At 54.1% G+C, this 44034-nt stretch carries 39 protein-coding genes, 2 tRNA genes and 1 pseudogene; 29 read left to right on the top strand and 13 right to left on the bottom strand.

Annotated features, from left to right (window positions below):
• Positions 1-278 precede the first annotated feature (278 nt).
• Positions 279-353, bottom strand: a tRNA-Thr gene (locus GOW60_RS20240).
• Between the two features lie 83 nt (positions 354-436).
• On the opposite strand from GOW60_RS20240, the gene GOW60_RS20235 reads away from it, so the two are divergent.
• The 17 genes from GOW60_RS20235 (at position 437) to GOW60_RS20155 (ending at position 11133) form a co-directional block, all read left to right on the top strand.
• Positions 437-592: a hypothetical protein gene (locus GOW60_RS20235; protein ID WP_171206177.1), complete on the top strand. Its 156-nt coding sequence runs from the start codon at positions 437-439 to the stop codon at positions 590-592.
• A gap of 6 nt (positions 593-598) precedes the next feature.
• A complete protein-coding gene (gene murA, locus GOW60_RS20230) occupies positions 599-1867 on the top strand; it encodes a UDP-N-acetylglucosamine 1-carboxyvinyltransferase (RefSeq protein WP_152458871.1) in 1269 nt (422 codons plus the stop codon).
• On the top strand, positions 1864-2340 hold the full coding sequence (locus tag GOW60_RS20225) for a DUF2948 family protein (protein ID WP_171230695.1): 477 nt from the start codon (positions 1864-1866) through the stop codon (positions 2338-2340). The genes murA and GOW60_RS20225 overlap by 4 nt, the downstream gene beginning before the upstream one ends.
• Entirely contained in the window at positions 2341-2862 is a 522-nt protein-coding gene (locus tag GOW60_RS20220) for a GNAT family N-acetyltransferase (protein ID WP_171230694.1), read from the top strand.
• 61 nt (positions 2863-2923) lie between these two features.
• Positions 2924-4225, top strand: a complete 1302-nt coding sequence (gene hisD, locus GOW60_RS20215) for a histidinol dehydrogenase (RefSeq protein WP_171230693.1) — start codon at positions 2924-2926, stop codon at positions 4223-4225.
• A gap of 98 nt (positions 4226-4323) precedes the next feature.
• Positions 4324-4803, top strand: a complete 480-nt coding sequence (locus GOW60_RS20210) for a UPF0262 family protein (RefSeq protein ID WP_152458863.1) — start codon at positions 4324-4326, stop codon at positions 4801-4803.
• Between the two features lie 3 nt (positions 4804-4806).
• A complete protein-coding gene (locus GOW60_RS20205) occupies positions 4807-5259 on the top strand; it encodes a low molecular weight phosphatase family protein (RefSeq protein WP_171118521.1) in 453 nt (150 codons plus the stop codon).
• 2 nt (positions 5260-5261) lie between these two features.
• Positions 5262-5660 carry a ketosteroid isomerase-related protein gene (locus GOW60_RS20200; protein ID WP_152458860.1) on the top strand — a complete coding sequence of 133 codons (399 nt, stop codon included), beginning with the start codon at positions 5262-5264 and terminating at the stop codon, positions 5658-5660.
• Positions 5653-6246, top strand: a complete 594-nt coding sequence (locus GOW60_RS20195) for a GNAT family N-acetyltransferase (protein ID WP_171230692.1) — start codon at positions 5653-5655, stop codon at positions 6244-6246. Before GOW60_RS20200 ends, GOW60_RS20195 begins: the two co-directional genes overlap by 8 nt.
• Before the next feature lie 63 nt (positions 6247-6309).
• Positions 6310-6579, top strand: coding sequence for a DUF4242 domain-containing protein (locus GOW60_RS20190; RefSeq protein ID WP_152458857.1), 270 nt, complete (start codon positions 6310-6312; stop codon positions 6577-6579).
• A gap of 67 nt (positions 6580-6646) precedes the next feature.
• The gene (locus GOW60_RS20185; RefSeq protein ID WP_171230691.1) at positions 6647-7522 is read left to right on the top strand and encodes a carbon-nitrogen hydrolase family protein; all 876 of its coding nucleotides are present in this window, start codon (positions 6647-6649) and stop codon (positions 7520-7522) included.
• Positions 7523-7613: 91 nt separating this feature from the next.
• Positions 7614-7832, top strand: a complete 219-nt coding sequence (infA, locus tag GOW60_RS20180) for a translation initiation factor IF-1 (protein ID WP_005978431.1) — start codon at positions 7614-7616, stop codon at positions 7830-7832.
• 11 nt (positions 7833-7843) lie between these two features.
• Positions 7844-8422, top strand: coding sequence for a nucleoside triphosphate pyrophosphatase (locus GOW60_RS20175; protein ID WP_171230690.1), 579 nt, complete (start codon positions 7844-7846; stop codon positions 8420-8422).
• Entirely contained in the window at positions 8419-9441 is a 1023-nt protein-coding gene (locus GOW60_RS20170) for a ribonuclease E/G (protein WP_171230689.1), read from the top strand. The genes GOW60_RS20175 and GOW60_RS20170 overlap by 4 nt, the downstream gene beginning before the upstream one ends.
• The gene (locus GOW60_RS20165) at positions 9438-9620 is read left to right on the top strand and encodes a DNA gyrase inhibitor YacG (RefSeq protein WP_170346183.1); all 183 of its coding nucleotides are present in this window, start codon (positions 9438-9440) and stop codon (positions 9618-9620) included. The genes GOW60_RS20170 and GOW60_RS20165 overlap by 4 nt, the downstream gene beginning before the upstream one ends.
• Positions 9621-9699: 79 nt before the next feature.
• A tRNA-Phe gene (locus GOW60_RS20160) sits at positions 9700-9774 on the top strand.
• A 162-nt stretch (positions 9775-9936) separates the two neighbouring features.
• Positions 9937-11133, top strand: coding sequence for an integrase arm-type DNA-binding domain-containing protein (locus GOW60_RS20155; RefSeq protein ID WP_171230688.1), 1197 nt, complete (start codon positions 9937-9939; stop codon positions 11131-11133).
• A gap of 208 nt (positions 11134-11341) precedes the next feature.
• On the opposite strand, the gene GOW60_RS20150 is transcribed toward GOW60_RS20155, so the two are convergent.
• A complete protein-coding gene (locus GOW60_RS20150) occupies positions 11342-11962 on the bottom strand; it encodes a thermonuclease family protein (RefSeq protein WP_171230687.1) in 621 nt (206 codons plus the stop codon).
• A gap of 393 nt (positions 11963-12355) precedes the next feature.
• Between GOW60_RS20150 and GOW60_RS20145 the strand changes: the two genes are divergently transcribed.
• The 9 genes and pseudogenes from GOW60_RS20145 to GOW60_RS20110 all read left to right on the top strand — a co-directional run.
• Positions 12356-13636, top strand: a complete 1281-nt coding sequence (locus GOW60_RS20145; RefSeq protein WP_170385602.1) for a hypothetical protein — start codon at positions 12356-12358, stop codon at positions 13634-13636.
• Positions 13633-14415, top strand: a complete 783-nt coding sequence (locus tag GOW60_RS20140) for a hypothetical protein (protein WP_171230686.1) — start codon at positions 13633-13635, stop codon at positions 14413-14415. Before GOW60_RS20145 ends, GOW60_RS20140 begins: the two co-directional genes overlap by 4 nt.
• Before the next feature lie 23 nt (positions 14416-14438).
• Positions 14439-14834 carry a thermonuclease family protein gene (locus GOW60_RS20135; protein WP_171230685.1) on the top strand — a complete coding sequence of 132 codons (396 nt, stop codon included), beginning with the start codon at positions 14439-14441 and terminating at the stop codon, positions 14832-14834.
• A 256-nt stretch (positions 14835-15090) separates the two neighbouring features.
• Positions 15091-15759: a hypothetical protein gene (locus GOW60_RS20130; protein WP_171230684.1), complete on the top strand. Its 669-nt coding sequence runs from the start codon at positions 15091-15093 to the stop codon at positions 15757-15759.
• 88 nt (positions 15760-15847) lie between these two features.
• Positions 15848-16042 carry an AlpA family transcriptional regulator gene (locus GOW60_RS20125; protein WP_171230683.1) on the top strand — a complete coding sequence of 65 codons (195 nt, stop codon included), beginning with the start codon at positions 15848-15850 and terminating at the stop codon, positions 16040-16042.
• Between the two features lie 307 nt (positions 16043-16349).
• Positions 16350-17042, top strand: a complete 693-nt coding sequence (locus tag GOW60_RS20120) for a hypothetical protein (RefSeq protein WP_171230682.1) — start codon at positions 16350-16352, stop codon at positions 17040-17042.
• Between the two features lie 325 nt (positions 17043-17367).
• Positions 17368-18780, top strand: a complete 1413-nt coding sequence (locus tag GOW60_RS20115) for a toprim domain-containing protein (protein ID WP_171230681.1) — start codon at positions 17368-17370, stop codon at positions 18778-18780.
• A gap of 109 nt (positions 18781-18889) precedes the next feature.
• Positions 18890-19288: an HGGxSTG domain-containing protein gene (locus GOW60_RS21505; protein ID WP_371813400.1), complete on the top strand. Its 399-nt coding sequence runs from the start codon at positions 18890-18892 to the stop codon at positions 19286-19288.
• A 50-nt stretch (positions 19289-19338) separates the two neighbouring features.
• A pseudogene (locus tag GOW60_RS20110) lies at positions 19339-19547 on the top strand (hypothetical protein); the annotation flags it as partial.
• 665 nt (positions 19548-20212) lie between these two features.
• Here GOW60_RS20110 and GOW60_RS20105 read toward each other — a convergent pair.
• The 6 genes from GOW60_RS20105 to GOW60_RS21500 form a co-directional block, all read right to left on the bottom strand.
• Positions 20213-22975: a DEAD/DEAH box helicase gene (locus tag GOW60_RS20105; protein WP_171230680.1), complete on the bottom strand. Its 2763-nt coding sequence runs from the start codon at positions 22973-22975 to the stop codon at positions 20213-20215.
• Between the two features lie 8 nt (positions 22976-22983).
• Positions 22984-23484, bottom strand: coding sequence for a hypothetical protein (locus GOW60_RS20100; protein WP_171230679.1), 501 nt, complete (start codon positions 23482-23484; stop codon positions 22984-22986).
• On the bottom strand, positions 23481-26702 hold the full coding sequence (locus GOW60_RS20095; protein ID WP_171230678.1) for a DUF1156 domain-containing protein: 3222 nt from the start codon (positions 26700-26702) through the stop codon (positions 23481-23483). Before GOW60_RS20095 ends, GOW60_RS20100 begins: the two co-directional genes overlap by 4 nt.
• 12 nt (positions 26703-26714) lie before the next feature.
• Positions 26715-27704: a hypothetical protein gene (locus GOW60_RS20090; protein ID WP_171230677.1), complete on the bottom strand. Its 990-nt coding sequence runs from the start codon at positions 27702-27704 to the stop codon at positions 26715-26717.
• Positions 27704-30427, bottom strand: coding sequence for a DUF499 domain-containing protein (locus GOW60_RS20085; protein ID WP_171230676.1), 2724 nt, complete (start codon positions 30425-30427; stop codon positions 27704-27706). The genes GOW60_RS20090 and GOW60_RS20085 overlap by 1 nt, the downstream gene beginning before the upstream one ends.
• 84 nt (positions 30428-30511) lie before the next feature.
• On the bottom strand, positions 30512-30691 hold the full coding sequence (locus GOW60_RS21500; RefSeq protein WP_171230675.1) for a ribbon-helix-helix domain-containing protein: 180 nt from the start codon (positions 30689-30691) through the stop codon (positions 30512-30514).
• A gap of 92 nt (positions 30692-30783) precedes the next feature.
• Here GOW60_RS21500 and GOW60_RS20075 point away from each other — a divergent pair, with 92 nt between their 5' ends.
• The 3 genes from GOW60_RS20075 to GOW60_RS20065 all read left to right on the top strand — a co-directional run bounded on the left by GOW60_RS20075 (position 30784) and on the right by GOW60_RS20065 (position 36605).
• A complete protein-coding gene (locus GOW60_RS20075) occupies positions 30784-32163 on the top strand; it encodes an exonuclease domain-containing protein (RefSeq protein ID WP_171230674.1) in 1380 nt (459 codons plus the stop codon).
• Between the two features lie 233 nt (positions 32164-32396).
• Positions 32397-32684 (top strand): topoisomerase DNA-binding C4 zinc finger domain-containing protein, encoded by a 288-nt coding sequence (locus GOW60_RS20070; protein WP_171230673.1) that lies wholly within the window; start codon positions 32397-32399, stop codon positions 32682-32684.
• Positions 32685-32849: 165 nt separating this feature from the next.
• Entirely contained in the window at positions 32850-36605 is a 3756-nt protein-coding gene (locus GOW60_RS20065) for an RNA-directed DNA polymerase (RefSeq protein WP_171230672.1), read from the top strand.
• A 358-nt stretch (positions 36606-36963) separates the two neighbouring features.
• Here GOW60_RS20065 and GOW60_RS20060 read toward each other — a convergent pair whose 3' ends face one another.
• The 5 genes from GOW60_RS20060 to GOW60_RS20040 form a co-directional block, all read right to left on the bottom strand.
• Positions 36964-38880, bottom strand: a complete 1917-nt coding sequence (locus tag GOW60_RS20060) for a helix-turn-helix domain-containing protein (RefSeq protein ID WP_171230671.1) — start codon at positions 38878-38880, stop codon at positions 36964-36966.
• Positions 38881-39397: 517 nt separating this feature from the next.
• Positions 39398-40510: a 5-methylcytosine-specific restriction endonuclease system specificity protein McrC gene (mcrC, locus tag GOW60_RS20055; protein ID WP_171230670.1), complete on the bottom strand. Its 1113-nt coding sequence runs from the start codon at positions 40508-40510 to the stop codon at positions 39398-39400.
• Positions 40504-42690, bottom strand: a complete 2187-nt coding sequence (locus GOW60_RS20050) for an AAA family ATPase (protein ID WP_171230669.1) — start codon at positions 42688-42690, stop codon at positions 40504-40506. The genes mcrC and GOW60_RS20050 overlap by 7 nt, the downstream gene beginning before the upstream one ends.
• Before the next feature lie 133 nt (positions 42691-42823).
• Positions 42824-42946: a hypothetical protein gene (locus tag GOW60_RS21360; RefSeq protein ID WP_256369199.1), complete on the bottom strand. Its 123-nt coding sequence runs from the start codon at positions 42944-42946 to the stop codon at positions 42824-42826.
• A 740-nt stretch (positions 42947-43686) separates the two neighbouring features.
• Entirely contained in the window at positions 43687-43878 is a 192-nt protein-coding gene (locus tag GOW60_RS20040) for a hypothetical protein (protein WP_171230668.1), read from the bottom strand.
• Positions 43879-44034 lie beyond the last annotated feature (156 nt).

Below are 44034 nucleotides of genomic sequence, written 5' to 3'. Positions count from 1 at the left end.
TACCGCCCGCCAGCGCCCGAAACCATCATCCCGATGGATCACAGGCCGATGATGCGCTAACAATCAACTTGGACCAGTCAGTTGAGGCTGCTCAAGCGCGCGGCCGACTGAGGGGGTAGGCCGGGGGGCGGGTTCGTCAGGTAGATGCAGCCTATCATCGAATTCTCAGCCTAGTCAGTGCGACTTAGCCACCGGCTGAGAAATCCTGTGGATGGTCGCCATGTGGTCGCCAGTCCCTGACGGGGCCACGTCGACAATCTTTTAAGTATCTGATTTTATGGTGCTGCTGGAGAGAATTGAACTCTCGACCTCTCCCTTACCAAGGGAGTGCTCTACCTCTGAGCTACAGCAGCGCTGTGGGCGGGTGATTAGACTCAAACGAAACGGGGCGCAAGGGTGTCTGGACGGTTTTTTTCACCTCCTGTAGAGAAAGATCATGACGAATAAAAATTCACCCAAAAAACAAGGCAAATCCGGGGATGCGCGCGAAGAGCGGCTGAAAGCGGCGCTGAAGGCCAATATGGCCCGGCGCAAGGCGCAGGCCAAGGCGCGGGCGGCCTCTGGGGACAAGGCCGACAAGGACAAGGGATAAGAGCAGATGGATTCGATTCTGGTGACGGGCAACGGCCCGCTGAATGGTCAGATACCGATTGCGGGGGCCAAGAACGCGTGTCTGACGCTGATGCCTGCAACCTTGCTGAGCGAAGAACCGCTGACGCTGACCAACGCACCACGTCTCAGCGACATCAAGACCATGACCGCCTTGCTGCAATCGCTGGGGGCCGAGGTGTCGTCGCTGCAAGATGGTCAGGTGATCGCGATGTCGAGCCACAGCCTGACCAGCCAAACGGCGGATTATGACATCGTGCGCAAGATGCGTGCCTCGAATCTGGTGCTGGGCCCCTTGCTGGCACGGTTCGGGCAGGCAGTTGTTTCTTTGCCAGGTGGCTGCGCGATTGGCGCCCGTCCGATGGACCTGCATGTGGAGGGGCTCGAGGCGCTGGGCGCCGAGATCGAGCTGAAGGACGGCTATCTGCACGCCAAGGCTCCGGGCGGCCTGAAAGGGGCGGTGCACGAGATGCGCTTTGCCTCGGTCGGAGCCACCGAAAACATCGTCATGGCGGCGACGCTGGCAAAGGGCACCACGGTGCTCAAGAACGCCGCGCGCGAGCCTGAGATCGTCGATCTGGTCGAATGCCTGCGCAAGATGGGTGCGCAGATTTCGGGCGAGGGCAGCTCGACCATAGAAATTCAGGGTGTCGACCGGCTGCACGGTGCCACCCATCAGGTTGTCACTGACCGGATCGAACTGGGCACCTATATGCTGGCCCCGGCGATTTGCGGCGGCGAGGTCGAACTGCTGGGCGGGCGCATGGCGCTGGTTGAATCCTTTGCGGCCAAGCTTGACGCGGCGGGGGTCAGTGTCACCGAAACCCAAAACGGCTTGAAAGTGGCGCGCAAGAACGGCCGTGTGCAGGCTGTGGATGTGGTGACCGAACCCTTCCCGGGTTTCCCGACCGACCTTCAGGCGCAGATGATGGCGCTGATGTGCACCGCCGAAGGCACCTCGGTTCTGGAAGAGCGTATTTTCGAAAACCGTTTCATGCATGCCCCGGAACTTGTGCGCATGGGTGCGAATATCGAGGTGCACGGCGGCACCGCCACCGTCACGGGTGTCGAAACCCTGAAAGGCGCCCCGGTGATGGCGACGGATCTGCGGGCTTCGGTGTCGCTGATCCTTGCCGGATTGGCGGCAGAAGGTGAGACGACGGTAAGCCGGGTCTATCATTTGGACCGCGGATATGAACATGTGGTGCGCAAGCTGGAAGGCGTGGGCGCAAAAATCGAACGGATCAAGGGCGAATGACGGACGCAAGTTTTGAAGACGGGCGTGAAGCCCCGCTGAATCTGGGGGCTGAGGATGCAGAAGACCTGAAGGTGATCTCGACCCTCGTGCAGGATGCGGTTTTTCCCGTGACCGAGATGAAATGGCAACCGTCGCACCGCCGCTTTGGCCTGTTGCTGAACCGCTTTCGCTGGGAAGACAAGGATGCCGCCGCCCGCCGTGACCGCCCCTTTGAACGGGTGCAGTCGGTGCTGGTCTTTGATTCCGTTCTGTCCGTGGCCAGTCAGGGCATAGATCGCAGTGAGAAGGACATGGTCATGTCGCTGCTGTCCGTCGAATTCGAACCCGGTGAGGATGGCGCGGGTCAGCTCTTGCTGACCCTGGCGGGTGACGGCGCGATCCGCCTGAAGGTCGAGGCGTTGGATGCCACGCTCAAGGACGTCACGCGCCCGTATCGGGCCCCATCCGGCCGGGCGCCGCAGCACCCCGAATAGATGCAGAACAAGCGCGGCATTTCTCAGGCGTTTTCAAATGTGTCCGAGGGTATTGCCCTGCGTCCGGCGACGGTGTTCGATGTGTTCGACATCAGCCGCGTGCTGATCCGGTCGATCACGCAGCTTTGTGTGGCCGATCACAACAATGATCCCGACCATCTGAAACAATGGACCGCAAACAAAGACGCGGCGACCATACGGGGCTGGTTCAAGCCGGGATCACAGATCTGGCTGGCCCAGCGTGAAGGGCAGGTGGCCGCGGTCGGTGGGTTGTTAGAAACCGGCAAGATCACCTTGCTCTATGTTGACCCGGATCACGTCGGCAGTGGGGTGGGGGCCGCGTTGCTAAAGCGGCTGGGACGGCAACTGGCCGCGTGCGGCTGTACCGAGGTGCATCTGGACGGCACGAAGACCGCCCGGGAATTCTATTTGCGCCACGGCTGGAAGGTTACCGGTCAATGCAGTGACCGTCAGGATCTGTCCTGCTTTGCCATGCGCAAATCGCTGCACCCCCGGGGCTGAGGGTTGAGGCCGCGCCCCGTGGGCGATATGTCCCGTGGCGCAACGCCCGGAGTGCCAGATCATGCCCGTTTTCCTTGACGCCACATCGCCCGATTTCGAAGCCGCCTTCCAAACCCTGCTGTCTGCCAAGCGCGAGGACAGCCCGGATGTGGACGCGGTTGTGGCGCAGATCATCGACGATGTCCGCAACCGGGGCGACGCGGCGGTTATTGAACTGACCGCGAAATTCGACCGGCTGGAGCTGACACCCGAAACGCTGGCCTTCAGCGCGCAGGAGATCGCAGACGCGGTGGCGCAAGTCGGGGCCGAAGACCGGGCGGCGCTGGAACTGGCCGCCGCCCGCATCCGGGCCTATCACGAACGTCAGATGCCCAGCGACCAAAGCTGGACGGATGAGGCCGGGGCCACACTGGGCTGGCGCTGGTCGGCGGTCTCGGCCGCCGGGCTTTATGTGCCGGGCGGGCTGGCTTCATACCCGTCTTCGGTTCTGATGAACGCCATCCCGGCCAAGGTGGCGGGGGTTGAACGGCTGGCCATTGTTGTGCCCACGCCGGACGGGCAGGTGAATCCGCTGGTTCTGCTGGCTGCGCAACTGTCGGGTGTGGACGAGGTCTATCGCATCGGCGGCGCGCAGGCCGTGGCGGCGCTGGCCTATGGCACCGACACCATCGCGCCGGTCGACAAGATCACGGGCCCGGGCAACGCCTTTGTGGCGGCGGCCAAACGGCGGGTGTTCGGCAAGGTGGGCATCGACATGATCGCAGGCCCTTCCGAGATTCTGGTCATCGCCGACAAGGACAACGACCCCGACTGGATCGCGCTGGATCTGCTCAGCCAGGCCGAACACGACGAAAGCGCGCAGTCGATCCTGATCACGGATGACGCCGCTTTTGGCCACAGCGTTGCGAAGGCGGTCGAAAAGCGCCTCGAAACCCTGCAACGCCGCGCCATCGCCGGGGCCAGCTGGCGCGACTTCGGCGCCATCATAACCGTCCGTGATCTGAACCAGGCTGCAATCCTGTCGAACCGTATCGCCCCGGAACATCTGGAGCTTTGCGTCGCAGACCCGGTGTCGCTGAGCGAAAAAACCATCCACGCCGGGGCCATCTTTCTGGGCCAGTACACGCCCGAAGCCATCGGCGACTATGTCGGTGGACCCAACCACGTGCTTCCGACGGCCCGGTCCGCGCGGTTCTCGTCCGGGCTCAGCGTGATGGATTTCCTCAAACGCACCACGCTCAGCCAGATGACCCCCGAGGCCCTGCGCGCCATCGGGCCCGCCGCTGAACAACTGGCGCAATCAGAAAGCCTCGAGGCGCACGGCCTTTCTGTCACAGCGCGTCTGAACCGCCTGAATGGCTGAAATGACGCAAAGACCGGACACATATGGCTCTTCTCTGCGTTGCCGACTGGATTCCGTTGATATAGGTCTGTGCTGACAAAAGGATTGTAGCCATAACGATGACCCGCATTTCGCATATCGAACTGGATGACCGAAACCTGCCGCCGCCGACCCCCGAGATCGAGCAGGAACGCAAGGTTGCCATCTATGATCTGCTGGAAGACAACAGCTTTTCGCTGCCCAATCGGGATGACCGCGTCATTCCTGATGGGCCTTACCACGTGCAACTGTCGATCCGCGACAAACGGCTGGTCTTTGATATCGCGACCGAAGAGAATGAAAAAGCCGCCGAATTTCACCTGTCGCTTGGCCCGTTCCGGCAGGTGGTCAAGGATTACTTCCAGATCTGCGAAAGCTATTTCGACGCGGTCAAGTCGCTGCCTCCCAGCCAGATCGAGACCATAGACATGGCCCGCCGCGGCATCCACAACGAAGGCAGCCGCGTGCTACAGGAACGGCTGGAGGGAAAGGCAGAAGTGGATACCGATACCGCCCGGCGCCTGTTCACGCTGATCTGCGTTCTGCATTTTGGGGGCTGACGGGTGAAGCCTCTGCCGCAGTCGGTCCTGTTCTGTTGCGACCACAACTCGGTTCGATCTCCGATGGCCGAGGGGCTGATGAAGAAGTTTTACGGCACGGGCACCTATGTGCAGTCCGCAGGCGTGCACAACGATCTGGAGATTGACGGGTTCTGCATCGCGGCCTGCCACGAGGTGGGTGTGGAACTGTCCCGTCACCGCTCGCGGTCCTTTGACGAGATGCAGGAATGGGGCGACGATCTCAGCTCGTTTGATCTGGTCGTGGCACTTTCGCCCGCCAGCCAGCGCCGGGCGCTGGAACTGACCCGGGTTTTTCACCTCGATGTCGATTATTGGCCAATAATGGACCCTACCGGGTTGGGCGAGACCCGCGAAGAAAAGCTACATCACTACCGACAGACCCGCGATCAGATCATCAAACATCTGAAAGACCGCTGGGGCGAACCTACGGAGTGACCATGAACCAGACCGTCAAAACCTATTTCGAAGCCTTCAATGCCGGTGACGTGGATGCCATGCTGGCCTGCCTGTCCGACGACGTGGCCCATCACGTGAACGAAGGCCAGATCCGCATTGGCAAGGACAAATTCGCCGCGTTCTGCGCGCATATGAACCGCTGCTACAAAGAAAACCTGACCGACATCGTCGTGTTCGAAGCCGAAGGCGGCACCCGCGCCGCAGCCGAATTCATCGTCAACGGAACCTATTTGGAAACCGATGATGGCCTGCCGGATGCGCATGGCCAGACGTACCGCCTGCCTGCCGGCTCGTTCTTCGACCTGAAGGATGGCAAGATCACCCGCGTCACAACCTTCTACAACCTGGCGGACTGGACCAAACAGGTTTCGAATGGCTGAGGTCACCGCCGTCCGCCCCCTGACCGGAGCGGCTCTGGAAGCCGCCCTGGATGACGTCGCCCGGCTGCGCATCAAGGTATTTCACGCCTGGCCGTATCTTTACGATGGCGACCTGGAATATGAACGGAAATACCTGCAATCCTACCGCGACAGCGACAAGGCCATCGTGGTGGGCGCATTCGACGACGACCGCCTGATCGGCGCATCAACCGGCGCCCCTCTGACCGACCACGCCGAAGATTTCGCGGCGGCCTTCGAGGGCACCGGGTTTGATCTGAAGGACATCTTCTATTGCGCCGAATCGGTGCTGCTGCCCGACTATCGCGGGCAGGGTGTCGGTCACAAATTCTTCGACGCCCGCGAAGCCCACGCCCGCGCGCTGGGTTTCACCAAATGCGCGTTCTGCGGCGTGCAACGCCCGGCAGATCATCCGATGCGGCCCGACGATTACCGCCCGCTGGATGCCTTCTGGCGCGCGCGGGGGTATGAACCATTGCCCGGTGCGATCGCGCAGTTTTCGTGGAAAGATATCGGGCAAGAGGGCGAGACCCAGAAGCCGTTGCAGTTCTGGATCCGGGATCTCTGAACGCCAAACGCAGAAGAAATTCCCGAATCATGTTAGTGTTGGGTTTTCTGTGAGGGAATTGCCATGAAACGCTATGTTATCGAACGCGATCTTCCGGGTGTCGGTTCCATGTCCGGTGACGAACTGTGCGGCGCGTCTGCGAAGTCGAACGAAGCGCTGGCGCAAATACCCGGCGTGCAGTGGGAGCATTCCTATGTTGCTGGTGACAAGACCTTTTGCATCTATCTGGCCGAGAGCGAGGACGCGATCCACAAGCATGCGGAACTCAGCGGGTTCCCGGCCAACACGATCACCGAAGTGACCACGATCATCGATCCGACGACCGCAGGGTAATTGGGCTGTACTCCGGTCTGCGTCCGCGACTAAGGTCATGCGAATTTGACCGCACGGGGACGCTGCCATGAAAGTCGCAACTGCCGCCTACAACCTCGACTGGCTCGACAGCTGGGCGCAATACGAAGACAAGCTTGAGGGGTGGGTGTCCCAGGCCGCAGGGCAGGGGGCCGAATTGTTGGTCTTTCCCGAATACGGCGCGATGGAGCTGTCGACCCTCGACGGGGCCGAGGTTGCCGGCGATTTGGAGCGGTCGGTCCGGGCCGTGTCCGACCGGATGGAGGATGTACAAAACCTGCACACCCGCCTCGCCAGGACGTACAAAACCTACATTCTGGGTGCGTCCGCGCCGGTTGTGGATGGCCCTGGGCGTCCGGTGAACCGTGCCGCCTTCTATGCGCCGGATGGCAGTTGCGACCATCAGGACAAACAGATCATGACCCGGTTCGAACGCGAGGATTGGGACATCGCCCCGGGTGGTCCGCTCAAGCTGTTCGACACCGCGCTGGGCAAGATCGGTGTGTTGATCTGTTATGACAGCGAGTTTCCGTTGCTGGGCCGCGCGTTGAACGAAGCAGACCTGATTCTTGTGCCATCCTGTACCGAAGCGCTTTCAGGTTACTGGCGCGTGCGGATTGGCGCAATGTCAAGAGCTTTGGAAAATCAATGTGTTACGGTTATGGCCTCGCTGGTCGGGAACAACGAGTGGTCCGAGGCGGTGGATAAGAACACCGGGACCGGAGGCGTCTTTGGCCCGCCCGACAAGGGATTTCCGGCCACCGGTGTGCTGGCCGAAGGCACTTTGAATCAGCCTGGCTGGACCTATGCGGATGTCGACCTGTCAGCCATCGTCGAGGTCCGCGCAGACGGTCACGTGCTGAACCGAACCCATTGGGAGGAACAGGCCGCTCGAGTCGAATCGGTCACAATATCCGCTCTTTAGGTGATTCCGCCCTTGAAATAAGGCCGAAATAGGCTCATTTAAGCGCACACCCCCGCAGATTCTGCGGGTGCAACGTAATGATGGAGACAACATGGCCAAGGAAGATACGCTCGAATTTCCCGGTGTCGTGAAGGAACTCCTGCCTAATGCGACGTTTCGGGTCGAGCTGGAAAACGGCCATGAGATCATCGCACATACGGCAGGCAAGATGCGCAAGAACCGCATCCGTGTTCTGGCCGGCGACAAGGTTCAGGTCGAGATGACCCCATATGATCTGACCAAGGGTCGGATCAACTATCGCTTCAAGTAACGCCTGCCGCAATGGCGTTCATTCTCGGATCGGGCAGCCCAAGACGGCTGGACCTGCTGGCCCAGCTTGGCGTGCGGCCCGATGCCATTTGCCCTCCTGACATCGACGAAACGCCTTTGAAGGGCGAGCTTCCAGTTCCGTATTGCCACCGCATCACGCGCCAAAAAGTGCAGGCTGTTCAGGCGGATAGAGGTGACGTTACCCTCTGTGCAGATACCACCGTGGCCTTGGGGCGTCGGATTCTGGGTAAGCCCGAGGATGTGGGGCAGGCAGCGGAGTTTCTGCATTCCCTGTCTGGTCGTCGTCACCGCGTGATCACCTCGGTTGCGGTCCGGCGCGGAGACCGTGTGCTACAGCGTGATGTCGTCTCACAGGTCAAGGTCAAACGTCTGTCGGATGTCGAGATCAACGCCTATCTGGCGACCGGAGACTGGTGCGGCAAGGCAGGTGCCTATGCGATTCAGGGGCCCGCAGGGGCTTTCATTCCATGGATTTCGGGGTCGTTTACTGGCATCGTCGGCCTGCCCCTGTCCGAGACCGCGGCCTTGCTGCAAGGCATCGGCTATCCACTGTATCGAGAGGCATCATGAAAGGTCGCACCATTGTTCTGGACCACATCCAAGGCCGCGAAGCGGCTGCGCTGATGGTTGACGGCAAGTTGGATGACTTCTTGATAGCCACAGACGCACCCGCGCCCGGCACGATCTACCGCGCCCGCGCTGACCGCCCGGTCAAGGGGCAGGGCGGAATGTTCCTGACCACGCCAGATGGCCCTGCTTTCCTGCGACAAGTCAAAGGCTTGGGTCCCGGCGCCCTGTTGTTGGTACAGGTCACCGGCTTTGCAGAGCCCGGCAAAGCCATACCGGTGAGCAATCGCATCCTTTTCAAAAGCCGCTATGCGATTGTTACGCCGGACGCTCCGGGCCTGAACATTTCGCGCAGTATCAAGGACGAGGACATACGAGATCAACTGCTTGAAATCGCGCACGAGCAGATGGGTGACAGCGCCTATGGATTGATCCTGCGCTCCTGCTGCGCGGGTGCGGATGCCGAAGAGATCTCGGAAGACATCTCGGCCATGTTGACGCAGGCCGAGCAGGTGATGAATGACGACGGGACCGAGCCTGAACTTCTCAGCGAGGGTGACAGCCCCCATATCCTTGCCTGGCGCGACTGGACCGACCCGGCCGAAGTCGTGACCCAGGAGGGCGGGTTCGAAACCCACGGCGTTCTGGATGCGTTGGATACCGTGCGTGGAGCGTCCGAGCCTTTGCCGGGCGGGGGGCATCTTTACATCGAACCCACACGCGCATTGGTCGCCGTGGATGTGAACACCGGAGCGGACACCTCGCTCGCGGCGGGCACCAAGGCCAATTTCGCCTGCGCCAAGATGCTGCCCCGTGCTTTGCGCGTACGTGGGCTGGCTGGTCAGATTACGCTGGACCTCGCGCCCATGCCAAAGAAGGATCGCCGCGGGTTCGAATCCGCTTTACGTAATGCGTTCAGATCAGACCCGGACGAGACGATTCTTGCAGGTTGGACCCCGCTGGGCCACTTTGAGTTGCAGCGAAAGCGTGGTCGCGTTCCTGTGATGGAGGTCCTGAAATGAGCTGCCCGATTTGCGGTGCCGAGACCGAGCAGAAGTTTCGTCCGTTTTGTTCCAGGCGCTGTGCGGACATTGATTTGGCCAAGTGGCTGAACGGGTCCTACTCGGTTCCGTCGCAGCGCGAAGAGGACCTTGAAGCCGAGGATGACACGCAGGACTTTACACCAAAGCGACCACATTGAAAAAATGTGAAAAAGCCTCTGGACACCGCTGGTAGCAAGTCATAGAAGGCCCCCACCCAACGACGAACGTCGTTCCCGTGCCCGGGTAGCTCAGGGGTAGAGCAGTGGATTGAAAATCCTCGTGTCGGTGGTTCGATTCCGCCCCCGGGCACCACAAAATCTTCCTGTTGTTTCCGAAATCGTTTGATACTAGATTGTTTTTGCTGGGTATCGTCGTGATTTATGTCCGGCATCGTCCCAGGTGGTCCAGCCAAGTGTACCCCAAAAGGGGGTATCAATCTGGGGTACCGTTTCGATCAAGAAAAGAGGTACCCCCATGTCGGTTCTAAGTGACGCAAAGATTCGAGCGCTGAAGCCGAAGGACAAACCTTTCAAGACAGCCGACTTTGACGGGTTATTCCTACTCACAAAGCCTAATGGATCTAAACTGTGGCGTTTCAAGTATCGCTGGTTGGGCAAGGAGAAACTGCTGGCTTTGGGTAAATACCCGGATGTTTCATTGAAGCAGGCCCGATCTAAGCGCGATGAGGCTCGATCATTGCTAGCGGTCAACCAGGACCCATCGGCAGTATTAAAAAAGAAGAAGGCAGAACAGGTAGCTGAGCATTATGCTACCTTTTCGCGGTTAGCATCGGATCTTTTGGAGAAAAAGCGCAAAGAAGGAAGGGCGTCGGCAACCCTCTCTAAAACAAGTTGGCTTCACGATATGCTGTGCGCAGAAATTGGATCAATGCCCATAGCGCAGATAACTGCACGTGATGTTCTGGTGCCGTTAAAGAAAGCCGAGGCAAAAGGAACTTACGAAACAGCATTGCGTATGCGTTCAGCTGCTGGAGCAGTATTTAGATATGCGATTTCGCAGGGCCTCATTGACAATGATCCCACTTTTGGCTTGAAAGACGCCCTCGTGCGACCCAAACCAAATCACCGTGCAGCAATCCTTGACCCGGAAGGCGTAGGGGCTCTTTTAAACGCCATCGACGGATTCGAAGGTCAGCCAACTACCAGGATTGCGCTCCAACTTTTGGCACTAACTGCTCTAAGACCTGGGGAGCTTCGCATGGCTGAGTGGTCTGAAGTTGATGAAAGCGGCACTGTTTGGATAGTCCCGGCTCATCGCGCAAAAATGCGCCGCCCTCACGCAGTACCACTTTCGAACCAGGCGCAATTCAAACTTGCAGAATTAAAGAATTTGACTGGTTGGGGAACGTACCTTTTTCCGTCTATTCGATCATCCAAACGATGCATGAGCGACAACACTCTCAACGCTGCTCTTCGCAGAATGGGTTATGGCAAAGAAGAGATGTCAGCACACGGTTTTCGTGCAATATTCTCTACGCTAGCCAATGAAGCAGGTTGCTGGCACGCCGACGCGATAGAGAGGGCTCTTGCGCACGTTGAAGGTAACGAGATTCGCCGAGCTTATGCTCGCGGACAGTACTGGGATGAGAGAACCCGGTTGTCTCAGTGGTGGGCTGACTATTTGGACCAGCTTAGAACGGCCAAGAAGTAGTATAGGTTCCAATTTAGCCAATTGAGTTAGGTTTAACGAAATCACTATTGTACCAACCAGTTTTACGCCGACATGTTTGGATTAACGTTTCACGGTTTGTTCGTAGAACAGCCAGAATGCAAAGCCCAATGATTGTCTTCGTTGGGCCGACGCCCAACTATGCCGCCTTTGGTTACATGCTGTGCTAGGTTGTGGTTTCGGACGTCTCTTAGTCGTTTAGTTTCCGAGCGGCTTGCTTCTCTTCATACTGCTTCCACAACCCCGTATGTCCATTTTGTCTTGCGTTTGCCAGCCACAGCTTCTTTCGGGCATCAGGCATTTCCATTGACCGGTACTTTCCACCTGAGAATTTTGGCCAATCTATCGCTAAACCAAGTTTGACCATTTCAGCGGACAAATCACGGCCGTCCTCAAGGTAGCATTTTGCAACAGCCCGTCCGTGGGCGTCTTGCTCGGTCACTTCTGCCCTAATTTTTTGACCTTTGCAGAGTGAAACGAGTGCCCATTTTGCCTTCTTTCCGTAGGGGTGATCCATCTCAGGAGCATCTACGCCAAACAGACGGATCTGGGTTTTCTTTATTACCAATGTATCGCCATCTACTACGTACGCCGAACCCGTTACTATGGATACTTCGGGTCTGGGTAACTTGTGGGCAGCATCAAAGCGCTGTGGCTGCGAAGTGCGCCGTCCTTCGTTTGAGGTTAATCTTGGTTTCTCATGCACACCTGACTGGCTCGGACGAGTCGTTGTGTCACCAGGCCTGTTGCTGCGAACTGTCAAATACACCGCACCAGCCAAACCCAAACCCAAAACTATCAAGATTTCCACGAACCAGGCCCCCAAAAAGTTAGTTCAACCAATATTGTCACACCGGATCAGGATCGACCCAAGCACACGTCGGGGTTGATTTGCTAGGGACATCTTATATTCAATCGGAGAGATGTGACTGATTTGCTTCGCTGAGCGATCTCACGCCTAGGACTGCGAGACAGTTGGTCTCTACTTACTTAGTTCCCCAGAATAACAACCTGAATTTCAGGTAGTTGGTGTTCTTTGCCAATACTAGAACTACGGGCGCAAGTTGGCGGGAACTCACAGAAGAATGGCAGTTCCGCGCAAGCAATTGCTTCGTAGCGCCCAGATATGCAACCCAGGGTGAAAAGTCTTAATGAATGATTAAGTGACGAACTATCGCGTGATGAGTGTGGAGCAAGATGTAATATGACGGAGAACAAGGATCGCTTGACGGCGGAGGAAGCAAAGGGACTTCGGACTGCTAAAGAACTAGAAGGTCATCTAGCGTGGTTAGACACTTTTACGCCCGCTGCCTTGGGTGTTCTGGCCATCGCATCTGGTATTTACACCTATCTCGGGGTGTCCTCATTGCTCGAAGACAACGGCGCAGTCTCATTCTTCGCAGCCGTTGCGTACTCAATCGCTGTCTCTGTCGGCATCTTCGTCTTTTGGAGCTACATGCTCCGTCTGCTGCCTTCAATGCGTACGGCTAGTGGCTTCATTGGTTTGACGATCTCCACGATTGTTGGCTCTGTCGCCATTATCGCCATGTCTAGCTGGCTGAACGCAGCCGCACTGGCAGGTTCGGCGGCAGTCGAACAACACTTGGAGAACACTGTCCGTGACTACCAAGCTGCTCTCGAGCAAGCCCACGACATAGCCCTCAGTGGTCAAGCGTTGGGTCGCGAGGTGGAACGCGCCCGCCAGAGTTTTGAAGAGCTGGCTGAACTCGAGCAGTCCGGAGACCTCTCAGGTACCGCCGGTCGGGGTGCCGTGTTTCGTGTGCTGACACAAAAAGCCGAGGAGTTGCGAAACCTTGAAGAGCAGATCGCGGCGCAGCAAGAACCCATCGAGGAAGCCTTCCAACAAGGCAACGAAATCCTCGCGAAAATGCGCGAGCTTACTGTAGCGCCCGGTCCAGTGGATCGCCGTTCGGTTCAGTTTTCCGAGGAAAGCGTGAAGCTGGCGGGTGTTATCTCGCGCCTCAACCAGTACAGCGTGGCACCACTTGTTGCTCGTGCTGCTGAGGACCTGCCATCCTCGGTCGTACTTCCAGAGCTTGATGGGCGCAGTTCCGACGTACGAGACGCGCAATCGTCCACAATCAACTCCGTTTTGAATGCGCTGGACCAACGCAGCAAGACACTCAAGAACGCCGCTGACGAGGTATTGGACATGGAGCCGCCCATCGAGACGGCGTACAACCCGATTTCCAGCGCCGATGCAGTAATCAAGTACGCCCACAACTTCGTACCTTCGTGGGCAGGAGCTATTGCCATCGACTTGTTGCCCGCCGTGTTGGTGTTTGTGCTGGCTATCACACAGGCCGCCATCCGCAGCGGCAAGGACGGCATGAGCATCGAGGATACTCTGACACTTGCTGACCTCAGAGCCGCAATGAACGCCATGAAGGACGTAGAGGCGACAATGGGCGTGGCCGACGCAGCTATCCTCAACCGCGCTACTCCACAAAAAGATGAAACGTGATGAACTTACTAAGTCGTCTCGATCCTCGTTCAGGGCTGCGCTACGTACTGATCCTGCAGCTCGCCATTGCAGGCGTTCTGATAGCGTCGGACGTTCTTGGTGTAGTGCCAAGCCCGTTCAAGGAGCGGGTTGAACTCCCGACTGGTCCGATATCCCCCGGAGATCAGCGTCGAGAGTATCGCACTGATCGTAGCGATCCGTCGCTTCTGCCGCAGGATGGACCTCTCGACGTACCCGTGCCAGAGGCTTTTCCTAACCGGTTGGACTTCTCAGTTCAGGAAGTCGAAGGACTAGGTAGGATACTGCTTCTTAGCGGCCAGATAGAGGTGGACGACTCGGCCCGTTTCGCTTCGTACCTGTCCGACATGCAGGAGAAGCCCGACCTTGTGGCTCTCCACAGCCCGGGAGGAGTGGTTTCCGAGGCACTGTCCATTGGTAAGCAGGTGAGAGGTGCTGAGCTTGCTACTGCCGTTCTAGCTGGTTCGATGTGCGTATCGTCATGTCCTTACGTCCTTGCAGGCGGTGAGGAACGCATCGTCTCTCTTCGCGGCATTGTAGGTATGCACCAGCACTACTACGACCAGCCTCGCTTAATTCCTGTCGTCTTCGCAGTAGAAGGCATCCAGAAGGGGCAAGGAGAGACGATGCAGCACCTGATTGACTTGGGTGTCGACCCGTCATTGATGCTGTTTTCACTGAACACCCCACCCGAAGAAATTTATGCGCTTATCAAGGAAGAACTCGTGGATACCCGCATAGCAACCCAAATTATCGATTAACACGAGACATCGAGGACTTCGCCTTGTTCAACAAGCTAACCATAGCCTTGGCGTTTTTCGCCACTACCGCAGCCGCCGGTGGCCTCCAAGTGCGCGACGCCGACACGATCGTTGTCGATGGCACTCCAGTCCGTTTGAACGGCGTGGATGCGCCGGAGCTTGGCACTCGTTCTGGTCAGGATGCTAAACGCTGGATGGTGAACTTTCTTCGCGGCAAGAACATCGAGTGCAGTCTCAATGGCGAGCGCACCCATGATCGCTGGGTTGGTGTTTGTTACGCGGACGGACAAGACATTGGTGCTGCAGTGATTGCTGCGGGGCATGCTCTGGATTGCGCGAGGTACTCGGGTGGGCGCTATAGGCATTTGGAAACCCCGGCTGCTAAGTCTCGTTTGAAGCGGGCAGGGTACTGTAGGTAACATGCAACGGTAGCGTAGGAAGAGCTCATTGGAGTAAAGCCCGTAGGGTTACTTCTATCGACATATACGACTGTGATTGACCCACGAGGTATCGCTGAAGGTCGTCGCCTCGGTGTTCACTTCATTGTTGGTTGGCCCGGTTTAACTGTTCCGGCTTGATTGTTGTTGTATCTGAAGTGGCATCATTGACTCATTTGCACTGTACAGGCACCAACGCACAAAACAGCTTTCTTCGTTTCCAATTTGAAATGACAAAATGACATTGCCTGAAAACACATATGAAGTGGCCGCGAGGGAGGTATTCGAAAAGCATTTTCCCAGCCATCCGCCTTTTCTGGTGGAGTTGCTATCTAAAGTGCTTGGCTCGGTGTTGTCGGCAAGCATTGGAGGTCGAATCGGAAGAACGCATGAACAAAGTGTTAGGTCGGCAGCGAACCAGCTTGAGCAACTTCACGGCAGTCTCAGTGCTTCATTAAAGGCAATTTCTTCGCTGAGTAATTTAGGGCAAGAGATTTTGTCTCGAGCAATGATAGGTCTCCTTGATGGCGATGATATGAAGCTCGGTGCTTACTATTATCCAGATGTGCGAATGGGCTATGCACACAAAGTCGCCGAAGCGGAATGCCAAATCAAAAGCTTGCGCAACCAGACGGCTCTGGCACTTAACGTTGCTAGGGGTGCCGAGAAAATAAGAGGCCGTGGACGGCCAACCAAAGATGATGCCTTAAGCATAGCACAACACTGTGCATTGGCATTTCAGGTGCTCGGGGGGATTCCTTCCAAACCTTCTTGGGATCCCTACGAATCTGAATCCTACGGAAAGTTCTACTTCTTTGTAAAAGATATGTTCGCTGCAGGATCTGTGGAGGCAAATCCCGAAGAGTATTCCAAGCAAGCTGTTGAGTTTTTGAAGAAAATTAATTGATCTGATTTTTTGATTTTCCTCCATTATCTCTTTCTTTTGGTTTCCGTCACGGTTTGGTCATGTTCGACCAGTGCCGAGAGAAACCGATATGCAGAACAAACTAATCCGTCGTCCGGAGGTAGAAACGCTGACAGGCCTTTCCCGTTCGACCATTTATGAGTGGATCAATTCTGGACGTTTCCCAAAGCCACTACAGTTGGGTCCTAGGACAGTTGCTTGGCGAGAAGCTGATATCTTGGAGTGGATTGAAAGTCGCCCAGTTGCTGGAAAGGTGCTGCAGTGACTTACCCAAATAAGTTTGCATTGCAACGAAATGGTCTTTGGTTCGAGAACTATATTGTCGGACCGTGTCCGGTGTGCCAGCCCGACGCACGAGGGGATCAAAGTACGCTTTCCATTTCTGAAGGATCGGGAGGGCGGTTGCTAGTCCATTGCAAGAAGATCGCTTTTGGGTTTCGCGAAATCCTGGGCCACGTAATCGCATTTACCGAACACCTTGCTCCATCGGTTTCTGCCTCCAGAAACGATGCACGCCTCTGCGCTCTGCGCCACGGTGGCGTGTGCTGGTCAAACTAACAGGAGGCAATACCGTGAGCGGATTCCTAAAAGCGCAGCGAAACAGGTTTGACCATCACCTTTTTGTCAAAGAAAAGTTCTGCCGTGGTTACGCCTGGGACTGGTTAGTTGCACAGGCCGCTTGGAAGAACGTCATTGTTGACGTTTCGGGAAAGTCAATCCACCTGAAACGAGGTCAACTCTGCCACTCTATCCGTTTCATTGCTACCAAATGGAATTGGTCGAAAAGCGCTGTCGACCGTTTTCTCACCCGGTTAAAAAACGAGACAATGATCGAGACAGTGGCCGGGACAGGTTGCCTTATCATAACCATTTGCAACTACGACAAATATCAAGGCAGCACAGCGGGGACGGGACAGAAAGCGGACCAGTCACCGGGACAGAAGCGGGACAGAAGCGGGACAAAGATAAAGAAAGATAAGAAGATAGAAGAAGATATAGCGGCAATTCTTGCCGAATGCTGTTCGCCGCAAGTCGCCTTAGATTTTATTGAGTATCGGCGAGAGCTTAATGCGCCGTTAACTCCGCATGCAGCGAAGATTATGGTGGCGAAGCTGGGTGAGCATCCGAACCCCGACGACGTATTTAACTTGTCCATTCAGAACGGGTGGAAAGGCATTTTCCCAGAAAACGTAGGAACCAAGCTTCGGGTTGTCGGGGAAACCGAGCAATTCGGTGCGTTTGGGCGCATTCCGCTTAGGGGGTAACTATGATTTTTGATCAAGACGCCTTCGAGGAACGAGCAGCAATCATGGAATACCTGGGTGGGCTGTCCCGCTTCCGAGCGGAAACCTTAGCTGCAGCGGCCCAAGGGGTAACACGATGGGAGGCACTAAGCCATGTCGCTAACCGAGTTGTTGAGCAAGCGCGAGATCCGCGTTCAGCGCTGGCACGACAGACGGGCCAGGACGCAATGCCCGAAGTGCAGCCCTTACCGGCGGAAGAAGTTTGACCCATGTTTGAGCGTTTCGGAAACGGAAGACGGTGTCGTTTGGTTTTGTTGGCACTGTGGTTGGAGCGGGGGTGAGTTCGATGGACGTGATGAAATGGCTACAGGATGTTCGCAAACTGGACGGAGCGCTATTAGCGGATATGAAGGTCAAGCAGGTCGATCATCCTCAACTCGGCACGGCAATAATGTTCCCGTATTCGCGCAACGGCGAGCCTTACGCTGGTAAGTTTCGGGCGGCTGAGTGCAAGGACTGGCGCAGCACCCAAGGGATCAGCCGGGGGCTGTACAATGAGGATGCGTTAAAAGACAAAGGCCCAATTGTCATCACCGAGGGTGAAATTGATTGTCTTTCGGTAATGCAGGCAGGGTTTCTGCGAGCGGTGTCGCTACCGGATGGCTGGACCCCAGACGGTGGTAAACGAGATTGTCTGCTGGTTGAAGAAGCAAGGTTGCGCAATTCGCCCTATGTGATCGTGGCAGGTGACAATGACGAAGCCGGGGCCAGTCTTCCCAAGACTGTGGCAAACATTCTTACGGGACACGATGTACGCTATGTAACATGGCCGGAAGAATGCAAAGATGCCAACGACGTCCTGATGTCTTTTGGAGAGAGCGGGCTTTCCCGGTGCCTTGTGGAGGCCAAACCAGTAGACCCGCTAGGTGGATTTATCACCGGGATATCAGACCTTCCTCCATTGCCACCGCGTCGAGTTCTTCGGATTGGAACGGCCCCCTTCGACTACGGTCTGGGGTTCGAGGTGGGTGCTATGTCGGTGGGAACCGGAACGCCGGGATCGGGCAAGTCTACGTTCACCACTTTCGCCGCTTATCAGATTGCGCGAAAAGAAAACATCAAGGTCGGGATGTTGTCCTTCGAAACCCATCCTTACCGAACCCGAGATCATCTTGCCAGATTGCACACCGGCAGAGCCTGGGACACCCTCTCCAACGCCGAGCAGGCGCTTTGTGGACAAGACCTGGATTGCTTGTTTCGCATCGTTCATCGGAAATTTGATGAAACCAAGCACCATCTGGGTTGGCTTAAGTCGATGATTTACACATTGGCGATACGCGATAATTGCAAGTTCATCGTCGTGGACCCCTGGAACGAGTTAGAACACTTGCCGGAGCCGGGCGAGAGCGTCACTAACTACATTAATTTCGCGCTGCAACAGATACGCACCTGGGCGGAACGGTTCGACACACATGTCTGCGTAATCGCCCATCCGCGGAAAATGCCGACCGATGGGAGACCAAGGCCTCCGACTGGCTATGACATTGCGGATAGTGCGGCCTTTGCCAACAAGCCAAGTCTAGGCTTCACTGTCCATCAAGATGAGAACGCAAGCGGCGAACAATTTGTCAGTATCATTACCTGGAAAGTCCGGGATACGCAGCTGTATGGCTTCGAAAAAGGTCAAATTCGTTTGACATATGATCAGGCGAGCATGTGCTACCAAAAATTGGACAGTGCCTCAGGGCTCAGCAAATAGCGGTAAGAAAGTGTCACGGATTGAGGTTACTCGTAAGGCAAGTATTGAAGAATAAAGATGAGAAATCCAACGAACCGCGAACCGAAATACACCGAGGATTTCGCGCATCATGGGGTTTGCAGACTATGCTAATAAATGTTGGTGTTTTCTGATGGGACGCCCGACCAATTTTGAGAAGAAATTCCGTGCGCGTTGTAAAGACGACCCCATAGACTTGGGCGCGCTTCTATCACGTTGGCGGCCTTGCCCTGCGGAAGCGCACAAACACAGAAACTACCAAAGGGATTGCTCTCAGTGCCACGGCGTAAACTGCAAGCGCATGGCGGAACTGGGCTTAAATGATGGTGCAGAACCATTGCCTAAGTCAGAGCGCCCGGAGTGCGGTGCAAAAACCCGAGCAGGAGGCCAATGTCAGGCCCGGGTTGTACCTGGAAAGCGGCGTTGCAGGTTGCATGGCGGCCTCAGCACCGGCCCGAAGGTGAAGCGAAGAGTTAAGCCCAATCTTTAACCAGACGGCGACTGAAGGGAGGCGATGCGATACCTCTTTAGACTATAGGCATCCCTGGCCAAAAACAGCGGAATAAATCGGTAAAATACGACAAGTGCCGATACAAACGGTGCAACCGCATCGAGATCATGTTCGGCAAACTGAAGGATTGGCGGCGTGTGGCAACTCGATACGACAGGTGCCAAAGGTCTTCCTGTCTGCCATCACCATCTCCGCGAGTATGGCTTGCGAAATCAGTGAGTTCGAGGCAAAGGAGTAGAACTAGTAGAGCCATAGTAGGGCCAGGGAGGAGAAGGTTACCGGTGTAGCTCAGCTGGTAGAGCACGTCATTCGTAATGATTGGTCAAACTCTGTCCAATGTCTTCCGTGTATAAAGCGGTCCGTGCTGCTGCCTTCAATCTGCCGACCTCAAAACTGACTACTAGTGAGGCCGTTGGCGAACTCCCTTGAGGGCCGGTTGTTTAGCGGGGCTGGAGAATAGTTGGTCGTGCGACAATAGCGGGATGACCAATGCTTCCCGAACGCTGATGAGCTGACCTCTCGGTAGCAACTTCACAAGAGCTTGTGCCAAACGGCAGCGGTGTGTGCGGGTCATGTAGTCGAAATGCGAGTCTGAGAAGTCAGTAGAACCCCACTTCGCGCACGTCGATTTCGGCCTGGTGGTCGCGGCCATAGGCGACGACAGCGGTTGAACTCAGACTATCCGCTCGGGGAACAGCTCTGAGGAGACGGCCGGATCACCTGAATGTGTCGAACGGTAAGCGCACCTCGCCCAAATGTCCCGTCACCTCCAAACCGGCCTGGTAGTATTGCCAAGGTATCCTCCGGTGGATTTCATTAGCTGTGCAGGCCTCGATTTGAGCTTGCGCCTACTGCGGTTCGGATGAAAAACCGATCTCAGATCCAGGTGAAGACCAACGTCAGCTACACAAGCTCGACATAACCGATCAACTCAGCGGAGTAGCTTCCGTCACCGCTTGCCGCCCCTTTATGTATCAGTTCCCTCTGCAAGGATGGTTCGACTACTTGGGTAAAAAGCTCCAATCTCTGATCGACGCTCAATGCAGGTGATCCAGGCGAGTACCTTAAGAATTTCTCCAGTTGCCTCTCAATTGCTGGCACTCTCGTTCCATCAAGTGAAATGGCTATTGGTTGGATAGTCAGTCGCTTTTCACCTTGGCTATTGGTTGCCTCAACCAGCCACATCGATAAAACCGCTGGTCCCGCTCCGTTGCCATTTAGCGCAACGCCCAGATTTTCGGGGCTCAACGACCTCCAACTCTCAAGTTCTTCCTGCACAGTTGGATGATCAAGGCCTAGCAAATCGTAGTTGTCGGACGAAGTTGCAACATCGCGATTGAGAGTGAAGCGGATTCGCTTAGCACCATCCTCGGTGAGCAGGTCTATGGTTTCGGAATCGACTTTAGCAAGCTGTAGATTTCTATCAGCGAGTGCTCGCTTCAGAAACTCAATAAGCCGCTCAAGACCGTTCGAAACGTCGGCGAATGGCTTGTAGTCATCCAGGCTGAAACCGTCGAGGTCTTGGAAAAGATCAAAGACTACCTCTCTCGCTTCGCGCGCATTTGAAAGTGCGGCCTCTAGCTCGACTGAAGTCCGTTTCAATTCAGGATCACCTAGCGCTTCCTGATAGAGTCGATCGTAGTTTAGTCGTTCAGATAGCTGCCCCAGAATTTGCGAACGAAGGTCTTCGGCAACATTACCGTGGTCGTCAACCTTGCCAAGAGTTTTGGCGATCTCGGTTAACTTTTCGTCCAGCAGAAGGAAAATTCGCCCTTCAATCGTGTCCGACAAAACCAGGTTGTAGACTTGTGCTGTGTGCGCCTGCCCATATCGGTGGATGCGTCCGATACGTTGTTCCATATCCATCGGGTTCCAAGGCAGATCAAAGTTGAACAGTATGCGTGCGAATTGAAGGTTGATCCCCTCACGGCCCGCAGCTGTGCACACAAGTACCCTGGGGCCGTTCTTCAATTTAAACCGCCGCTCAGCTGCGGCCTTTGCCCCATGATCTCCTCCACGAAGAACGACGACACCTTGTCCCGGGTAGGTTGCTTCAATCTCGTGAGCAAGAAGGTCAACCGTCCCAAGATAGGTCGCAAATATTACAATCTTTTCGTCGGGATTCTGGCGCCAAAGCGTGCCGAGTCCGTCCAACAACTTTTGAACTTTGGTTTCCCGTTGCATGGGGAAAACTGACAACAAATCCGCTATACGCAATCGTTCTTCAGGCAAGTGAAGGTCGACAGATGCCGACGCGACGTCTTCCATGTGTGAAGATGCAAATTCAGACCCGTAAGGGTCCGAAGCCAACTCAAGTGCTTCTTCGTCAAGTTTTTTTGCCAGCCGATACTTGAGGTCGGCCAAAATCCGGTCGACTTCACTTCTTCCAATTGGATCTCGGTCTAGGCCCCATTCAGCGTGGATCAGCTCCCTCGCTTCGTCGAACAGGCGCTCACGGCCTTCGATGTCGAGCTTTTTATCTCGGAGTAGAGCTTCGTGAAGTGTAAGCATCAACATGCGGCGCTTCAAAGTTCGGCGAACGGCAGCGAAGCTAGATGCCGCGATCTTTTGAAAGATGGCCATGAGAAATCCGAGCGCGCGCCCTTGGTTCCCCTGCCGCTTGGCGAGGTCAAAGCCGTCTTCAAGGTAATCCCTAAGGCGCTCATAAAAACGATGCTCCTCGTCATCCATTAGGAAAGACTCGGTGTGAACCCAACGACGCGCGAAAAGTGGGTCGCCATCCGGTCGACATGCATCAGCCTTCGTTCGGCGGAACATCACGGTGTTTAAGCGGTGCCTATTTTCAACCATTTCTTCAGGGCTCCCGAACAGCGTCGGGTTCAACAGCTGGATAAGCATCCAAAACTGAAAGTGGTTGCCTTGGTGCGGCGTGGCTGAAAGCAGGAGAAGGTCTCGGGAATGCCCCTTTAGGGCTTCGCCCAATTTGTAGTTTTCTGTCTTTCTGACTTTTCCACCAGTTCGATATGCAGTTAGGTGATGCGCTTCGTCGAACACGACGAGGTCCCACTGCGGTGCATCTAGGAGGCGCTTGATTCGAGCGGGTCTCTTGAGCGTGTCAATGCTTGCGATGAGCCTATCATGTTTGGCGAAAGCGTTCGTTTTACGGTCTGTGATATCTCCTTCGGAACCGAAAACCTCGAAGTCGAGGTTGAACACCTCGTTCAATTCACGGTGCCAGTTGTTCACTAGTCCCGCGGGTACGACCATCAATGCCCGATTGAGTTCACCGCGACTGGCGAGTTCGCGCAGTACGAGTGCCGTTTCGATGGTCTTTCCAAGACCAACCTCATCAGCAATCAAAAACCGTCGAGGTGAGGCTGTTGCGATGCGGTGGGTCAGAACGACCTGATGAGGTAAGAGGTCGATCCTCGCCGAAGTCAACGCAGATGCACTTTCCATAACCGGTAGAGCGTGCGCTTCATAGGATAACCAAACCAAGCGAGCTCGCTCTGAAGTGCCCTCAACAGAGCGCAGAGTACGCTCTGTGCGAGACAATTCACGTTGGATACTGGCTAGTGGGACGCGCCGTTCACCAATGCTGAAAAACGCGCGCAAGTAACCATTTTGCGGTGGTTCCAGCACAACTCCAGCCCCGAATTCGAGGTGTGTTATTCTCTCTCCTGGACCAAACTCTGTCTTTTCCATCCGATTGCTCAAGTTATTCTGAGATGAAATAGCCCTGCAGGCTTGCCGTCTGGCGAAAGCAGGATTTCTTGTGGGTACTCTCGCGCCTCACCCCACAAGATCCTGCCGAAATCGATTTGATTTCCTGAATTCGGGGCCGAACACCGCCAACGCACGGCGTCTGTAGCCAAATCGATCTGAAATCGCCGTTGTCCGTTTGGAAGCCAAAAGATTAGAGCTGCTTGTCCGTCGTATTCATCCTGAAATGAGAGGATAGCAGTCTTCAGTTCGCCGCTTAGCCAAGCATCAGCATCAGCTGGCGACATGAGGTCAATACACGCGTCGAGACCTGCAACCACAAGCGTATCGCCCCCATTGCTAGGAAGATCGTCTGGCCATGAACCGTTCAAACGGATCAACTGCCGTAGACTCACAACCTCTTGTGCTTTCGCAATCCTTGCGAAAGCATCGTCATCCCATATCCAGCTCACCCCGCGCCGCAGCCAGACGCTATCGAGTAACTGCTTCATATCTCGTCCTCCAAGAACAGAGATAGCTGCTTGACCTGGTCCTTATGGCTGACGGCCCAGTTGTTGTAGATTGTGAGCGCCCGGGAGGCAGCGTTTCTCACCTGCTGCGTCTGTCCTCGCTTGCCGAACCATTCCAGCAAACTCTTCAATGCAGGGTGCGGCTTGAAGTTCTCGTTCTTGAGTGTATCGGCTGCGTTTATCCCACTTCCATCAAAACAGGCGCCAATAAGAACAAGTGCTTGATCAAGATCAGAAGTGAGACGCCGGCGATGCCGCCCTTGCCAATCTCGCGCGACATTGAGCGGATCACAAAGGTAGAACACTTTACGCTCTTCTCGCGCCCAACCACGGTTGACGAATTCGTCGGGCGCAATCCCAGAGCCGCGAAGCATCTTTTGCATCTGGTCCCGGGCAAGCTCGGTCTTACTGTCAAAAATGCGCAAAAACTGCCGAGTGATCGGTTCAGCGCTCACGGGTGGGAGCTCTGAAGCCTTGTTTGCATCTTCGTCAATCAATTGGTTGATACCGACGAGAGCGTCCTTCACGGAAATTGGACGTCCTTCGTCAACGTAAACCTTTCCATAGTGCCGAGAGAAGTACTCAAGCGCTTTGCCGCGCCGAATTACCTGAAGGTCTGCTTCGGGTAGTCCGCGGCGAGCGTGGTTTTCAAGCAAGCCCTGAAGTTGGCGTACATCGGCTAACACCTCGCGACGCATGCGTGCCCAACTCACAGGTTTCGGGTCTTCCGTCTGCTTTCGGCAAACATGAACGATGTCGTATTCGATTTGTTGTGACCCGAATGTACCTGGTTTGCTGCCTTCACCTTTGGTTTCGTCTGAGCGGATTGGATATGTGGCTTCAAGATAGAAGCCCGCGTCAAAGAGAGATTCGAGAACCGAGACCCAAGGCGCATCCTCGCTGTGGTGAAACGTGAATGAGAGCATTCCACCAGGCCTCAGAATCCGATGGGCTTCTTTCCAGCATGCAGTCAGTAGACGTTGGTAGAAGCCATCTGGATCCTCGGGCTCGCGCGCCTTGTTGGACACGGCTTCCATTGATTTTGGAGTATATTCTGGACCAAAGACATTGGGGTATTTGTCAGCCAGAGGCAGTCGCATCCAAACATGAAAAAAGTCTGCTAATTCCGAGTAATGCAGCAATCCACCAAAAGGTGGGTCGGTGATTACTAGATCGATGCTCGCTGTTTCATAGTGCTCCAGGTCTGTCGATGAACGCTGGAATATATCTGCTCCTTCAACCGGGTCGCTGGGATAGACCTTCTCGCTCTTTCCGGTTGCCTCGGCAGCAAGTGCTGGATGAGTCCTAGAAAGCGTATCAATGCTAACTGAATCCCAAGGTGCACACGACCAATTCTCTCCCGCCTCGATTGTTTCGCAACAAGAAAGCCAATTCCCCCTACCGAGATTGCTGAAAACGCAATTCTCGACCATGTTTGATTTGGGGTGGTAATTGTTGTTGCTCATATGTGGGGCCAGGCAATCTCTACTTATATCCCAGAAGCAGAACATGTTCTGGTTGCGGATATATTGCTGAAATGCACCTAAAACGTACTCGCGGATGTTCCAGTCGTAGTCGCCAACTTCACTGATTGCTTTCAATAATTGAGTAAGAACAAGAAGTTGGCGACTATTGAACATTGCCGCCCAATGGGTGAAACCATGGTTGGGTATTCCCCCGTTGTTCATATACGTCATGAAGCCAAAGGGCACCTCCGACTTCGGCCAAAACGGAGCAAGATCTTCATCCTTACGACGTTCCCACTCGGCTTCGGCCGCAGACTCTTGTCGAGCAAAGCAATCATCGAACTCGCTAAAGAAGCGCCCCCCGTACGGGAGCCGCTGGTTCTTGCGTTTTGGAGCGAAGCCCTGGATGGCGTATCCGGCGCAAGGTCCAGTCTTTTTGGTCTGGCGGATCGCGGTAAGGACGTCCTGCTGGGTGCCACAAGCGGCACAAGTGAAAGTCGATCGTTTCGGAACCGTTCCACCTCCTTTACCTGTCGGAAATGTCCTTTCTGTCTCCGGACATGTGACAGTCTCGGGCAGTTTTCCGCGTACCTCCAGGAGGCGTATGTGGCGGGCTCTTTCTGAATTCCAAGCAAGGGTCGACGCCGCATCGTCTTGAGGTGAGCCGCCGAAATCAGAGCCATCCGGTGCGGTTTTCGGGCTCCCGGACAGCCAATCAGGATGAACAAGGAGGGAAAGCTCGACCTTCTTGTTCTTGCCCTTGTCGAGCTTCACCATCTCGATATGACCACAGTCTGGGCAGGTCACATGCCCTTTTGAATCAAGAATTGAATAGGCTGGTTCATCCGGCGCAACGTATAGTGGCGTGTCAGGCGCCATACGCGCTTCAGCACTCTCGATATCGAACTGGGCATCGCACGCAGGGCACCGATGCGGCCAGTGCTTAACGGTCAACGACTTCACCGCCATGACGTTACTGGTCATAATTGGTGTGCGATGACCACATCCCGTGACCTGACAGGGCCCGTGCTTGGCCCAGAAGGTGTATATGATCTCGGGCCCTTCGTAGCTGTAATCTCTCCGCTCTTCCGGCTTAAGCGACAGAGGGTCAAAATCCTCCCCCATTACGTTGCCGGTCGGCTTGTGCGTCCAGGCTCCCTTCTCGCCTTTCGGGCCGTCGCAGTAGTAGAACGGCATGATCTGGGGCTTCACCTCGGCTTCGATATCGGCCAGCAGGCGTTTCACCTCGTCCAAATCAACGTCGGCTAGCTCTTGTTTGACAACAAACCACGCGACGGGGTTGAGGTCGTTGCCCGACATCTGCATGCCGAGGCGTGAGCCCTCGACCAGAGTCGTACCGCCCCCCATGAAGATGTCGGCCACCTTCAGGTGTTTGAAGGCACCCTTCTTTTTGTGATTGGCGTAGTAATTGTCCCAGACGGTTTTTGCGGCCAACGAAGGGTCATCCGGCGCTTTCGCCGCCGCAGCGATCAACATCGAGCGAAATACACTTGAGCGGCGGCGGGCCCACCATTTCGACATCTGATATATTGGCTTGCCAGCATTCCCCTCGATGACGGCGACCTGGTTGACCGGCAAAATCGGAAAATCGACCTCTAGACAGGTTTTTGGCCGGTTCGGGTCGCTGAAATCCACTGTCTCAAGGGCAACTGGCTTTCCTGCCCCAACTGCACGTGCAACCTCTTTTGCAATTCGTTCTTTTTTTGTCGCCATGTGGGGCGTTCCTTATTTCGTCAATTCAACAAATGGACAAAGCATCTCGAGCAATGACAAGCCGCCATGAGCCAGTGTGGGGTAGCCCCCTTGGCTCTTCCACTTCCAGCGGCCGACTGCGAGTAAGTACTTGCCATGCTCGCTTTCCATTTGCAGTGCGACAGGTGGGCTAAAGTGGCCGGCATCGTGGTTGCCAGGTACGAGCCTGCCGCTCTTCAAAACTCCTTTGAGAAACGCGGCAGCTCCATCGACCGCATCAGTGAACATACCGGTCGCTGCGTAACCATGATCAGAGGTAATAACCAAACGACGCCCTGTTGCCAGGCGGTCCACAAATTCCCAGAAATCGTCGCCGGTCAGCTGTGCCGCGATATCGCGGGTGAGTAAGTCCAGCCCCTGGCCAGCTCCCGATCCGTCGTGCAATTTACTGTCGGGCCATTGGTGCCAGAAAATCCAATCTGGTGAAGCATCGATGAGGCCGGTGCAATCCTTCCAAGGAAGATCGATACACTCCGTCCTCGCGGGTGCCAATTTGTGCGCGCGGCCGCCACCATTGTTTTGGAGCTGGCTACGGCTTCCAAATCCAAGTGCCTTGGCAAAAGCATTCGTCTCGGAGGGGATTTCCGCTCCATATGCAGCTGTTGTTTGAACCGTAAAGCCACGCGCTTTTGCCCCTTCGGCAAGCCAAGGAATCTCCCTCAAACTCAGACCGTCAAGAATTAGCAGAGCCTTCGCACTGTAAGGAGCCGACCACCATTGCATGATTTTATCGGCATTTCTAGGAGCGGCGTGTGGGAATGATTGCCACAACTCCCATGCGCTAGATGACAGAAAGTGGTCCAACTCCCCGACCCTGCGATCTCGTCGAGTGACTTCTCCAGGAGCCTTTTCAGCATCGAGCGGAGTGCTGCAAATCGACATCGCGTGATCGATGATCTTGGACCAAGCTTGCTCCTCGGAAGCAACCGTGAAACTAGTAAGCGTTTCAAGATCAAGGGCCATCAGTCACCTTCCTTGTCGAGCGATAGCTCGAAAGTCATGCCGTCTGGCAACTTTTTTAGAAGCTCCTTGAGCTGAGCGCCGGTTGCCGCATCTACTTTGATAGTAACGGCTTTGACAGGCGTAGCCGGACCGATACCCCAGCCTTCGATTTTGCCAATAAGATTGAGGGGCGATGTTGCCGGCGCAAGGTGCGGTGTGCGAGCAGCCGCTACACCATCTCCAAATATGCCGCCGCTAGGCTGAGGCTGTGTTTGTTGACCACCACCTTGGTCACTGTCAATCGGTGCAGGTGTGGGCCCCGCGCTGCCTCCTAAAAGGCCACCTGCAGGGTCGGGTGTGGGCTCTGGGCTAGCACCGCCCGTAGACGGTACGGCTGAAGGAGACAAAAGAAACACTTCGTCGAGTTGCCGACCGGTGAATGAGAGTTTCGGGCGAAGGCGCCGCCACGCGGTTTCCTCGTCTTCTGCTGCCTGCGTTTGAAGGTACTCCAACCCTCTAAGGTTGATCGCTACCAAGCCCTTAGCACAAAGGCGGACGATCCGTTCTTTCATCGCGGTTTCGCCCAACCACGGAATACAATCCTGCCCTGTGGGACGAGGCTCCTGAAGCTCCTTTAACAACTTGCCAACCGAGGTATTGTTCGCCGCAGCTTCTAGAACGAGCGCCTCGAAATCTTCGGGAACAAACAAGTCGTTCGCGAGTGCGGTCTCAATTGCCTCCGGCACTTTCGCGCCTTGCTCACGAAGCGCCTCCACGTGGAACTGGCAATTGCCGGGGTCAGAATAATCCCAGCGGTGAAGTACAGCAAACCTGTCGAAGCGCTTTTTGAGAATATCTCGAAGTTCGCTTTGATACTTACCCCGTAGTTTCCGATACTGTGCGTTCTGATTCCCCCATTCCTGTGCCTTCATTTCGGCTCGTGCGAGGACAATTAGATCACGATCAAAAAAGATGTTTGAGGCGCCATTTCGTGGAATCAGAAATCGAACGGTGTTTCGACGCTGCTGAAGGTGATCTTTGAGCCAACGTCCCAAACGATGATGACAATTGTCAGGCTCTTCAGGCAGGACGAGGATCGGTAGTCTTGCATCCCACCTATCGGGCCGTTCGCTCTCTTCAACTTCGCCCCAGGGCTGATTCAGCCAATCACGAGGGAGAGCAATGACTCTGAATGCTTTGGCAACCTCTTCGGCACCTCCGATTACGTAGCGAACCTCCCTAGCCAGTTGCTCCAAGTCGGAGCCGTCGGTGAACAGCTTGTCGTTCCTGGCAGACGCCATCACTCTCGCTTGTGGGTTTTCTTCCTCTCGGAAAACGAGTCGAGTACCTTCTTGATGAATGTTGAAGCTGTTCTCAATGATTGTGGCCAGTTCGACTTGAAAAGCGTTGTCGTCCAATGGATTGGCCTGTGTAAGATCTGCTTGAAGAACTGCAGGTTCTGCCCCTGCTAAATTCCCAACAGCTATCGACCGGAGCCAAAGAGCTCCAATGAGCTCCTGCAAGTGGGGAACTTCGGTCGAATGGTTTGGCACCGCTTCCATCACCGAGGTCAGGTTTCGAAGTGCCTTGTCGCGAAGTGAGCGGTGTTGTTGATTGGCGACAGAGTCCAGTAGCGCGCCGATGCCTGAGGCCTCATCGTCTAGACGAAAGTCTGCTGCTGTCAGAACCGGAGTTGAATCACCTCTGCTTTTGAAGAGGTTGGCGAGAATACGGATAAGATCACGGGTTTCTTGCGCATCAGTGGCAACGAGAACCTGGTCCTCTAACAATCGAAGCAGATTGGGACTAAATGGCCAACTTTCTCTATACTCTTCTCGCTGACGCTCGTGCTCGGAAGTTGGGACTCCCAATAGTCGAAAGTACTCTGAAATGTGGGGTCCAACCTTCTCCTGGATTGAAGCCTCATCGATCTGGAGCCTGTTTTCGAACAACCGATGGAGCAACATACGTCGCCGATCATGTTGAATCTTCTCTGGGCTTCCCCCCGCTTTGAAGTTTACCTGAATTGGGTTTACCCGGTGGATTTGCTGATAGGCGTCGCTAGTACCGTTTCTGACAGAAACGACCAGAACAAGCAGTTCTGGATGCTCTTTAGCAATTTCAGAAAGGATTTGAATGAAATTGAACGCCCAGTTTTTCCACGGGTACTGCTTCGTATTGGTCAGACCGTCAAACCAGGTCTGGAATTCGTCAAGGAGGAGCATGACGGGTGTGTTTTGCAGCAGCTCCAATATTAACTGATCAGATGGGATATCAGTCTTGCTCTCTCCCATGCCCTCCCATTTGCCCCTAATGTAGGCGCCGTGAGGATGGCGTTCGAATAGTATATCCCAAAGAAACTTGTAGCGTTGCCGATGAAGGCTCTCACCTATTACCTGCATTTCGCCACGCAGAGGAATTTGCCCTATATCGGGATTATTTAGAGTACTTGCCCAGCTATTCAGCCAATTTCTGGTTGAGGCGGAATCGCTGACTGAGTGGTAAAGAGCTGCCATCAGGTGAGATTTCCCCAAGCCCCGCTCACCGATCACGACAACGGGACGCCCTTTCTCAGGTCCAATTGCTTCTATCGCCTTCAAGAGATCTTGGGTCGGATAGGTTATTTCGAGAAAATCCTGTGCTGAAACCTGTGTCGCCCCAGTTTTCGCAGCATTTGACAGTTCAATTGCCGTGCCCTTAAGGCGACGGCCTTTGAATTCTTGTCGAAGATTTAAGCCTAGCATGTACCGATTTCCGTGGTGTCTTTAACTGCTCTGAGAACCTGATCTTTGGTTCGAAGAAAAATGTCGCTTTCAATCACCGCCTGACTATTTCTTTGTTTCTTGAAATTCTGACTGTTTATAAGATTCCACGTAGGCACGAATTGCTTTCCTAATTACCCACGACAGAGAAGCGTCGTTCCTTGCTGCAATCTCTGACAATGATTTGTGGTCACTATCTTCGAGGCTCACGGAGAGCCTGGTTGATTTAAGGGGTCGGCCGGTCATCGAAGCTCCCGTCGTTGCTTTAGACTACGCACCTGTGCATCAATGTTCAACAGAGTGGTGCACTTTCTTGGAGTGGATTCCGAAGGATAGGCATGGGCTACATATTCTACGACACTGAGACTACCGGAACGGACACCACGTTTGACCAAATTCTGCAGTTTGCAGCAATCCGGACAGACGCCGATCTGAACGAACTCGACCGCTTCGAAATCCGGTGCCGCTTACTCCCGCATGTGGTTCCAGCACCAGGCGCCTTGCTGGCCACACGCGTGACGCCGGCGATGCTGACCGATCCAAGCCTTCCGACACACTACGAAGCCATGCTGAAGATCGCAAAGACGCTGCGCGAGTGGTCCCCGGCAATCATCGTCGGGTACAACACATTGGCTTTTGACGAACCCCTCCTGCGCCAGGCGTTCTACCAAACGTTGCAGCCGATCTATCTTACCAACACGGGCGGCAATCGGCGGGCGGATGTGTTGCGCCTTGCACAGGTGGCCGCAGTTCTCGCACCGAACGCAATCACGGTTCCAATCAACCACAAAGAACGGCCAACACTTCGGTTGGATATGCTGGCTCCGGCCAATGGGTTTGCCCATGAGAATGCCCATGACGCCTTGGCGGATGTAGAAGCCACCATTTATATGGCGCGGCTGATCCGCGACCGAGCGCCGGCAGTTTGGAGCGCACTGATGCCGCTGGTTGAAAAATCAGAAGTGCAGGCGCGCGTGTTTTCGGGAGAGCCGCTTTGCTTTGTTGAGTACCACATGGGGCGTTCTTTCGTGCGGCCCGTAGTGGGGTGTGGGATAAGTCCTGACAATCCGACAATGCTCGGAGTTTTCGATCTAACAAAAGACCCGGAGCCAGTGCTCAACATGGACGTCGAACAACTCGTAGAAGCCATGCAGGGCCCAAACAGGGCTATTCGGATAGTGTCGTCCAACAAGATGCCGGCTGTTGTCGATATGGCTCTAGCGCCGGATTTGAACATGCCCCAAGCCGAGATCGTCCGCAGGGCCTCCCAGGTCGCCCGGGATAGCCAGTTTGCTGTGCGGGTGGGGCAGGCCCTGGCACAGCGGTACCCGCCCTGGCCGGCCGCTGACATCGTCGAGGCGCGGATGTACGAAGGCTTCCCTAGCCGCGCTGACACGGCACGGATGGCAGCGTTTCACACAGCTTCATGGATCGAACGCGCTGAACTGTTCGATACATTTGAGGACAATCGTCTGCGAGAACTCGGGCGGCGGCTTGTGTTCCTTGAGAGGCCCCAAGCGCTAAGGTTAGAAGCTCGGCAGGCGCTTGAGACCTGGCTGGCAAATAGGTTGCAAGGACGGGAGTGTGTGAAGGCAGGAAGAACCCTCAGTGACGCTCGGTCGGAATTGGAAGGAATTGCCGTTGACGAGACCAATGCTGACGTTGTTGCAGAGATTCGTGCTTGGATAGAGGCTCGATCTGAAGCCGGTCAGGGATAGAGTATCTGGCCCGTGTACCTGAATTGGATGGCAACTGTTGTGTCTCTGAATGCGGTTGGCTTGGGTAGTGTTGCCGGAACTATTAGTGGAGCGCATTTTTTTTAGGCTAGAGTAATTTTAACCTACTGAAAAAAATGACATTTTTTAAAGGCAGGAAGAAAATAGCCCTAAATGGTAGCAGGCACTACTAACTGCGCGTTGCCAGCTACAGCCCACGGGGCTGCGGGGGGCGGATGCTGGCACAGAAGGCTAAGAATGGCCGGCTCTTCTTCGCATGCGAACATCGGGACCTTTGCGGTGAAACCCTTCGCCCCTGCAGTTCATGTGGCAGCGACTTGCCCGTTTCGAAGCCAGGCAAACCTGGCTTTTTGATTTGTTCATGCTGCGCAGAATTCCACAGCTGTCCGGAATGTTCGGACGGCTGGCTTATTGAACGCAAGGGGCGGTACGGGAATCTCCTCGGGTGCGTGAAATTTCCGAGCTGTAAGAGGAAAGGAAAGCTGGAGAAAACACCCAAGTGAACGAGAATTGACTTCTATCTGAGGACTCTGTGCGAGACTCGAGTGAGCTGTACAACTTGACGCTGAAACCCAACAAAAGCAAGCTATTGCGGAGTGCAAGCGGGCCTAGTTTAGATGTACCAAATGATTCCGATTTGCTGAGCACTCCAGCCGAAAGGTGCTTTGATGATTGAAAAACTCAGACTGAGTCTCGACGAGTTGTCGCGCGAAGAAGTCCTGGTTCAGGCTTGGAAGAAAGCTTCCGCACATATTCGATACCACAATTGGTTTTCCGACACTTTGGAATTGGACCTAACGGCAATCAACCTGCAGGACTTCATAACCAACCTTTCAAAGAAAATTAGGTCCGGGGACGGGTTTTCTAACGATCCTTTGAGACTGGTCCCTGCACCCAAGGGGCAGGATTGGAGAATACATGAAACTGGAAGTTGGGGGCCTACAGAAGCGTCTGAATTATCTACACGTCTGAGGCCGTTGGCTCATGTTTCGATCAAGGACCAAGTAGTAACTACGGCACTGATGCTACTCTTGGCGGATCGCTTGGAGACTGCACAGGGTGACACCAGACACCCCCATCTAGAATCCAAAACGGATCGTGTTGTTTCATACGGCAATCGACTGTTCTGCGATAGGGAGGGTGACGAATTAAGGCACCGGTGGGGTTCTGCAAAGCTATATCGAGGCTACTTCGAAGACTATCGATCGTTTCTAGAGCGGCCAGACTCGATAGCGGAGGCCATGCCGAAAACCGACTCCAAGATCGTTATTCTTCAATCAGATCTGAAGCAGTTTTATGATCGAGTTTCTCCAGAACTCCTTCATAAGTCTCTTCGGAGATTTCAGTTAAATGCTCACGAGGCACAGTTTTTCGATTTTGCCTGCGGATATCTGGATTGGACCTGGCACCAAGATGATGGCGGCTCAGTCGATGAATACAAGAAACAAGCTGAGCTCGATAGCTTTGAACGAGTATGCCTTCCGCAGGGGCTGGTTGCTTCGGGTTTCTTTGCAAACGCCGTGCTCCTGCAATTCGATGAAACACTAACGGGATCAATTAATGAGTACGTTAGGCCAGGCGTCAGACTGATTGACTGTGCTAGGTACGTTGACGACATACGCCTTGTACTAAGCGTCGAAGCGGAAAAGAGCATTGCTGAACTAGAAAACGAGTTGTCCGTTTGGATGGATGGAGTTCTAGATACGACAGCGCCAGGTCTTGAAACCTCAAAGGAAAAAACCGTTGCCGCAGTATTCCGGGGCGGTGAGCGGCCGGTAGTAAGTCAAAGCCAAAAGATGCGTAGAATTCAGTCTGCGGTCTCGGGAGGCTTCGATGCCACTGGCGGTAGCGAAATACTCGGGTCAATACTTGGACTGATCGGTGTCCAGAAAAGGCTTGGGACGGGGCAAACGGGAGCTCCTGGGTTGGAATTTTTGCCGGTTCCTGACGTTAAGGACGAAACAGTCGATCGTTTCGCCGCTGCTAGGTTTAGAAGTACATATCGCTCCCTGCGACCATTGCTTTACCTCGAGGGCCAGGAAGGCGAGATTGTTTCGTCAACTTCTCGATTTAGTTCAGCACTGACACGGCAAGAACTGGATGAAGAAGTAAAGGCCTTTGCATATGAACTAGTTTCAAAGTGGATCCAAGATCCATCCAATGTCCGGTTGTTGCGGATAGGGTTGGATTTATGGCCGGATTTCAAGCTATTAAGACGAGTTCTCGACCTTCTATCTCGAGTGATGGCTGAATACGATCATAGTTCGAAAGAAGTGAGTGTTGCATCTTACTGCCTGGCCGAAGTCTTCCGAGCCGGCGCTGTTGAGACTGCCTATGTGGATGACGATGAGAAGTTGCCATCTCAGCTCAATGTCAGAAGGTTCAGAGCCGAGCTGTACGAGCAAGCCAAGTCGATACTTCAAGACAGTACGATTGCGGTCCCTTGGTATCTAGCACAGCAAGCGCGCCTGCTTTTGGCCACAAGTGAGGATGCCCTAGACGATTGGGACCAAAAGACAGATGGCGATCACTACGAGCGGCTTCAGCACTTCCTTGCCGGTAACGCGGAGGATTTCACAGACGATGAGTTTGCCACATTCTCTGTGTTGGTTCGACGATCGTTTAGGAGTGTCGAACAGACGAGCTTGATAATCTCAAAGGGTATTACTGCGGCAAGAGCGAACAAAATCGCAAAGCTGGATCCGGACTTCGGCGCAGAGATGGCTGAAGCAGTTCCCTCGATGCTCGAGCTGTTTTTTGGTCCAGCGAAGTCAAGTTTGGGCTACAAGAAACCAAGGAGCCGGCGGCATGAATACCAACTGGCTGAATTGGTTTTGACCAATGAAACGAAAGAAGTACTTCGCAATGAATACTCACTGATCAGTTTTGCGTCCGCTTTTCTTGAAGAGCTAACCGAGAAAAGAGCTTTCGACTATATTTCTCCTTCCGATGTTTACGTTTCATTTTCGGATCACGACCCCAAGAGACAAACCGTAGACTCGATACGAATAGAAAGGTCTGGAAAAGGATCTGGGTCCCTGTACTCACCTCCGGATTGGTGCCAGGACGATGAGAAGTGGAGATTTCAACTAGGATATCTTCTAAGATTCATTTTGACGGCGCGTCGTGACTTCACGAAACCGATCAGGGCTTCATACTGGAAAGAATTCGACACTATCTATCGCCCAGCAACCAGTCATTGGTATCAAAGATTTTACGGGCTTTATAGCGGGCACTCCGCTTTTGGCGACGATTGGCTACCTATTTCAGAGTGGATAGAGAACCTACTGTTTGACCTTTTGAAATGGCCAGGTTGTCCGCAAAAATCCGATCAGGCCCAAAAGAGCATTTCGGTTGGCACCCTTCTTACAGCACTTGAGGAGAGGGCAAATCTCCTTGAAGGCTTCCACGGGAAGAGTGTTGACGTGCTTCCAATCAGTCTTCCTCGTTCATACTCTGGAGATTCCACACAGCCTCTCCGAGCCTGTGTCATTCAGACAGTGATTCCGGGCGAGAAAAAGGACTTCCAGAAATCTGATCTAACGATGTCAAACAAAGATATACGGGTACGCCACCGAAGACATCTTTCAGCAGCGCTGTCGGCAGTTTCGAAGTCTTTGGAGTTGCGGGAAACACATAAAGATCAGAACGGCCGTTTGGATCTACTAATCCTACCGGAGCTAGCGGTTCATCCGGCAGACATCAGTACGCATATCGTCCCCTTCATGCGAAAGCATCGTACCACAGTAGTTACGGGTCTAACATATGATGAGATCGAGAAGGGCAAACCGTTGGTCAACAGCGCACTCTGGATTCTCCCCATGCAAGACGCCAACGGCGGGTTTCGTGTCCAAGTTAGGAGGCAGGGCAAAGGAAATTTGGCACCCGAAGAAAGCAAGCTGAACAGTCCAACCACTTTGATACGCCCTTTCCGGCCATGTCAGTGGCTTGTTGGCTACCAGTGGACAACCGAACCTGGTCACGAACCGCTGTGGCTAACCGCATCGATTTGTTATGACGCAACTGATCTCAACCTGGCAGCTGACTTGAGGGAACATTCCGATGTTTACCTGATCCCTGCGTTGAATAAGGACGTGGGGACTTTTGACCAGATGGCTCAGGCGCTCCACTACCACATGTTTCAGATGGTACTTGTAGCCAACAATGGGCTGTACGGAGGAAGCAACGCATATGCTCCTTTCAAAAAGCCGTACAAGCGCCAAGTCTTCCACATGCATGGTCAACCTCAAGCGTCGATTGCATTTCTGGAGATTGATCGCATCGCAGACTTCAAGGACCGGCATCTTGAGCCTTCTCCCAACGATAGCGAAGACGAACAACTTACTCCAAAAGGCATCGCGAGTCCTTTCAAGTCTCCCCCTGCTAGTTCCGTCATGCCAGACAAGAAATGGACGGTGCCCTAACAGAGGATTAGTGGGGAACGCAAAAAATCAAATCTGTTGGATTGCTCCATAACTTGGTGGAAACTCCGTCGAACCGGGGTAGCTCAGAACCTGGGCTGTCTCGAGACCCGTCGAGGGAGCGGGGTGGGTAGGGTCTGTGGTGTTCGCCGGGTTTGACGCAGCACACAGGAGACGATGCCTGTCGAATGCTGTTCGTACGCTCACGGTTTACTTGACTAACCTTACAAGATCACCGTGGAGTTGCTTATGCTTCACTCTAGGCTCTTGGCAATTCTTTGCGCGTGGAAGGATTCGGGAATCGAAGTGACCCAGTATTCGAGCATTTCTTGCTAGGTATCATTTATTGGAGCTTAGCTAGCTACTCCTGTGCTGAAAAAACCGAGTCTATAAAGTCAGAAATGGAGTCCATTTCTCGTCGCTTTGCACGCATTTCGTCCATGTGTAACACTCTGAGTATCTGAGTAGTTGGAAGTTTGCTTTCCGCCGTCATCACCATTTCCCTCAGGTTCCGAGAGGGCCTTCTCGCGCAAAGAATCACGCAAGTCTCGGCGAGTCTGTGTGCATTCAGTTGGTCGATTGCTCTGTCGCAGGTCCGTCGCATGCTCGCAGCGTCACCTTGTCCGTTACAGAAGATGAAGACGCACAAGGGAGGTCGCCCCTCCAAGACTGTTCCCTCGAAAGCAGGTGTGGCACTGAACCCGATTTGTTCTTGGGATTCACGGTCTTTCAGCTCGAACACCTTCCGCGCGCCAAAGCATGAAAAGATTATCTCCCTGGCGAGATCGGGAAGATATTGCTGAACGTCCACCGAGCCACTTGCCATGGCTAGATTGTATTGACGCATCTTGGCACGGTGAGAAAACACCCTCTGAGAGAACTCTCGGAGTTGCTCGCACTTTGCAATCAGCTCCTCCGCTGGTGGTATCCTGCGAGACATCAGCGCTACGTCCAGTCTCTTAAGAAGGGCGCTGAACTCTTGTCTTGAAATCCTGCATGCGAACAAATCACCGTCTATTAGTCGAAGTTCACAGCTCTTCCACAGTACTGGGTTGTCATTCTCGATTGCCAGCCAGTGCCTCAGAAGGTGAATAGAGGAAGCGTGGCGGTGGCCCAAGAAGCCATTGTAGGTAGCGAGAATTGCCGAGCAAAGATGATGAACCACCTCTGAAAATCGATGTTTTATGTCAAAGCCCGGCGCGTCTTCAGTGTTTCGCAAACCATCCAAATTGGCATCGGCCCGCTCAAAGTCGTAGGCAATGGTTGTATCGCGGGTGTCCTCGGAAACTACCCATGGATGGGGGGGGTGGATTGCCAAGTCTTCCGTAAGCCACAGGGCAGTTCTGTATCGCAAAGTGTAGAGGCCCAAACGCCTGAACTCCTCGAGTGTTGTTCGAGCCATTTCGGATACAACGGATGGATTCACCAACTGCTCTTCTTCTACGGAAAAATCGTCGCCAAGCACTCTTCGGAGAACGTGTGGAATGAGTTCTCCTTTGATGAACGCGTAGTCTAGCTTCCTTGTTTGACCATTCTCTTCAAGGACACGCATGATTTGGGTTGGGTTGCCGTAACGCCGTGCGTATCGAGTGGCCCAACTGAACTTAATCTCGTCTAGTATTAGGGCATCGTTCTGGCGAGCAGTTCGGCCGCGCGAAGCCGCTTCGGAGCGAAACCGAAAAACGTCCGTCTCATTAACGTCTTCCAAGTCCAGTTTAGAAATCAACAGAGCTACTGCACTTCGGATGTGATTGGTGGAAAGGACGCCGTCATCCGAAACATACCTTCTCAACGTCAACGGTAGTCGACCCAGTATCCGGAAAATAACCTCAGGCGGAATACCAAGCGCAGACATTGAGGAGATGAGACGACGTGATGAGAACTCGGTTATTCCGTCTTCCCGCGTCGGAGCAGTCAGCGGCCCAAAGATACGTCTTACGTCGGCATCTACTTTGTCTAAGTCTCTTGAAACGGTAGAAAAGGAACTCTCGTCGTTCTCTTCGGGTTCGGCGCCACGTTCCTTATTTATTCTAGCATGGTGGTCTCGTTGTGAATTTTGTCGCGCAATCGCCTGAGACTTCAGCTCTCCAATTGTAGTCTTAAGTGACGCAGAAATCGCAGCAAGTTTCGCCTCCTGAATACGCTTTCCACTCTCAACCGACCCGACGGTCCTAGCATCGATTTTAGCGTGATCTGCTAGCTCCTCTTGGCTGCTGAACCCTTTTTCGGCGCGCAACTCTCGAATCAATTCACCCAAGTGCGGTTGGTATCGTTCCATGCTCGTCCCCCAAAAAACTTGTCCTTCTTGCATGCTTGTTGGGGGAAAGTTGTAGGTCACACGATCGTGTGATGCATCGATTTTTTTGAGACTCTTATGTTGGCCAAACTGCTCCGTCCGGACGGCGCTTTCATACAGGAGAACTCAGATGAATGCGTCGAAACTGATCAAATGCGTAGCACACTGCCTTTGTGCGATGACCTACACACTCTTCTTTTTGGGCTTCCACAATGAAGTGTTGTATCTCGCACCTGGAGCTGCGTACTCGCTTCTCACCTTTTCGGACTTTCGAAAATAACCCACAGATGGGCGGCTCCCAGCGGGGTCGCCACTTCTTCTCCCAAAGGAACCATTGAAGTCAGCACAAAGCTCGAAGCTACCCTTCAGACCCTCAACATGCGTCCACCAGTCCCCGAAGCTCTAGTCCGAAATGGCCCAGGACATGGAGGCTAGACAGCCGATCTACCTAACCAAAACAAACGGCAATCAACGGGCCGATGTACTGCGCCTGACCGGGCTAGTGAGAAACCAAGATAGAGCGAAGCTGCTCACGAATGCTGACGCTTTCGCCAGATAAATCGATTGTGGCAAATCGCACCTTCTGTCCCTGTATCGACGCGCTCACATCTATTGTTTCTCCAACCGACGGGTGAAGCATTAGCCCTTCTGCCACATCGTTGAGCCCTCCCTTTCCCGCCTGAGATTTGAGATAGGCATAAATCTGATAAAGATAAGCGCTACTGAGTGATGTCGAGCCGAAGCAGCCTGGCTTTATTAACGATGTAAACTTCGTGTCGATCACGATCCGTCGATCGTTAGAGGGGTTGTCTAGAATGATGTCTGTTGTCATTCCCGGCAATACGTCCGACATCCCTTCGCTCGTCCAATCCAGCTGCCAGTCCAGTTTTTTACCAGTCCGAACATTCCAGCCGTCAGGAGCCAAAACAACTTGGCAGAAGCCACCAACGGCACGTTCGAACAAGCGTCGGGCCCAAACCTCGTCGCGATCCGGGGACCTAAGATGCTTCTGCCCCGCGTCCTCCGTTGGGAGCGCAAGGTCGAAAACCAGCCAAGCGGCGGCAACCATGGTACGGTCACCTGCGTCATGCCGACCAAATCGATCCGCACCAACTTCGCTTCGCGAGGGCGAAGATCCATTGACCCCTAAAAGCCGCAGGCTCTCCGCGAGAACTCTACAGCGGTGCTTGAGTTCCGGCCTTCCAGCGAGACGGGCGAGGCGTTCAAGGGCCGCGCGCACAAACCGATTTCGCAGAGTGTCCACGGTTAGTTCTTCAAACTGACAGGCAACTTGGCCACGCGACAGCAATTGGTGACGATGTGTGTAGAGCAGATCTATTCTGCCGCGAACGCGGTTCATAATTTGGTGGCGCACACGATATCCAGCCGTGAGATTTCTTTGCAGGCGTCGCTGAACCTCTCGGGTTAGAATTTCTGCGACTAGTTCAGGGAGTTCATCCGGGTTTTCTTCTGTCCCGACCGCCTTGCCCCCCAAAACCTGATACAAATCAGATGCGTAAAGCATCAGCAGCCATATATTCCGGATGGGTATCTTGCCCACAAATCCAACATCGCTGCTAGCATGCAAGGCGGATGTAGGAGGGCTCACCATCCTTCAATCAACCGTTTGAGGACTTCCTCCGCGCGCGATGGTTGGTCGAACCAATACTCTTCGAGAAGCGGGCCAATTTCGGTTTCAGCTACTGCTCGAAACCAGTCCTTGGTGTTGGCAGGATCCATCTTTCGGACCGGAGTGACATAGCTGTGCCCGATTTTGAATTGAGCGCCAAAGGTATCAGCAATTTCTTGGTTCAAGGCCATCATACGGGCCTTGATGACGTCGACCAGATCTCTAGCTACGCCACCATTTTCGATAACCCAGTTGCGCCATAAGTCGCCAAACTGTGGCTCCAAAGTGATGAATGCAAATCGCCTGCGCAAAGCAAGATCGACCAGAGCAAGCGATCTGTCGGCAATGTTCATCGTTCCGATAATGTAAAGGTTCTCCGGTACATGTACTGGGCGCCGCTTTCCGTCCGCGTCGGGATAGCACAGTTCCAGAGCTGCAGCCGGCGTCCTCTTTCCAGCTTCAATAATCGTGAGCAGTTCGCCAAAGATCTGGGCTGGGTTGCCTCGATTGATTTCTTCGATGACGACAACAAACCGCTTCGTTGGGGAGTCAATAGCCGCATGAACGGCTTCCATGAAAAGGCCTTCTGCAAGAGCGAGCTGGCCACTGCCGGTTGGTCGCCAACCGCGAACGAAATCCTCGTACGATAGATTTGGGTGGAACTGAACCGCGCGCACTCTTGTCTCGGCCTTCTCACCCATCAGGGAGTAGGCTAGACGTTTTGCAAGCCATGTCTTTCCAGTGCCAGGCGGCCCTTGCAAAATCAGATTCTTCTTGTCTCTCAATCGCCCGAGAATTCGTTGCACCAGCGGTTCTGGTAAAAAGCAGCCATCTGCCATCAATTCACTAATCGAGTATGGTTCCGGAGGCGGCGTCACCGATAGAACATCCAGCTCGTCGGAGCCTGAAGAGCTCTCTACTTCGACATCATCGTCGCTGTTGCTCTCGTCTTGCGACGAAGCTTCGTATGCTCGGTACGACAGCTCAGGGAAACTATGAACCGGGTAGTCTTCTTCTTCGAAGCGCTGAGAGAGATTATCCACAAGCTTTAGATAATTGTCTCCATCGTAGGGAAAAGATTTCGTTCGTTTTGGCACCGGCAAGCTAAGTTGATTAGAGATATACGATCTGGATTGGCCATCGAGCGTCGCGAAATCCCAAGGGTTTGACCAGAATAAACCCGCCGTCAGATTCCACGATGTTTGCTTCACGTTCAATGCTTGGTCGAAAGCCTCGATGAAATCGACACGTGCATTGGGATCATCGGATTGCGCAAATCGCCGGGCAGCTGAAAAAATGTTCCAGAGCCGATCTATGTCGTCCGGTTCCCTGAGTTTTTCCCAAGCAAAGAACCAGGAGTTTTGATTATTGAGAATTGGAATTCCATCAAAGGATGTTGGAGCTTCGGCCTCGACACCAATCAGATTGCCAAGTTCGCGAGCTAGAGCGGTTCGGTTCTCGACAGTCGTGCCGCGATTAAAAACTCCAAAAAGTGTAAACGGGCAAATGTCTCGCATTATGCCTTCGCTTCCGTCTTCAAACTGGTCAGTCAGATAAGACAGCTTTTCATTTCTGCTTGCGATTTCCTTTAGGCCATTGATCAGCGGGGACCGGTCATCTTTAAACTTCAGAAGTTTTTCAGCGAAGTCTTCGTAAAAACTCGTCCACGAAAACATCGTGTCTTCCGCTTGGTCGCCAAACCGTTCGCGCCAGTAGGGAGCGTTTCGAAACCTGTCATAATCCTGAGGCGCATTTCTGAAGGCGAATGCCACCAGTCCCTCCGAAGCCCAATCGTTCGCCTCAACTTTCCAGACAGTCTGTCGGCTGGTGTAGAAGTACCATTCCCGCCGGTTGGTAATAGGCCTCCAATCAACTCGCACATTGCGGCCATCATTCAAATTTTCAACTATTGTACCAACGGCTTTGATGGCCATAACGGAAACCGCATGGCCGTGGTTTTCAAATGGCAGATCGTGCTTTCGAGTGTAAGAGGATTTGATCGCGATCTGATCTCCGGCTCGCATCGACTTAACTTCAGTCTGGAATTTGTCATGATAGCCATTCGCCCAAATGCCTTCGGAGATGAAGCGGTCCAACTGGTCCTCGCCATCCCACTGAGCGCCTACAAACCAGTACGGACGGTCATTCTCAACTTCAGGCATGAATTCCTCTTTTTCTTTTCAGTGGGCGCTAGCGGCTGTTTGCCGAGAAGTTCTGACATAACCGAAACTTGATCGTGAACTTAAGCCAAGCACTTTTGAACATGTGCCGCAATCATGGGAGCCATCGACCACCTCAAATCTCCCGCGCAAACCAGCGGATGCGGCCGATGATGTGGATTTCCTCGGCGCTACGCTCGTAAGGGCTGTAGAAACCGTTGTCCGAGATCACGCGTACCGCAGGTGTGTTGATTGTCAATGAGAACTGACCCGGTATTTTCTCCAAGATTTGACTCACCCTCAACTATGCGTCGTTGTCTGAGTAGCGATCAATGTTGCGGTCTCCGTTCCTGTTGTATTTGCGGCCTAAGAGTTGGCTTTTAATCGGTAGCTGTCGTTGCCGGTTTTCGAGGATGCGGCAACGGGGTGTGAGCCGATCCAGGAGCACGGTAGTCATCTTTGCATAGCGGCCATTCAGAGAAGCTTAGTTTGGCTGTGATGACGAGCTTGCGAACAACCTTGGCCAGTAGCACGGATGGCACTTTGCGGCCGTCGGTTCGCACCAGGTTGGCCAGTCTGAGGCATAGAGAGTGCCGGCGATTTGACTATCGAGGTCGCTGCGGTTGACTATCTGTTGGCAATTGTTTGGCAATGATTGATCAATCGCTTGCTTCGCGAGGCATTCCCTGCGCGAATGTTAGCCCCTTTTGGGTAGTTTGGACTTTGGACATACTTCTCCTACCCTACCAGTATTACTGCCTTCAATGTTCAAATCTATGACGCTGGCTCGCTGCCAGATTGATCGCAAAGCTCGTATCATACGAACGACTGGTTGTTGAGGGCGTAGTTGTGTTCGAGGTCAAAATTGGCCTCTACATGGTGAATGGCCGCGTCAAGTAAACTGCAAATGCAGGCGAGGCAATTTCTTCACTGGGGGTATCATTCGGGGTATCGTGTAGTATTTGCTAGTATTTTATATAACAAAAATATATGCTTACTTTAAATAATGTATTCCGCCCCCGGCACCATCGTTTCCACACCAAGGGCATGCCTATTGCTGCTGGGTGGAACAAATAGGCTTTCTATGTCGCCAATGAGTTCCACATCCAAGCCTTGAACCTTTTCCCAGACCTCTTGTTCTACAATTCGTAGCTCTGGAACCTCGTGGGAAAGCTTTTCATCTTTGTTCACTCTAATAACTCGACGCCCGGTTTCGGGGTTTTTAATCTGCTTTGTCTTGCCCCAAACTCGCCTGAGCAGCCTCAACTGACTGGTCCAAGTTGATTGTTAGTGCATCATCGGCCTGTGATCCATCGGGATGATGGTTTCGGGCGCTGGCGGGCGGTA

The sequence above is a fragment of the Ruegeria sp. HKCCA4008 genome, from assembly GCF_013033125.1.
In the GTDB taxonomy this organism is placed as follows: Bacteria; Pseudomonadota; Alphaproteobacteria; order Rhodobacterales; family Rhodobacteraceae; genus Ruegeria.
The sequence above is the reverse complement of the archived record's forward strand: the minus strand, read 5'-3'. Positions and strand labels throughout refer to the sequence as shown.

Coding starts and splice junctions, on each gene's coding strand:
- GOW60_RS20235 (WP_171206177.1), top strand. CDS start 437: ATGACGAATAAAAATTCACCCAAAAAACAAGGCAAATCCGGGGATGCG.
- murA (WP_152458871.1), top strand. CDS start 599: ATGGATTCGATTCTGGTGACGGGCAACGGCCCGCTGAATGGTCAGATA.
- GOW60_RS20225 (WP_171230695.1), top strand. CDS start 1,864: ATGACGGACGCAAGTTTTGAAGACGGGCGTGAAGCCCCGCTGAATCTG.
- GOW60_RS20220 (WP_171230694.1), top strand. CDS start 2,341: ATGCAGAACAAGCGCGGCATTTCTCAGGCGTTTTCAAATGTGTCCGAG.
- hisD (WP_171230693.1), top strand. CDS start 2,924: ATGCCCGTTTTCCTTGACGCCACATCGCCCGATTTCGAAGCCGCCTTC.
- GOW60_RS20210 (WP_152458863.1), top strand. CDS start 4,324: ATGACCCGCATTTCGCATATCGAACTGGATGACCGAAACCTGCCGCCG.
- GOW60_RS20200 (WP_152458860.1), top strand. CDS start 5,262: ATGAACCAGACCGTCAAAACCTATTTCGAAGCCTTCAATGCCGGTGAC.
- GOW60_RS20195 (WP_171230692.1), top strand. CDS start 5,653: ATGGCTGAGGTCACCGCCGTCCGCCCCCTGACCGGAGCGGCTCTGGAA.
- GOW60_RS20190 (WP_152458857.1), top strand. CDS start 6,310: ATGAAACGCTATGTTATCGAACGCGATCTTCCGGGTGTCGGTTCCATG.
- GOW60_RS20185 (WP_171230691.1), top strand. CDS start 6,647: ATGAAAGTCGCAACTGCCGCCTACAACCTCGACTGGCTCGACAGCTGG.
- infA (WP_005978431.1), top strand. CDS start 7,614: ATGGCCAAGGAAGATACGCTCGAATTTCCCGGTGTCGTGAAGGAACTC.
- GOW60_RS20175 (WP_171230690.1), top strand. CDS start 7,844: ATGGCGTTCATTCTCGGATCGGGCAGCCCAAGACGGCTGGACCTGCTG.
- GOW60_RS20170 (WP_171230689.1), top strand. CDS start 8,419: ATGAAAGGTCGCACCATTGTTCTGGACCACATCCAAGGCCGCGAAGCG.
- GOW60_RS20165 (WP_170346183.1), top strand. CDS start 9,438: ATGAGCTGCCCGATTTGCGGTGCCGAGACCGAGCAGAAGTTTCGTCCG.
- GOW60_RS20155 (WP_171230688.1), top strand. CDS start 9,937: ATGTCGGTTCTAAGTGACGCAAAGATTCGAGCGCTGAAGCCGAAGGAC.
- GOW60_RS20145 (WP_170385602.1), top strand. CDS start 12,356: ATGACGGAGAACAAGGATCGCTTGACGGCGGAGGAAGCAAAGGGACTT.
- GOW60_RS20130 (WP_171230684.1), top strand. CDS start 15,091: ATGACATTGCCTGAAAACACATATGAAGTGGCCGCGAGGGAGGTATTC.
- GOW60_RS20125 (WP_171230683.1), top strand. CDS start 15,848: ATGCAGAACAAACTAATCCGTCGTCCGGAGGTAGAAACGCTGACAGGC.
- GOW60_RS20115 (WP_171230681.1), top strand. CDS start 17,368: ATGGACGTGATGAAATGGCTACAGGATGTTCGCAAACTGGACGGAGCG.
- GOW60_RS21505 (WP_371813400.1), top strand. CDS start 18,890: ATGGGGTTTGCAGACTATGCTAATAAATGTTGGTGTTTTCTGATGGGA.
- GOW60_RS20105 (WP_171230680.1), bottom strand. CDS start 22,975: ATGGAAAAGACAGAGTTTGGTCCAGGAGAGAGAATAACACACCTCGAA.
- GOW60_RS20100 (WP_171230679.1), bottom strand. CDS start 23,484: ATGAAGCAGTTACTCGATAGCGTCTGGCTGCGGCGCGGGGTGAGCTGG.
- GOW60_RS20095 (WP_171230678.1), bottom strand. CDS start 26,702: ATGGCGACAAAAAAAGAACGAATTGCAAAAGAGGTTGCACGTGCAGTT.
- GOW60_RS20090 (WP_171230677.1), bottom strand. CDS start 27,704: ATGGCCCTTGATCTTGAAACGCTTACTAGTTTCACGGTTGCTTCCGAG.
- GOW60_RS20085 (WP_171230676.1), bottom strand. CDS start 30,427: ATGCTAGGCTTAAATCTTCGACAAGAATTCAAAGGCCGTCGCCTTAAG.
- GOW60_RS21500 (WP_171230675.1), bottom strand. CDS start 30,691: ATGACCGGCCGACCCCTTAAATCAACCAGGCTCTCCGTGAGCCTCGAA.
- GOW60_RS20075 (WP_171230674.1), top strand. CDS start 30,784: ATGGGCTACATATTCTACGACACTGAGACTACCGGAACGGACACCACG.
- GOW60_RS20070 (WP_171230673.1), top strand. CDS start 32,397: ATGCTGGCACAGAAGGCTAAGAATGGCCGGCTCTTCTTCGCATGCGAA.
- GOW60_RS20065 (WP_171230672.1), top strand. CDS start 32,850: ATGATTGAAAAACTCAGACTGAGTCTCGACGAGTTGTCGCGCGAAGAA.
- GOW60_RS20060 (WP_171230671.1), bottom strand. CDS start 38,880: ATGGAACGATACCAACCGCACTTGGGTGAATTGATTCGAGAGTTGCGC.
- mcrC (WP_171230670.1), bottom strand. CDS start 40,510: ATGGTGAGCCCTCCTACATCCGCCTTGCATGCTAGCAGCGATGTTGGA.
- GOW60_RS20050 (WP_171230669.1), bottom strand. CDS start 42,690: ATGCCTGAAGTTGAGAATGACCGTCCGTACTGGTTTGTAGGCGCTCAG.